Consider the following 50,330-nt stretch of genomic DNA (forward strand, 5'->3'; position numbering starts at 1 on the left):
CACTTAATCAAAGTAAGATAACAAAAAATCTGAGCCAGAATGAGGTTCATTCTGACCCAGATTTGATTTTGTACAACTCATCAGTCCTTATTGACAAAGAGCCGAAAAAACCAGCTGATTGTCGCTAACCTACAACAACCAGCTGGTTTCTTCGCAGAGGATCTGCGCTATTTCAAAACATCCTTACTAGATTGAACCACAGGAATATATATTCTAAAAATCGTTCCTTGCCCAATCACACTTTCTGCAGTAATGCGCCCTTTATAACTTTCCAATAATTGCTTAGCAATGGATAGTCCTAACCCATTTCCCCCTTTGGTTCTTGCTCTCGCCTTATCCACTCGATAAAATCGATTGAAAATTTTATCCAAGTCATCTTTGCTGATTCCTTCACCAAAATCCTGAATTGCAATCTCAAACGTTTGTCGATCAGAAGAAATAGATAAATGGACCTCTTTGCGATCTGTGGAGTACTTGACGGCATTATCTAAGATGATAATAATAATTTGTTCGAAATGATTCCGATAAATTTTTAAAGTCAATTCGTGGTAAAGATCATCATCCAATGTGAAAACAAATTCCGGGTAAAGAATTTTAAAATTATTAAATACTTGGTATACGACTTCTTTAGCTTTTGTCGTTTCATTCGCATAGTGGACATCTACTTGCTCAGCTCTGGAAAGGTCGAGCATTTCCTGCACAAGTGTCTTCATTCGACTGATTTCTTGCATGCTGGCTGCAAGCGATTCATCTAATACTTCTGGATCGTCCTTGCCCCAGCGCTGCAACAGGCTCATATGTCCTTCAATGATTGCCACTGGTGTCCGTAATTCATGAGAAACGTCCTCTACAAACCGTTCTTGCTGCTCGATATATAGCCGCATACGGTCGAGCATCTCATTAAAGATGTCTGCCAAATCAGATAATTCATCATTTGTATTCAGTTCAGGCATATGCACGGTCGATTGGGGATTCTTTCGAACGGTTTCCATTGTATCCCGCAAAACTTTCAGTGGCTGCAAGAAATAAGCAGATAAGAAAAAACCTAAAACGCTACTGAGAATCAAGGAAACGACTTCAAGTATGATTAGCGTTAACAAGAGCTTACTGCGAATTTCATAAAATGAGGTCAGTTCATAAAATGTTTGAGCATAACCAATTTTTTCTCTCGTTTCTTTTGAGTAGATTGGCTGGATCGACAAAAAGCCTGTAATATTGTCCAATGTCACGATCGTGGGCGGCTTTCGCTGCACATCGATCAGAGAAAGATTATTTTCATGGGTTTTGAAAATCAATTCCTGATTCAGATTATAAACAAATAAGCTCAAAGGAGACTGACCTAACTCGGAAATAAACGAGTCGATCTTCATTAAGTTCCCATCAATTGTTGAAGTTCGGTCGTAGATGCTCGTATCACCACTATCGTTCTTAGTTAAATTGCGATAGGTACGCACCAATGTCAATTCTTGGTCTGAATTGGCTAACCTAGAAGCTACTTCCGACATCGTACGCTCCACGTTATTTTCTTCTTTAGCCACAAGCAGGTTGATAGACGTTTTGTAAGTGATGACTGCAAAAATTGTAAAAACAACAAATATAAAGAAAGAACTTGCGAAGGCCCACTTCACAGTCAAAGAAGGCCCCTTCAGTTCTTTTAGTTTTTTCATTCTTTTTTTTAAGCTCACGAACGCATCACGTATCCTGTCCCCCGAACAGTTTGGATATAGCTTTCTTCTCCAGGTACGTCGATCTTATTCCGTAGATAACGAATATACACATCGACTACGTTTGTTTCTACTTCTGTTTCATAACCCCAAACTTTGTTCAGCAGAACATCACGGGCTAAGACGACATTGACGTTCTCCATCAAAGTAAGAAGCAACTCGTACTCACGCTTCGTCAATTCAATAACATCACTGCCTCGACGCACCACACGGTTTTCTTTCTCGATGGTTAAATCACGATAAGTGATCGTCGTTTGCTTGGCAACATTTTTGTCTCCTTCAATGTCGATTCGACGTAACAGCGCACGCAAACGAGCTAGTAGCTCTTCAATCGCAAAGGGTTTCACAATATAATCGTCTGCTCCGTGATCTAGCCCTGAGACCCGATCGATCACTGAATCTCTTGCTGTCATCATAATGATTGGCGTATTTTTGGTCTGGCGCACACGACGGCAAACTTCTAATCCGTTTAGTTCTGGTAGCATCAAATCAAGTAAGATGGCATCCCATTCATTGTTCAACGCTGCATCCAATCCAGTTCTGCCATTATAATGTACTTCGGTATTATAGCCTTCATGCTTTAATTCTAATTCCACGAATCGAGCTAAGTTCTTTTCATCTTCAATGATTAGAATATTACTCATTAGTTAGAGCTCCTTTATCGGTTATTCTGCATATAGTTAGACACTATCTGCTTTATTTTATCATGTATCTAAAAAATAAAAAAGAGATTGACCGAAAGTTCTCACTGTTCGGTCATTCTCTTAATTTGTTCTCAATTGTTCGACTTATTCTTCCTCATACCAAGAGTAGTGGTAAATTCCTTCTTTGTCCGTACGTTCATACGTATGGGCACCGAAATAATCCCGCTGTGCTTGGATCAAGTTTGCAGGCAAACGATCTGAGCGATAAGAATCAAAATAAGCAATTGCTGAAGAGAATGTTGGGACTGGTACGCCAGCTTGGACTGCCAATGCTACGACGTCACGAACGGATTGTTGATAGCGTTTTGTGATTTCCTTGAAATAGTCATCAAGCAATAAGTTTTCGATATCCGTATCTTTTTCATAAGCATCGGTGATTTTTTGCAAGAATTGCGCACGAATGATACAACCTGCACGCCAGATTTTAGCAATTTCACCAAATGGCAGTTGCCAATCATACTCTTTTGATGCGGTCCGTAATTGCGCAAAACCTTGTGCATAGCTCATGATTTTGCTGAAATACAATGCTTCCCGAATTTTCTCAACAAATTCTTGTTTGTCTCCTGTAAATTCGAATCCTTCAGGTTTTGGTAAGACTTGGCTAGCATTCACTCGTTCTTCTTTATAAGCAGAAATATAACGCGCAAAAACAGACTCTGTGATCAACGGCAGTGGAACACCAAGATCTAATGCACTTTGACTCGTCCATTTCCCCGTTCCTTTGTTGCCGGCAGCATCTAAAATCACATCAACGATTGGTTTCCCAGTACCTAAATCGTCTTTGCGTGTTAAGATGTCTGCTGTGATTTCGATCAAGTAGCTATCTAATTCCCCTTTATTCCATTCAGAGAAGATCTCCGCCATTTCAGAAACAGATAGCCCTAGAATTTTTTGCATCAAATCATAGGATTCAGCAATTAGCTGCATATCTCCATACTCGATACCATTGTGAACCATTTTTACATAGTGTCCTGCACCATTTGGTCCAATGTAGGTAACACAAGGAGTGCCATCTTCTGCTTTTGCTGAGATTTGTTCCAAAATAGGAGCCACTAACTCATACGCTTCTTTTTGTCCGCCAGGCATGATTGACGGGCCTTTCAATGCGCCTTCTTCTCCACCAGAAACTCCGGTACCGATAAAGTTGATACCAGAATTTGCTAATTCTTCATTACGACGGATCGTATCTTTGAAGAATGTGTTTCCTCCATCGATCAAGATGTCCCCTTTTTCAAGATGAGGCAATAATTCTTGGATGGTTGCGTCTGTCGCAAAACCCGCTTTGACCATCAAAAGAATGCGTCGTGGTGTTTCGATCGATTGTACGAACTCTTCAATCGTATAGGTTGCTTTAAAGTTTTTATCTGGATGTTCTTTTACTACTTCTTCTGTTTTAGATCCTGTACGGTTGAATAGGGCAACTGAATAACCGCGGCTTTCAATGTTCAACGCTAAGTTTTTTCCCATGACTGCCATACCGACAACGCCGATTTGTTGTTTTGTCATCACTCATCCTCCTAAGATTCAGTTATCTGTTTTATTATAGCGCAAAAGATAGTTGTTTTGAACTATTCTCTTTCAAAGAGTAAGAATTATTTCAGAAAAGTTCTAGTTTTCATGAAACTAATCTGAAACAAAAAGAAAAATCCTAAGGCTCCATGGTTAGCCTTAGGATTTTGAAATCCCTTTTTCTGTAAAAAAGGATTATGCTTCTTTTGTTGCTACATCTTTTCCATCGTAATGACCACAGTTTGAGCATACATGGTGGCTTTTTTTCATTTCACCACAGTTTGCACATTCGTTCAAACCGTTGATTGTCAATTTGTAATGAGTACGACGTTTTGCTTTTTTCGCTTTAGAAGTTCTTCTTGCTGGTACTGCCATTTTGCTACACCTCCTTGTAAATGAAAGCAACCTTGAGGCTGCAATTTATTCCAATCCTACGCGTTATCATCTTCTGAATCATTGAACAGTTCCGATAATTTTGCAAGACGAGGATCAATTTGTTGGGCTTGCGCTTCTTTTTGGTTTGCATAGTCTTCTTCTGATAAAACAGCCCAGTCATTTCCTGACGGCATTTCTGTGCTATTTTTCTCTTCCTCAGTAAGGACTTGCATGGGAATCGCAAGTAATAGGTTATCAGCAACTGAATCATCCAAACTGATCGTCTGACCTTCAATGATCAAGACATCTTCTTCTGGAATCATTTCATCTCGCCGCTGAAATTGCTCTGGTGTCATGAAGAGTTCATCCACTGTAAAATCCATTGGCAAAGCAACTGGAGTCAATGAGCGTGTTGAAGGTAACGTGATGGTTGTCTCCACTCGATAATGTAGGAGATATTCATGTTTTCCAACAGACATCATGCCAGTGATTTTCACAGGAGACAAATCAATGATCTGTCCATCGCGTTTTATCAATTGATTTTTTAAGTTCAACGTTTCGTCGAACATTAGCGGTGTCTCTTGGTATTTTTTTAATTCCAATAAAGACCATTTCATTTTTATCACCCCTAAGCAACAAAAGCAATTATACAGGGGTTATTTCCCTTTGTCAATGAAATTTTCTTGACACCTTTTTCATTTCTACAGCTGTAATTTTACGCACAAAAAAAGTGATTGCTTTTAGAGAAAAAAACAACAGACTCGCTACTTATGCACGAGCCTGTTGCCTCCATTAATCAATCTTTCGAAAGAAGATTAGATAGCTGTTGTTTCTCCACGGTAGACGATTCCACGACGAGAATCCACAGTAATCAATTCACCATCTTTGATCGTTGTTGTGGCATCTTTTGCCCCAACGATCACTGGAAGGTCTTTCGCAATGCCGACAACTGCTGCATGAGAAGTCAAACCGCCGTCTTCAACAACAAGTGCTGCTGCTTTCTCGATTGCAGGCATATATTCTTTATCTGTTGTTGGAACAACTAAGATCATGCCATCTTTTGCTTTAGCAATTGCTTCTTCTGCACTGTTGGCTACAACGGCATTAGAAACGATTGATTTTTCACCGATTCCTTGTGCTTCAAGCAATTTAGAACCGATCATTTGAATTTTCATCACGTTCGTTGTTCCACGTTCTCCAACTGGCACACCAGCAGTGATCAAAATCAAATCGCCTTCTTTGGCAAAATCAAGATCCACAGCTTGTTTAGCTGCTAATTCGAACATTTCGTCAGTTGTTGAAGGTTTTTCAGCAACTGTTGGATAAACACCCCAGTTTAACATCAAACCACGTTTTGTACGTTCGTCGAAAGTTACTGCCAAGATATCTGCATCTGGACGATATTTTGAAATCATTTTCGCAGTATAGCCAGATTCAGTTGCAGCAACGATTGTTTTTACGCCAAGATTTTTAGCTGCACGTGCCACAGAAAGACCAATTGTTTCTGTTACATCAGTTTTATCAAATTGGTTGATTTGGAAAGTACTCATTTCTGCTAAAGCATTTTCTGCTTCGATATCGATACGAGCCATCGTTGCAACAGCTTGTACAGGATAGTCTCCGTTTGCTGATTCTCCAGATAACATGGTTGCATCTGTTCCGTCAAAGACTGCATTGGCAACGTCAGAAGCTTCTGCGCGTGTTGGACGAGGATTTTGTTGCATTGATTCTAACATTTGAGTTGCAGTGATAACTGATTTACCTACCGCATTACATTTTTTGATGATTCGTTTTTGAACCATTGGTACTTCTTCTGCTGGAATCTCAACACCCATGTCTCCACGAGCAACCATGATACCGTCAGAAACTTTGATGATTTCATCAATGTTGTCGATACCTTCTTGAGATTCGATTTTAGAGAAGATTTGTACATGAGTCATGTTCTTTTCTTCAAGAATTTCACGAATTTCTAAAACGTCTTGAGCTTTACGTACGAATGAAGCTGCGATGAAGTCGATATCATTGTCTAATCCAAAACGAATATCGTCAGCATCTTTTTCAGTAATACCAGGCAAGCTGATTGATACGCCAGGTGCATTGACCCCTTTACGAGAACCCAACATTCCTGCATTTTTAACAACAACAACTAATTCACGTGCTGCTTCGTCTTTTTCGATGATCTCCATATCGATCAAACCATCATCAAATAAGATATGGCCGCCTACATATACATCATCAAATAATCCAGGATAGGTCACTGCAATCTTTTCTTTTGTTCCTTTGTGTTCTGGGTCCATTGAGATACGTGTTTGGTCACCAACGTTGAATTGGATATAGCCGGCACGACCATAATCTGCTTCAGTTGTATCTTGAACGGTTGTACGGATTTCTGCTCCTTTAGTATCTAAAAGAATCCCTACATCTTTACCAGTTTTCTTGACCGCTTCACGCACCATTGTCATACGTCCTAATTGTTCTTCATGATCTCCATGAGAAAAATTGAAACGGAAGACATTTGCACCGGCTTCGATCAGTTCAGAAATAATTTCTACACTATTACTTGCTGGTCCTAATGTGCTGACGATTTTTGTTTTTTTCATTACTAAACGCTCCTATTCATTTATTTAAAATAGCTTAATAAGCTTTTTTTACAAAATTACTGTTGCGTTTCATACTTCCTAAACTTAAAAGGAAATTTCCTTGTTCAAGTCGTATAAAGAAATATCTGGTTTGTGACGATTGTTTTCAAGCGTTTCGATGATATCTGCAGCAACCATCTGGTTGTTTTCGATACCGATGCACAATCCGCCTTTGCCTTGTTGAAGCAACTCAACTGCGTAAGCACCAAATTTACTTGCTAGAACGCGGTCTCTTGCGCTTGGTGATCCGCCACGAACAACGTGTCCTAAAATCGATACCCGCGTGTGGAAATCGCCATATTCAGATAATTTATCAGCAAATTCGTTTCCGCCCATCACGCCTTCTGCTAAGACGATCAAGCAGTGTTTCTTACCGCGGTCCCGTCCTTCACGAATTCGGTTCGCAACAACGGCCATATCAAAGTCATGTTCTGGGATGATGATCTCATCTGCCCCACCGGCAACTCCTGACCAAAGCGCAATGTCACCTGCACCACGACCCATTACTTCGATTACGAATGTCCGGACGTGAGAAGTTGCAGTGTCACGAATTCGGTCGATTGATTCCAATACTGTATTGATTGCTGTATCAAAACCGATAGTAAAGTCCGTCCCAGGAATATCATTGTCAATCGTTCCTGGAATACCGATCGCCGGAAAACCATGGCGTGTTAGAGCCATCGCACCATGATAAGAGCCGTCGCCACCAATAACGACCAACCCTTCAATACCGAATTTTTTCAGTTGTTCAATCCCTTTCAACTGACCTTCTTGTGTCGCAAATTCAGGATAGCGCGCAGAGTACAAGAATGTACCGCCTCGTTGGATCTTGTCACCTACATCTGCCACATCAAGACGGCGAATATCTCCAGCTACCAAACCAGCATAGCCGTAATTGATTCCATATACTTCCAGCCCATCAAAGATAGCCTTTCTTACAACTGCCCGAACCGCTGCGTTCATCCCCGGCGCATCGCCGCCACTGGTTAGAATTCCAATGCGTTTCATTATCCATTCACCTCATTAGTAGATTTGTTTAGGGAATTGGAACTCCCTTATTTGATACTTTTCAAGTAATAACCACGAGTAGTATTTTACCATTATTCCAGAGAAATGTCTTGAAATAGTGGGAAAAAGTTGAAAAAAGTGTAAGTAAAATTTAACGTTTTCGGAAAATTACTTGAAAACAACATTTTCCTCTCCCAACAAGTGCCCAAGCTTTCTTTCCATTTCTTCGTCTTTTTTTAGCCAGTTCTCTTCCGTCAGCAACACTTTTTTCCCGTTGCTTTCATAGAACAACACCACAGGAACCCGGCCTCGATGCTTTCTCAGCAACTGCGACAATTCTTGCAAATGGTTCGTCTCAACATCACGTGTGATCTTCAGATAACACGTTTGATCTGTTAGCTGTGCTTGCGCTTTTTCAGCTAGCTCTATTTTATCAGCAATCAGTTGTATTTCACCATTGTAACGACTTACTTCCACTTTTCCTTCAACATACAAGACGGCGTTTTCTGCAACGTCAGATCGTATGTGACGATACAATGTGGGAAAAACAGTGATTGAGACTTCTTTACTAGCATCTGTTCCTTCAAGAAACGCCATTTGCTCTCCTTTTTTTGTACGGATTTCTCGAATTTGACGCACATAAAATAGTATCCGGACACGTTCGTTGGGAACTAAGTCAGCGATTGCTATCGTCTGCTTCAACTGTTGCAGCTTCTGATATTGTTGGACAGGATGCCCTGATAAATAAACCCCTAGATATTCTTCTTCCAACGCTAACTTTTGCTCTAAGTCATAATCAGCGACTTCGGCTTCTTTGAGAGCCATTGTCTCTAACAAATCGAGACTGCCGCCACTATAGGTGATATTTTGGATTTTCCCTTCTAATTGGATAAGTGCTTGCTTCCGATTAGTGACCAATTCATCAAACGCACCAATACTTAACAACGGACGGATATAATCTTCTTTCAGCCATTTGTTATTCTTTTGATGCAAGCGCAACAGGAATTGATCTAAGGAGGAGAATGTTCCATTCTCCTTTCGTTCATCTAAAATATCTTGAATCAGGTCTCTACGTATTCCTTTAACACTGCTAAAGCCAAAACGAATCTGTTTTTCCGATTGAAGATAGAAACTATAGCCACTCTTGTTGATGGACGGCGGTAAGATTGCTACACCATACCGAGTCGCTTCATTCAAATATTCTTTTAATTTACCTGGATTATTCCTAACCGAGTGCAATAATGCAGCAAAAAATGGCCCTGGATAATGTACCTTTAAATACGCCATTTGGAAGCCGATAAATGAGTAGGCAAACGCATGAGAACGATTGAACCCGTAATTGGCAAAACGCTCAATATAATCGTAAACTTCTTCTGCTTTCTCCGCGGAAAAATGGTTGGCTACGGCTCCTTCAACAAAATGGCGCCGTTCTTCATCTAGGACGTCTTTTTTCTTTTTGCTGATGGCTCGCCGCAAGATATCTGCTTGACCAAGAGAAAAGCCTGCCATTTTAGAAGCAACTTGCATGATTTGTTCTTGATAAACAATGATTCCATAAGTATTTTGTAAAATCGGCACTAAAGCAGCATCCGGATAAACGACTTTTTCTTGTCCTTTTTTCCGTCGAATAAACGTATCGATATTTTGCATAGGTCCTGGCCGATACAACGCATTGACGGCTGCGATATCTTCGATACTTTCAGGTCCAAGTTTTCGCAAAACATTTCTGATCCCCGCTGACTCAAACTGAAAGATTCCGGCAGTATCGCCTTGCTGAAATAGTCGCAGCACAGCTGGGTCATTTAAAGGAATAGCTTTCTGGGTAACTGTTTCATTTGTAACTCGCTTGATCCCTCTTAAAGTATTGTCAATGATTGAAAGATTCCGTAATCCTAAAAAATCCATTTTTAACAATCCCACTGTTTCCACATCATTCATTGTGAACTGAGTCAAGAGGATCTCATCACTTCCTTGTTGAAGGGGGACTAGATCCAAGAGATTCTTGTCGCTGATCACCACACCAGCTGCATGGGTGGAAACATGTCGAGGCAATCCTTCCAGTACCTTAGCCACTGCAAACATCGTTTCATTTCGTTCATTGAAGGTAGCCAATTCTCGTAATTGATTGGATTGCTCATAAGCTAAAGCCAATGTCATTTTTAATGCGTTAGGAATGGCTTTTGACCAGCGATTGGCTTCGCTTTGTGACAAACCAAACACTCGTGAAACATCCCGCAGCACCATTTTGGCCGCCATCGTTCCAAAAGTAGCAATTTGCGCCATGTACTCCTGACCATATTTTTGACGGACATAACGCAAAATCTCATCACGTCTGTTATCAGGTATATCTAAATCGATATCGGGCATGGTATAGCGTTCGGGATTCAAGAAACGCTCAAACAGCAAGTCATATTCAATTGGATCGACATCGGTGATGGCTAATACGAAAGCTACTAATGAACCTGCTGCTGAGCCCCGCCCTGCGCCGGTAACAATTTCGTTCTTGTGAGCAAAATCCATCACATCCCAAATGATCAAAAAGTAATCGTCAAATCCCATTGTATGAATAACGGATAGTTCATAATCCAAACGCTGACGGTAAATATCTGTGACCTGCGTAATACGTTCAGACAACTTTTCAAAACACAGTTTTCTAAGAAAATCAGCCGCATTTTCCCCTTCTTCTAAAGGGAAATGCGGGAGCAAACGTTGATGGAGAGGAATCGTCAGAGTACATTCTTCTGCAATTCGCTGATTATTTACCAATGCTTCTGAATTCTCTCCAAATGCCTGAATCAGTTCCGCAGGCTGTTCTAAATAATACGTTTCGGAAGATTGTTCCTTCGCTTTACGAAAATCTTCGATCTGAGTACCGTTCTTAATATGTTCCATGACTTGAACAGCAAATAGTTCTGCTTGTTCCAGTGCTGCTACGGGTTGATAAGCGCACAGCTCAAGACCGTGCTGTTGAAACCACTCTCTTTCTGGCGTTGCCGCTGCTTTTTGAACACCCAGGAAAAGACTCTTTTGATCAAAACGAGCGACAAAGTCTGTCAATGCTCGAGAAAGCTGTGCCAAGTCTTCCGATTGATCTGGAGAGAAACCTTGCCCTTGCGGCAAAATACCAAACAGATCTGGTAACGTTAAGTATTCAGATAGATCCAAGTGACCGTTGATCATTTTCTCACTGGAAAGGCGCATCAATAATCGGTAGCCTGATAGATTCTTTGCAAAAAGATACAATGGAAAACGCATAGTGGACGTGCCAAACGTGCAATCGAATAATACACCAATCACAGGTTTGATTCCGGCATTTTGGCATTGCTGATAAAATTCTAAGGCTCCATATAACACATTGTGATCTGCCAGCCCCAAAACTTTATAACCAGCTTTTTTGGCAGCAGCAATATAACGAGGAATTTTGATCGTACTTTGAAGTAAGGAATACGCGCTTAAGGTTGTCAATTGATGATACATAGAAAATCCCTCCGAAAATGATAATTCCGTTTGTTTCTGCTTTATTTCTAATTTGAAAAGAATAAATGAAAATGTGAAAATCTTTACATTGAAATTTTTTGTGATAAACTAAAGTCGAAAAGCAAGATACGCAGAAAAGAGGTGTCGTCATGCGCTACTTAGCAACATTATTTTGGACATTTATCTTAGGCCAAGTTGTCGGCTATCTAGGCAGCTCACTAGCGGGAGCTACTTATGATTTCCAATTGACCTCAATCATCTCTTTGGTAGCAGGTGTACTAATTATCCTTCTTGGTTTGATTGCACCTTCGCCAAAAAAGACAAGTCATTAATAGAAGAAAAACCAGTTACCTTCATTGTAACTGGTTTTTTTTTCTTTTCAACTGAGATCGTGCTTATGAAAATTTTTACGGAAATTAAATGTAGAAAGACAAATATTCAAAAAGACAAACGCACTGGTTACCCAAAACACGGCTGGGTAGCCAAAACTATGGGCAACGGTTGAACCGACCATTGGACCAAGCACTTGTCCAAAGTTAGAAAACATTTGGTTGTAACTATAAATTCGACTAACACCTTCCATTGGAGTGATTTTACTGATTAACGTATTGATCGATGGCATTAACGCACCAGTAGAGAAGCCCAAAAGAAAGCGTAGAACGCCCAATTGGAATGGTGACGTAACAAAGCCCATTGGAATAAAGCAAAGGAATGAAAGCAGTAGTCCTCCTAATAACACTTTATGATTTCCGTAGCGGTCCCCTACTTTACCTAATATTGGCGAAGAAATAATAGCTGAAACACCGGCAATCGATACGATCAACCCGCTGACAAATAAAAGGTTCCCTGTATTGCCGCTTAGATCACGGATATATAAAGTCAAAATTGGACTGATACTTGTTACACCAAGTTGCAGGATCAATGAAGTAATAAATAAGCCAATCAATAGTTGTAGGTTTTTGATTTGTCCAAAAATTTCTTTGACAGATAGAAGGTCCCCTTTTTCAACAGGTGCGAAATCTTCTTGAACCAAAAAGATCGTTAGCAGCAATGTGATCAAAAGAACGATCCCTGTGATGATAAATACATTCTTCATACCAAACCACTGTGCTAAAGCACCACCCATAGAAGGCCCGATCAAGTTTCCGGCGATAGCTCCGGTTGCTAATGTTCCTAGTGCCCAGCCACTCTTTTCTTTCGGGGCTTGAGAAGCAATCAATGCTGTCGCATTTGGAATATAACCCGAAAGGATCCCCGTAAAGAAGCGCATAATCAATAGCCAGTAGACATTCGGTACAAAGGCTAATGAGCCCATGGTGACTGTCATACCAGCAGCCGCCCGAATCATCATCAATCTGCGACCTTTCTGATCTGCTAAATTTCCCCAAACCGGTGCAATGATTGCAGCTGCAAACGCAGTCACTGAGATTGCCAGACCTGAAAACAGCTCGATTTGGCTTTTTGGCGCCCCCAACTCTTCAATATATAGCGGAATAAACGGCATAACTAAACTAAAACTTGCACCAGTAAAAAAACAGCCAATCCAAGAAATTAGGAGATTTCGTTTCCAATCAATTTTCATGTCAAAACCCTCTTTCTCTTAAACTATACCGCATTTTTTAAAATAGTAAAATTAAAAAAGACAGAAGATTGTGTGATCTGTCTACAAAATAAAACTATCCCCACTACAACCGATTTCGCCTTCTTTGTTCTTTACAGCCCACATAAAGCAGCTCATCGACCAAAGAAAGAATCCGTTATAGTTTGGATAGTTCATTGTCAAAAGCACGACCAGAAATCAGTGCTCTTTATTGATTGGTACTAGCTGATCACAGCTAAAATAATGAAGTTCAAAATAAAGAGAATATTTACGACCCACAAAATTGGAGATACTTCGCGGAATTTTCCTTTTACGACTTTAACGATTGCGTAAAAGATAAAACCAGCTGCGATTCCATAAGAAATGCTGTAACAAAGTCCCATAAAGATCGAAGCAAAGAATGCTGGAACTGCTTCTTCAAGATCCGACCAATTGATATCCGCAAATGAAGCGAGCATCATCACACCGACTAAAATCAATGCCGGCGCTGTTGCTTGAGCAGGGACCACGGAAATCAATGGTGAAAAGAAACTACTAATGGCAAACAAAGCTGCTACTACCACTGAAGTCAATCCTGTTCGTCCCCCAGCACCGATCCCGGCAGCTGATTCAACATAAGTAGTGGTATTAGATGTTCCAAAGATCGCACCGATCGAAGTTGCAATTGCATCGGCAAAAAGGGCTTTGTCCATCTTTGTATTGAACCCTTTACTATCTTCCAACGCTTCTTCGTCTTTTTGAGAAAAGATTCCAGTACGGCGCCCTGTTCCAATAAATGTGCCGATAGTATCAAATGTATCTGAAAGACTAAAGGCAATAATCGTCATGATCACTTGAGGAATTTTAGCAGAATCACTAAACAATGAACCTATTCCCTCTGGGCCAAACGCAGCGCCAAAAGTTGTTCCAAGTTCATTAATTGAACTTCCCAAAGAGTTTCCTTGCCAATCAATCGTGCTTAAATCGACCACACCCATCAAAATACCAATGATCGTTGTCCCTAAGATACCGATAATAATTGCTCCTCGGACGTTTTTAACCACTAATAACGTTGTTAAAACCAAGCCAATGATTGCCAAGATAACTGGTGCATTATTAAAGTTAGCGAGTGCCGGCACGATGCCTCCATTAAATGAAGCACTAACAATCGTATCACCATCAACAGTTGATCCAGTAACTGCTGCAGTATCCGCGCTGAAACTTAATAGATTGGCATTTTTCAACCCAACGTAAGCAACGAAGATCCCAATCCCACCACCGATGGCATGTTGCATGCTCTCTGGAATGGCATGAATAATCAATTTACGAATTTTAGTGATCGTGATCAAAATATTGATCACACCACAGATAAAGACCATAGCTAATGCTTGTTGCCAAGAATAACCTAACCCAAAGACAACTGTAAAGGTAAAGAAGGCATTCAATCCCATTCCTGGTGCTTGCGCATACGGTACGTTTGCAAAGAGTCCCATGACCAGCGTTCCAATGACAGAGGCAATGATGGTTGCCAGAAAGACTGCTTGAAAAGGCATACCAGATGCGGAAAGAATCGAAGGATTAACAAAAAGAATGTAGCTCATTGCAAAGAAGGTGGTTACCCCAGCCATCACTTCTGTTGAAACAGTTGTTTTATTTTCTTTTAATTTGAAAAACTTTTCCATGTAAATCGTTCACTCCTACAAGATTAGTTAGTGTTTCTGAAAAGAAAAGAATAATTGCACTTTCCATCGAACAATTACAAATTATAGGCGAATTCCCCCTATTCTACAATAAAAAAATTAACAAAAACCAAATATTTTATCCGAACGTTCGCGTTTTATCAAGAAGCTGATTTTTTCCAGAAACTTACCATCCCCCTTTCATCTCTTGTGAAATCAGTAAAATGTGTTACACTTAAACAACTAGAAAAAGAGAATGGAGCGAGTCGAGTGAACAAAAAACTAATTGCCATCGATCTAGACGGCACTACTTTAAATACAGAGTCCCAAATTTCAAAGCGGACATTTGATGTTTTGACACGAGCAACGAAAGCTGGACATTATGTGACCATCGCAACCGGTCGTCCTTTTCGAATGAGTGATCAGTTTTATCGTCAATTAGCCCTAAAAACACCTATGATCAATTTTAATGGAGGTTTGGTACACAAACCTCGTCAAGTATGGGCAAATGAAACAGAATTCTCTGTGTCAAAAGAAATCGCTTTTGAACTAATGGCTCAAAAAGAGAACCTGAACTTAGATTTTGTTGCTGCAGAAAATCGGGAAACCTTTTTTATCGATCAACTTGAAGGCTTTGATCAGCGTTTCTTTTCTTCCGATAGTATTACTGAAGAAAACTTATTGAAGAACATGAAATCTGATCCGACTTCATTATTGGTCAAAACACAAAATGAATTCGCTGAGTCTGTTGCTCTACGAATCAACGATCAATTCAATGACACGGTTGATGTCCGTACATGGGGCGGTCCTCATGCAATTTTGGAGATTGTTCCAAAAGGGGTCCATAAAGCATTAGGTCTATCAGTGATTTCCGATTATCTGAAGATTGATCCCAAAAATATTATTGCCTTTGGCGATGAACACAATGATCTAGAAATGTTGGAATATGCCGGCTGGGGTGTGGCTATGGCAAATGGAACCGCACAATTAAAATCTATTGCCAATGATGTAACGGATAAAACCAATGCCGAGGACGGCTTAGCTGACTACTTGGAAAATTTATTAGCCCTATAAAAAGACAAAAAGAAACACGAGGATTCGATGTCTCTCCTCTCCAAAGTCTGTATGAAAATGGACTTTAGAGGGACTACATCTGTCCTCGTGTTTTTAAATTGTTTCGTAAATGATTGTTTCTGCCTTAGGAATTTTTTCATCAATGAAGAATACTTTATACCAGGTCAAGAAAGTGTAGATCGTCCAGATTTTCCGTTGAAGTCCTTGTTTACCGGCGCGATGATCAGCCAATAATTGCAAAATCTTTTCTTGGTCAAAGAATTCTGCAGCAAAATCCGCTGTAAATAGTTCTTTGACGGTTTTGTAACCAGTCCCTTCTTTCAGCCATGCTCGAATAGGGACCGGAAAACCTAATTTTTCCCGATTGGCCCATTCTGTTGGGAGGTGACGATTTGCTGCTTGACGAAAGACATCTTTCGTATTGTACTGATTGATCAAATATTTTGTCGGAATCGTCTGAGCTAATTTCATGACTTCAATATCAAGTAATGGCACCCGTAATTCCAAAGAACTAGCCATTGACATCTTATCTGCTTTTAATAAGATGTCTTTGGGCATCCATTGATGAACATCCAAATACTGCATTTTGTTGACTTCTTCATCAAGATCTTTGACTTTTTCATAGTATGGGGCGACGATTTCCGCCACTGATGGTCCACTAGTATAGTCTGGATGCAATATCTCAGTGGCTTCTTGCTCTTCAAAGACCAGCGCTTGCCCGATAAAGAAATCTTTTGCAGGTGCGGTGGCTTCATAGAGATGAATTCGTCCATGGAAGTTTCTCATATTACCAATTGTCCGGCCTAATTTGAATCGAATATTCTTAGGTAATTTTTTCAATCCTTGAGCAAATACACGAATCATCTTGGAGTTCGTATGCCAACCATAAGCAGCATAGCCGGCAAATAATTCATCTGCGCCTTCACCAGATTGTACAACACGAACATGTTGCGAGGCGAGATTAGCTAAAAAGTAGAGCGGGACACAACTCGGATTGGAGTCGGGCTCATCCAAATGATACTGGATCAGTGGAAAAGCGTTGAAGGACATCTCGCCATCAATCACCGCTGCTGTATTGTTCAATCCCAGCATCTTGGTCAATTTTCTAGCTTCAATTGCTTCATTATAGGTCTTGTCATCGAATCCAATTGAGAAAGAATGATCTGGACGCAGAACAGCGGCAACATAACTTGAGTCGACACCGCTTGATAAAAATGACCCTACTTCTACATCACTGATTTTGTGTGCAGCAATCGATTCTTGAACGGTATCATCGATTTTTTGGACCCAATCTTCTTTGCTATAGTTTTCTTTATGACTGTAGTCTGCATCCCAATATTCATGAATGTCCATGACGCCATTTTTATAAGTAAAATAGTGACCTTCTTGTAAGCGATAAACGCCTTTAAAGAATGTTTCGCCATTTAGTGGCGAATATTGAAAAGTCAAATAGGGTTTTAAGGCATCCTTATTCAATTCTTTTTCAAAATCTGGATGTGGTAAAAAACTCTTGATTTCTGAACCAAACATGAATGTACCATTCATTTCCGCGTAATAATAAGGTTTGATTCCGAAATGATCTCTTGCCCCAAAAAGTTCTTGCTTTTCGCGATCCCAAATGGCAAAAGCAAACATGCCGCGAACTCTTTGCAATAAATCAGTTCCCCACTCTTCATACCCATGAAGAAGAACCTCAGTATCTGCATGAGTCGTAAAGACATGTCCAGCTTGGATCAATTCTTCTCTTAACGATTGAAAGTTATAGATTTCACCATTAAAAATGATTACTTTCGTTCCATCTTCATTATAAATAGGCTGCGTACCGCCTTCTAAGTCAATAATCGATAAACGCCGAAAGCCAAGAGCAACTTGGTCATCAATGAATTTTCCAGAACTATTAGGACCGCGATGAATGATTCGATCCATCATCTGTTCAATGATTTCGGCTTTTTGGTCTTTAGTATTAACGAAACCTACAATTCCGCACATATTTTCACATCCATTTTCATTTTCCTTTTTCATTTTCCCTGAAACAAATCTTATCTTACCATAAATTGAATAAAATTAAATTTAAAAAAATATAATAAATTAATTATTTAACCCAACAAAAAGAGTTTTTCAAGCAAAACCGCTTCATACCGCTTTTTACTCAGATACTAAAGGAGCTTCCTTACAAATTTGTTATTTGATTTTTTTAGATAACTTCTGTTCTCCTTAATAAATTTTTAGTAAACTTCCTCTACCATTCAGTTATTATTGGACAGACGCCAAGCAACGTGTTATTCTGATCATGGAATTTCGTTATCAACTTAACCGTTGCCTTTCGTTACGAATAACACTGAAAGGAGAATGACTATGACATTCTATAACACAGAACTACAATATCGAGTTACTCTAGATACAAAACTGAACCTTTTTATCGTTTTTGATAAAAAAGATGCTAACCGTTTTGCAACTGGTGTGACGATCGAACAAGCTGTACAAGAATTGACTAAAACTGCATAAGGAGTTCATCCAAATGAAGGATACCGATTCGTACTGAAAGCACCTCGCTAAGACTAATAGCAGGTGCTTTCTTGTTTTGTTATGAAATTAAACAGCTACTCCAACTGCTTTTCCTCTTCTGGCTCTTTCTTTTGTCCACTCTGCTGTTCATCCAACTGCATGATCTCATCTACTGATTCATCCTTCAAAAAAACGGATAGTCCCTTAACAGCTAATTTCGTTTGGCGCATGACATAATCTTTTTCAAACTCAGCCATTTTATCACCTTCTGCTTTCTTGTTCTCTTTCTTCTAGTTTAATCGATTTCGTTCAAAAAAAGAAGCAATGGCATGACATTATCAAAACTCGTTTCCTAAGCTCTCACTGCTGCCTGAATCAACTCATTAATTAAATTTTATGAGTCGTGTACGATGCTTTTCTCATACCTCGGGCCCCTCCTCCCCATGTCTTTACTTACAAAACAAAAAAAGCCTATCACCAAGGATAGGCCAAACGCTTCAAAGCGTTAATGTAAGGAGAGTACAGGATTTGAACCTGCGCGCCGGGATGAACCGGGTCGGCGGATTTCGAGTCCGCTGCATTACCACTCTGCCAACTCTCCATAACGTTTATTTTCTACTTTTTTCAGAAAAAGTCAAGAAAAAATCTGCAATCCATCCGAAAAAATGGTTGCAGATTCGTTATTATTGAAAAATAAAAATGTCTGTTCTATCTAAAATCCCAGTGATCGTTTCCTCGATCACCTTAATGATTTGTTCCTCCGTTGGCGTAATGATTCCAGCTGACATCAATGAAGCAATGCCGGTAACAACGATCCAAGCACCATTGTGCAAGGCTGTAATCGCTTCTTCCGATAGATCCGCATACTTTGGTTCGGAATTGATCAATTTTTTGAAATAATCAGACGAAAATCGTGCATCAATTTCCCTCCGCCATAGTCATCTACGAAAAGAGCAATATACAAGTTGTGTTTTTCTTGTGCGAAGTGAATGTAGTTTAATCCTAAATCAATGACTTTATCACCAGTCCGTTCAACAGGAAACACGTTTTCTGAAAGATCTTTGAAGACCGCTTCAACTAAAGTGTTTTTCAAATCCTGCATGTTTTCAAATTCCAAATAAATCGGTTGTGTTGAAATCCCCATTTGCTTTGCTATATTTCGGGCGGTAAAGTTGCCAAATCCTTCTTTATTGATCAACTCATACGCGGCCTTCAAAATATGTTCTCTTGTATAGACCTTTCTTCGCATCAATAAATCCCCCTTTTCCTTTATCTAATTGTAACCGAGATTTTCCAAATTGAAAAACAATATACTCATTTCGTTATCTTATAACTGTCTGAATTGTTCTACAATTATATCCACACCGCTATTTGTGAAGTTTTTTACCAATTTAAATAAAATGGTTGCTTTCAAAAAATAAGATATTTTCTTTATTATTAGTTATTTAACTCACCGGATACTTCTCTTGTTGAATTGGAATGAAAAAGGTAAACTAATAGGAGGATTACTTTTCAAGATAGAGAGGCGTTAAAATGCAAGAAACAGATGAGTTATTGTTAGAAACTTGCCTCTTGGCAGGAAAAATCATGATGGAGAATGGTTCCGAAGTTTATCGAGTCGAAGATACCATGAATCGTATCGCTGCTAACGCTGGCGAAGCCAATAGTATCAGTTATGTGACCGCTACAGGCATCTTTATGGGATTACGAAGCAGTCACTACGCTCAAGTTGAAAATGTTCATGATCGTGTGATCAATTTGGAGAAAATAGTGGCCGTCAATCGGCTTTCCCGGTCGTTCGCAGAAAAACAGATCACATTACCGCAGTTGTATGCATCTCTTAAAGAGATCAATCAAGTCACACCAAGCTTTCCTCTCTGGTTACAAGTATTGAGTGCTGGAGTGGTCAGCAGTACATTAATGATTATTTTTGGCGGCAATTGGTCTGATTTCATTGTTACTTTTTTCATTGGCAGCATCGGGTTCATTACAGGTCTCTGGGTGAAAAAAGCGATCGATATCCGCTTTTTGGATATGTTCGTCGCCTCTTTAGTGATTGGCTGCTTAGCGATCCTATCTGTTCGCGGGGGCTTGGCGGGAAATGTTGACAACCTGATCATTGGTGCCGTGATGCCGTTAGTTCCTGGAGTGGCCATCACAAATTCATTTCGTGATATTCTAGCTGGCCATCTGATCAGTGGAACTGCGCGAGGAACTGAAGCTATCTTTACTGCAGCCGCAATCGGCGTAGGAATCGCTACAGTCTTCACCTTGTTTGGGGGGTTATCATGACCATTTTGATTCATGTCTGTTTTAGTTTTTTAAGTACCGTCACCTTTGGCATATTAACAAATATACCGAAACGTGCATTGATTGCAACCGGGATCGCTGGAACTGTTGGATGGATGATTTATTGGCAGCTGCATGAAATGGGTCATGGCATTGGTAGTGCCAATTTTTATGCTGCCTTTGCGGTTGGCTGTGTCAGCATCTTTTTTTCACGACGCAAGAAAATGCCCATGATCATCTTCAATATTCCTAGTTTAGTTCCCTTGGTCCCCGGTGGTCCGGCTTATAAAGCTGTTCGTGAATTTGCCTTGGGAGATAACCTTTTGGGATTAGAAAACCTCATGATTGTTTTGATCACTGCAGGAGCAATCGCGGGCGGGTTTATGATGACGAGTGTCGTTGAAAAGACCATCGCAAGTTGGCAAAACAAACGAAGAGCACGACTTGATAAAGAGGAGACAACTAGGAAATAAATATAAAAAATGAAAGCAATAACTAGAGATGAAAACAACTTGCCTATCGATCACTCGTGATAATTTGTACATGAATTGCTAAATTTTTCTTATTTCAGACTTTAGTACAATGCCTTCTTGCTATTCTTCTTTTATAATAAGGGTATCAAATCTTACAAATTTGTTTGACGAATGTCATTTATTTTGCTGGATTTTTCTAATTACACCACGTATAGTGGAATTAGAAACGAATAAAGGAGATGAAAGTCTGTGAGTATCGCCACTTCTCGTCGTATCATTAATACGATATCAATTATAGGATTAGGGCTATCTATTGCCTTAACGATTTACTTCATTAATCTAGGTGTCTTTAAAGATATTAATGCACTGCGTGGTTTGGTAGGCAACTCTGTTATTTTGGGACCAATCATCTTCATGCTGCTACAAATTTTACAAGTTGTAATTCCGATCATTCCTGGTGGGATATCCAGTGCGGCTGGCGTCTTGATTTTTGGACCATATCTTGGATTTGTCTACAATTATGTTGGCATTAGTATTGGTTCAGTGATCATCTTCTTGCTTGGCAGAAGATATGGTAAACCATTTATCCTCAGTATGATCAGTGATAAAACATATGATAAATATATTGGCTGGTTGGATAACCAAAGTCGATTTGAAAAACTCTTTGCACTTGCTATCTTTTTACCGGTAGCCCCGGATGATGCCTTGTGTTTAATGGCTGGACTAACGAATATTTCAGTCAAGAAATTCACTTTGATCATTTTATTGGCAAAACCATTATCGATTTTCTTATATAGTATGGCATTGATTTATGGCGGTACGTTTTTAACAGGGCTATTAGGCGGCTAAGTGCCGGGCTTAATAGCAAAAATAAATACAGGAAATTCCCGAACTATAGATGGTGGTCATTCCTTTCATTACAGGAATCAAACACGATAGTTCGGTTTTTTATAGTCTAGAGTTAGGATGAACAACATGAAATATCTAAAAAATAGTTTGATCAACACTTGGGATTTTCTAAAGGCAAGCGATGCTTATTTTCGAGATGTTCTGCTAATGCATGGTTTCTTGCTTTTTTTGGTTATCCCACTGCTTTCTTCTTCAACAAAATTTATCCTGCGTCGTGGGGGATTAGCCTATTTATCTTTCGACAATATAGGTAGTATTTTTACAGAGCATCCAATGGTTCTATTCTCGCTCTCTCTAATCTTGTTGTTGATTTTATTAGCAGTTTTTTTTGAGTTTACATTCCTGCTTCTGAGTGTCTATTTCATCAAGAAAAAGCAGCCGGTCCGATTGCGACAGCTGTTGCGAATGACATTTTTACAAATTCGCAAATTACGCCCCATGACCTTTTTGTTTTTCTTGTTTTATTTCTTTTTGATTTTGCCAATTGGCGGGCTAAGTTTTAACTCAGATTTGCTCTCTAAAGTGAAAATCCCTGCTTTTATCATGGATTTCATCTTTACGAATCGTGTATTGATTATCGGAGCCGTGGTTCTTGGCTACTTACTTTTGATTTATCTAGGGATTCGTGTGATTTTTGCTTTACCAGAAATGATCTTACGTGACCTTCCTTTTCGACAGGCCATTCGAGAAAGTTTGCAGACAACGAAACGCCGTTTCTTTGCGATTGTTGGCCAATTTGTCTTTATTGGCGGCGCGATCTTATTCATTTCAACAGTAGGATTTACTTTTTTGATTATCCTGCAAGCGATCATTGAAGAACTTTTCGCTGACTATGCGCTGTATTCAGCAGTCTTCATTATGACGCTCCTTCAACTCGTTTTGTTGTTGAATATCATTTTGTCTACCGTTGCCATCTTCTATATCATTGTTGATTTTATGGACGATGAAGGTTTCTTACCTGAGATACCACAATGGTTCAGTGAAGAACCATTGCCAGCAAGAAATTTTCAACGACTAAAAGCCTCTTTGATTACTGTAGTAGCCGTCTTCTTCGGGGTAGGAGTAAGTTTATACAACATGAATTATCTGACCTCTGCCGCTAATACTCGACCATTGACGATCTCGCATCGCGGCGTCAGCAATGGTCAAGGCGTTCAAAATTCATTAGAAGCACTGCGCTTCACTAGTGAGAACTACCATCCTGATTACGTTGAAATGGATGTTCAACAAACTAGCGATGGTCATTTCATTGTTTATCACGATTTTTCATTTAAAGCGTTGACTGGCTTCAATCAGAAACCGGAGCAATCAACTTTGGCACAAGCACAAAAATTAACCGTCTCTGAAAATGGACAAACGGCTCCGATTGCTACATTTGATGACTATTTATCCTTAGCGAATTCGTTGAATCAGAAATTGCTAGTAGAAATCAAGACACAACGAAAAGATACGACAACATTAGTCCATTCATTCCTTGAACGCTACCGTGAAAATCTAGCCGAACATGAACATATTCTACAAAGCTTGACCTATAATGTAGTGGAAGAATTGAAACAAGAGGCTCCGGAACTAACTGCTGGGTATATCATGCCCTTCAACATCGTTGGCCCTCCATTAACAAGTGCTGATTTTTTAACGATGGAATATAGTACGATCAACCGCAACTTTGTTTCATCTGCCAAAACGGATCATAAAGATGTCTTTGTCTGGACTCCAAATGATGATGCCGAGATCAGTCGGATGCAGTTCTACGGTGTGGACGGCATCATTACCGATCGGATGGATATTTTGAACCAAACCCTCAGTGAGTCCACCGATGAAATGACTTACTCAGATAAGCTACTGAACTTTGTGATCGGCGTCGGCTAATTCACGCCAGCTAAAAAGAAAGACTGGACTCTAGTCAATAAAGATGAATCAGTGCCTACAAGCTGACTTTTCGGCATGCTGACATAATACATTTTTATTAGCGAGTTCCAGTCTTGTTTTTATTAAGCCACAGCCACTGCGGTAATCTTATCAAATTTTACCAACATCCGCTGATTGCACTCCAATACAATGGATTGATCCTCCATCTCATAATCGGTCACTTTCACAAGAGCCGTATGCTCATACAGCTTCTCAATTACACCGACTAGCGTTTTTTTTGCCCCAATAGGTTGACACACATAGGCATTTCCAATTTCAATATCTAGCATCTTACCACCTCAGAACTTCTTTTCTAAAAATATAATAACAAAAATACCGATTTATGCAAGCGCTTTTATGATAAATTTGGCACCTACTTATTTCCGCAGACAAGATGACAAAATCGTTCGCTTCTTATGACTGGTGTGTTCGTGCATCTTCCAGAAAGTCCTAGTAACATAAAGGAAAGGAGATGAGCAGAATGCCAGTAATCCAAACATGTATTTTTGGTCTCTTGACAGTCGCATTATTGATTGGTTTAAAGGAAAATCGTTGATGACTCCTTGATTGGTTAACTGTTCCTAAAGACCACAAATTAATGCCCTATTGTGACGGTCATTTTATGGTTAAATGAATAAGCGTCCTTATTCTGAACCATCCGCTTATATAAATGAAAAACCAGCCCTCAGAAGAATGATCGGAGGACTGGTTCTTTTTAGTTAGAACGATAAATTATAGACGTTCGTTCAATTCTTTTGCAAGCTCTTCAAAGCCTGGTTTGCCAAGCAATGCGAACATGTTTTTCTTATACATTCTACCCTTTTTCTAGTATTTCTCTATTTTAAAAATACCATTATATCAACGTTTCCCCTCTAATTTTTCTTTTCTATCATTTCGATATTTTCTTTTCGCTATCACCGAAACTATCACCAGAAATTCTCATCTTTTCTACTCGTTCTCACGTTACAATTTAAAGATCTGTTCGCTTTACAAAACGAACAAACGTTCGTATACTTTTCGTGAGGAGTGATAATTATGGGAATGATTAAACCTTACGAGGACCGGAAAAAATTAAAATGGATTGGATTCTTTTTATCGGAACATACAACAAGTGTAAATAAAGTTGAAGAAGAACGAGCTTACACTTACCCACCTAAACCGGAAATGGAAATTGAAGAAATTGGAGAATTTTTACAAGAGGCTCTTTTGAAGAATAAAAAGATTGCTGTCCAGCTTAACTATACACAGAATGACAAATTCATGCCGGACATTGTAGGCCGCCTTTCTGGGCATAATGAAATAGGAATTTACGTTGATTCTACTCTCGTTGAATATGAGGAAATTCGAAATGTAGAATTTTATCAAGGAGAATTGAAATGGTTTGATCTCTCATGAATGTAATCAGTCAGTATGAACAAGGATACATCTCCCACTCTGAGTTTTTAGAAGAATTTCCGGATTCGATCTCTGAGTCTCAAGAGTGGGTTTTTGGAACTCGTTGCGTTGAGCATTATGTCAAACTTACTTTAGGTAAAACTGATTTTAATTACTATATACAACCATATGGAGGCGATCATCATGAAGTCATTGAAAGGTGTAGTTTCGAAGATACGAGTGTTGAAAATGTCGAGGACCCCTTTGGTTCGGTTCTCGCTGGATAATGTAAACTGTTTGATTGCAGCTCATAGCTTGAACTTCTTGGCAGATGTGGATGAGGGAATGCAGATAGTAGTTGCTGGTAAGTTTAATGATCGGAATCAGTTTGTTGTGCGGAAGTATTCGGTAATTGGCAAGACGAAGATCATGATTGAATTTGAAGCAATAAAAAAAGATCTTAGCACATAAAGCGACCCCCAAATGTTAGACAAAAAATCTAACGTTTGGGGGTCGCTACAATATACTTGGGCCTTTTTACAATTTTTAATCAAATTTTTCTACGTACCTTATTGATCATTTTGCGCATTTTAAGCGTGCTAATACCGAAGAAAGTTAAACCTAGTAGACTAGTTGCTTGATGTAAATATAGTAGAATGCTTAGCTGCCATTTAATATTAAAAAAAACAACAAGTAACTCAATAAATATAGAAACAAGAAAGAAAAATAAACTAAAATACATAGGGCTAAAATATGAGTCTATATATCCAGCATCATCTAATTCTTTAATATCTTTTCTTGCGGAGAATTCTACCATGTTACCTAACATGTTGTATACGAACCCCGCAAAAATTGTATTTACTGTAAGTAAATTATACAATAGCTCCTTATTTGGAACGATTTCTTCCACCATATGATCTTTAACATAGTATAAATAATACAAAAACGCGACAAAAACAAATATACAACTCAAAATCAAAGACAATTTATTTCTTCGATATGTTTTTTGAATTGTAATCATTTATTCTCACTCCTCTTCGCATTCAAAACCAACATACTCTAAAATTTCAGGTCTATTTTGTTGATACTTTAACCAAATTTGGTCCTCTATTGTCTTCTCAAATTCTTCAGACGTCTTACTTGAATCATAAATAAACGATGCTTTTTTTGACATTATATCATCAAACAAACGATATTCTTGCATGATACTCTCATTTTCATCTTTAGCCTTTACAGTAACGTTATTGGTTTTTCCGGCTATCGAAGAAAAAAACTTTTTTGCCATATCCGGAGTCTTAAACATTGATTTTTTTCTCTTATCTGCTACTAACTTAACTTGAACTTTAGTGTGTTTTTCGTTTTGTAGCAACTCGTAATCTTCTTCATTCATACCAGTAACATCTTTATGCGAACCTCTGGGAATTGTCACATCATAATAGATTAACCCAATAATATCTTTTCCAGCCAATTTATTTAAAGAATCTTTTGAAACAATTGTCAGAGTAATTCCCCATAATTTATCTGTTTCTTTAAAAACTTGTGTAAACATGTCTCCTAAAAAAACAATACTGGGTGCACTTCTTTCCATGATATACGAGACAGCAAAAGTTCTTCTATCTATCATAAAATAAGAAAATGCTTCAAAAAACTGATCAGGACCTTTGGTAATAGGTGAAGAGGCCAAGGTTTCATTTTTTCTCAACTGATAATTATTTATGTCTTGTTCTTTACCCATTTTGCCAAAAACATAATTTTCATTTTCAGACACAATTTCCACTGTGGCCGTATTATTTCCACTAGTTGAGTTATACTTTTCAACCTGAATAGCTTTTCTGTCTGAAAGCTTGTTCTGAATTAAGTCTTTTAGATACATTTCTTTTTCAAGGCTTGTAAGAAATCTTTGTACAGAATTTCCCTTTTCATCTAAATCCAGTTTATACATATCAAGCCTGAAAAAGTGAATAGTCTTTGTTTTTGTGCTCATCTTATCTTCTCCTCTATAATTTAATATCTGCTTATTTAATTAAACCAAAAGGAAGCCTGAAAAACAAGCGTTTTCCTAGACTTCCTATAGCAGATATAATCGTATGAGGATTATGCTCTAATTATACCAAACATCAGTTCTTATTTCAATGACAAACAACCACTCCCGGGGAGGAGTGGCACAATTAGATGAAAAAGTTTTTTATAAGGTGATTTGATTATATTAACTATTTCCAAAACTTTCAAACCATTTGCTCAAAAATAACCCACCCTCAAGGAGAGTGGGCCTGAAAAAAGATATAAAAAGAAATAGCCCCGGTCAAGGCTATGATTCCATTCTACAAGAACATAGTTTTTATTTCAACAAAAAATCCACCCTAGTTATGATAGAGTGGATCTCGAAAGAGTAAACGAAAAATAAACTTTTTGGGTATGAGTATAAGATACATCTTTTATTAATCAAACTCAACCAATTTATGACGGTTTTCTAATCAACAATATCTATTACATTGAAATAATGCTAAAATAAAAAAATCGAAGAGTACTAGGCACACTTCCCCAAGCATTACCGCCTAATACTCCTCGTAGAGTATTGCACGCACCTACTAATCTATAGGATAAAGTTGGTTACTGCAAGTAAAACGAATATGATCTATGCACAAGACCGCCGAAGCGGGCTATTTTTATTACTTTTGAGAAACATTAGGAGCCATCAATTCAACCGCACGTACTTCTGGACTGCCTTCCTTCCATTTGTTTGTGCGTGTCGTATCGCCGCCATTAGCTTTCACGATCTTTAAATAGTGTTCATATTCGGCTGTTGTAGCAAAATGGAACCGTGTATTTCCATTGACACCCCATAATTGACCTTTTCCATCTTTTGTAATTAGTGTGTATACAAACATAGCTAATCCTCTCCTTTTTTCTTCTTTTGGTTTTGTTGCAGAATTTGCAGTATTACTGTTTTCATTAGGCTTGCTGAAAACTTCATTCTTAAATCTTTCCAGTTCACTTGGTTTATCTACCCATGGAGCCGGGCAATTCTTTCCGGTCACATCGAAATGCCGCCAAATTTTATCCCTAGTTATATTAGGATAAATAGCAATTAATTCCTTGACTGCTTTCACAGTGTTCTGGAAAGTTTTTTCTGTGATATTGCCATTTTTATCCAAGCACATTTCCACGCCGATCGTTGAGTAATTGGCATTTCCAATCTTTGAAAACAACGGACGGTATCGAGAACCATCTGAATTATATTTGCTGATTTCGTTGGCGTGATACGCAACTTCATTCAAAGGTATGATGCATATTGCCTCAATATCATCTACAAACAACTGAGCAGAAGCATAGTTTCCTTTAAGATTATTAAAATAGTCTTTATGGTTTTTCGCAGTCCCACCATTGTTGGCGGTGTAATGCATGACGATACCATCGATACCGTTATTCCTGATACCTGGTCTTGAGTACTCATTAATATTGATATACTCGTATTTGATGAAACTCACATTGATCATCCTTTCTGAAATAAAAGAGCAGCCGATTGGCTACTCCTTCTTTTCTGTGAACTCTTGTCCGTCCCCATAATCCTTCTCTGAACCTTTGCTATTAACATTTGGATTAGTATTTGTATCCTGTAACTTTGACAGTCTTTCTTTGACCCAATTTGGAATCGGTACACCTAATTGACCTAAGTTCTCAGTAATTGAAATCCCATAGACTGCGATATAAAAAAAGACGAATGCAGTCGCAAACGTCTCAAGATTCATAATCTTTAAATATGGGTAAGCAATAATTACTAAGCAGACAACTAACATGTGTTTAACGATTCCTAACAACCCTTTTGTGCTATTTGCCTCTTTCACAAAAATCCCTTTACACAGACCTGTAACAATATCACCTACTACAACCCACAAAAAAAGTTGAATATATCCATTTGTTAACAATCCACGAAATTCGTTCAGTAACATTCCATTATTAATAATCACCATATTAACCACCTTTTCTTTTATTAAAAAAGCCCTATTCTGGCTGATCTTCTAAAACTTCTAACCATTTGATCGCAATCTTTTTGTAAGATCGATTACCTATAAAAACATCATTTAGAGCATTACCGTGTTCATCCGTTATCTTCCCCATCATGATATTTTTATATTCTTCAAAATCGAAACTAGGTTCTTCAACCTCTCTTGGATCGGACTCGCCTTCAACTAGATAGCGTATCTTCATTAAAATTCACCTCCGTCTGTGGCTCCTATAAATCCATATATTGTACATTGACCGACAAATCTTGCTCTTGCCCTTATAGGTTTGATTTCAATCGTGTGCCAGCCTCGTGTGACTAATCCATCATCGTTATAGAGAAACTCAACAATATCAAATCGATCTGCACTGGTACCTGTTAATGTAGTGACCACTTTATTATCAATCTTCACTTCCACTTTTGAAGGAGTTTTTGAATCTTCCCAAATACCGTAATCAATTTCGTGTGTGTGCTCAGGAATATCTATCTTAAAATCATGAGTATGATTTGGGATATTGATATTAAATTGATGTGAATGAGCTGGTACAGTGACACTAAAATCGTGAGTATGAGCTGGTATATTTACAGTATGAGAATGATTGTCTGCTGCTTCTGCTGTATATAAATCGCCGGGTGGATCTCCGTCTTTTGACGATAGAACTACACCTCGAGAGCCTCCAATTGAGCTTTGTGCCGCCGTGTAAACCAAACCAGAACTAATTGCTTGTGCATTGCTACCCATTCTAAACATTAGATGCCTGTGACTCCCATTAGCACTACTTGTTTGTGTGCTGCCTCCACCGCTTTGCGAGGTATTTCCAACAGTGGTTCCGCCACCGCTTTGAGTAGATGATCCGCTCACATAAGCACCACCACCCGCAGTTGTACCACCTGAAACTATTGCCCCTCCACCTTTAGTAGCTTTACTATAGGCCCTGTATTTTTCCGTTTGATAAGTAAGTAATATTTTATTGATTCTTTTGAGTTCCTCCTCACAATAAAATTTGATTTTCAGAGGAAAATTCTCATCACAGTTCTCAGCGAAAGTAACAGTATCTTTATTTGTCGCCCCAACACTAGAAAGTTTGGATATTTCCATTTTACGTTCAAGATCCGCAAGAGTTGTAGCCACTGTTTCCCCGATATACCCTATCTCTAAATCAATACTTCCAGGATCTCCAAACATATCAGATTTCTTTTCGTTGACGATTCTTAGATTTACGACTCCGAACATTTCTGTCCAAAGCTGAACCACTTGCCCAGACCTTAATTTATCCACTGACGGAATTTTGATAGTTGATTTGCTTGGGATTGACTTCGTTAGATCAACTGCTGTCGTTTTCCAAGTAACTATCGGTCGCTTGAATTTTTCAAGCATTGCTGTAGCCGAGGCTAGTAAGGAATCCTCGTTTGTAAATCGTTCATCTTTCCAGATATATTCGATCAATCCATAATCACTTTGGCTTTGGGGATCTTCAACATAGTTTTTTCCGCCATTGATCTTTTTAAAGTTAAGATTATTAATGCCATCCCCTTTGCCTAAAGCGTAAATTTTATTTACAACCTTTAACGGGTTTTCTTCTACAGAAAGATCTTTTAGATTCCATCCTTCCCGAATCCGGCAGACTGGTTTAGTATCTGGCTTGATTAGATTAATCGTCCACGGATAGGAAGTAGTATCGTAGGTCCACATAAACTCCTCTGAAAATGGTTCAGTCACAGAAAATAATGCATCCGCAAGACCATTTTGGTTCTCAAAAGAGTATTCAAAAAGGCGGTCAAAGTCGCACCGCCCTAATTGCCAGTTCTTTACTTTTTGAAAGGACAAAATCCAATTGATAACTTTTGTTGTAGTCCATGCTTTCCCTGTCTGTTTGTATCCCTCTATAGCCGAATCAATCAAAGTAGATAGCACATGAGATAACTCATATTTGATATACTTCCCAGTTGAATCGAATGTCGTAGTACGATTCATGATGCGGAATAAACCAATATACTCTCCATCTTTATCTTTTATTTCAGCATAATGCAACTGTTCAATTTTCTTTCTTGCTGGATCATTTGCAGGTAAATAAAAACCAGCCGACCATATTTGGTTGACTGGTTTTTCATATGAGACTTTATAAAAATTTCTTAGAATAGCAGTCTTCTTTCGGCTTAAATTGTAAATTGAAATCATTTATTTACTCCAGTCCATTTATATATTCTGCAAGACGCTCCCAATCTTTTCTCCTAATACTTTTCTTCCAATAGCATTGTGATGCGTTCCGTCTTGTACCGTAAAGAAGTTTAATGCATTAAATCTGTTGATCCCTAGTTCGTAATAATTATCCGAATGAGGTATTTTATATTCTTTTGCAATATCTTTAGTTTTATCTACATATCCAGTTAAAGTTCCTGTTCCAGCAAAATCTCTACTATCCGAATCAGAATCTACAGATCCGTCTGAGTTAAACCAAAGGCGATAGGTTGGTGTACAGATCAATATTTTAAGCTGTTTATATTTAGCCATAATTTTTTCAAGCGAATATCTTAAGGCACCTGAAAATGTGTCAGTGTTTAATGGATTTGATTCATCGTCTATTAAGTTTCCACCTGTGTAGTCATTCGTGCCATAAGCGATGGTGATAAAGTCTACTAAATTAAAATCAATTCCCTTCAAAACACTAAGCGTGTTGTCAAAATAAGTAGGCTTGTTGTTCCATTTTTCATTATTAACCGCTGCATCTTGCAGATTCCATTTTGTGGGATCATCATTTTCTTTGACGATTTCATCCGAAAGTCTAAACATGCTAAATGCTTGCCAGGCCTCAATTTCCTTTCCTCCAGCCATTCGACATCCGCCGAATCCGCAGTTGTAAACTACTGCACCAGTCACATTAGAGATGACATTTGAAACACTCGAAGCTCCTTGAGTATTGCCGAAAAGGGAATCTCCGAAATTGACTACCACTTTGCCTGACAGCGGTTTATTACTTGCAATTTCCCACTCGCCCCAAAGATTTCCCGTGTCGAAATGATAGCGATAAGCTTTTTGGCTAGGGTTTTGCAGCAACGACAGAGCCTGATGGATCCATTGTCCATTTTTTTGCACCGTCAACAATAAGCTGCCATTAAACCCCACCGGAATATTTGTTGTTGTGCCAGTTAATAGATATGTGCCGCTATCGATCAAACTATTCAGATCAGCGTCCTGAAAATGCCCTTTTGCATCAAAATCAGGACTTAATTTGACGCGTGTGACTGATCCATCATCTAGTTTAGTATCAATTTTTTTCCACTCTGCAACTAAATTGATACTCGGTCTAATAGTCCGCGTGAAGGCGACATCTGGAGTATTAAAAGGAATGTATTGTTGTATTAGATAATCATCTGTTTTCTTATTATCCAATACTCCCGCCTCACTAATTGGGGCATCAGATATTCCAGATGGACTAATAATATAAAGACCACTTGAAACTAACGAGCTAAGTAAACCAGTTGAAACAAATCCTCTGTTGTTAAACTGTTCCGCTAGTTTTGTCGCAGTTACAGATTTATCAGCTATTCCGGCCGCCTGATAAAGCGGACCTTTGACCCACGCTGTACCATTCCAAGTATAGAGATAGCCGTTTGCTCCGTTTGCATCCGTGACAAGCATCGCCGAATTTGATCCACTCGGATATTTGGATTTGAGGGCAGACTCGCTTGTAAATGTCTCTCGTGGTCCTCCATTCACTTGATCCACTTTTGAATCTAAATAACTAAAATTATCATTAAGCGGCTGAGCTTTTATCTCACCGCTTACTGGTTGAATTGGCATTTTATCAACCGCCTCCTTACATAAATTTGTGTAACCATTCAAAAGTAACCGTTGCGTTCGCTTGTTCAGCGCTAAATTGAAATCCGTTGCTACCGTCTGACATTTCGAAAAATTCTCCGTCAAATTCTAAAATATCGGACCCATTTACGCTAATGTTATAAGTTTCTGTATCTATGATGACTGTTCCATTACTTACATCGGGAAAAGAAATTGATTTAGCAGACTCTAAATGTTTTATCGATCCACCCTTTACAGTACCTTTAATAGTAATTTTGATTGGTGTATCAAGATAAGAATAATTTTCGATACCAACATAATGATTTGGAACAATATTCCAAGCAAATGATTTCGTGTTGGGATAAGCTTTTGATCCATACTCATTCCCAGCATCGTATTTCAAAGGTTGATCCAGATCGTATGCATCTGCCTCAGCATATTCATTAGAATCATAATTTATAAACTGAATAGGAATTTTTTCAAGAATAGTTGATACATCAGGAGTAATAGCTTCCGCAAGGCGTACGAAAGCAAACTTTCCGGTATTATCCCACTTGCATTTCAAAAGCTTAGGATTTCCCTTGGAATCAAATAAAAAAGCAGTTAGTTGATCTAACCGCTCTTCTAAATTGTCCCACTTTTGAATCAATGTGTTGGCCTGTAGCCCATAAGTTTTCGGTCCTATCTCAGCACCAAAGTACCAATCACCCATTCGACCGTCAATGTGTTGAGAACGATGCGTGATCTTACCAGATCTAGGGCGTGTATGATTACGTAAAGGACGCATATCAAACTCTTCAAGTCTAATTGATTTTGTGCCGTCTATTAATGTAATCATACTATCTCATCCTCCTAAATCCTTTATTTCCAGCTTCTTTTGTGGTTAAATCATTGATCTCTTTTGCTAATTTCTGAACATCTGCTTCTTCTCTCACTTGGAAGATAGCACCTTCTAATAGCCCTTGATTGTTGATTACAGTCGAAGTGCTTGTTGAATTGTTCGCGATGGATGATCCTAGACTTGCTGAGCCGATATTCCCAACGCCTAAAGCCATTTCTGGAGTCAAATTAAAACTTGAATTCAATCGGTCTGCCATACCACTTACTGTACGCTGTACATTTTTAAAATTTGACTGCAAACTCTCATTAAATCCGCCCATGATAGCTTTACCGGCTGGAATTAACAAACGCCTATCATAACTAATAGGTCCTTTGTGTTCTGCAATCCAATCTGCAATTCCACCAACAAAGTCTTTTACGTTTTCATAAGCTGACTTTAAGCCACCTAAAAAGCCATCAATAATAGCTTTGCCAGCACCAAACAAATCAATTCCCGAAATAGTATCAACAACTGCGCTTGCAATATCTCCTGCTGCAGAAAATACATCTCCAATCGCTCCAGCTATTCCAGATACAAGGCTTGCGATTAATTTTCCGCCTGCTGACAATAAGTCTCCTAAGAATCCTAAAATTGTAGAAAGTAACCCACTAATTAACTTACCTCCAGCAGATAATAACTGTCCTAGTAAGCTTAAAACCCCACTTATTAGAGCTCCAATTAGCTTAACACCTGCAGATAGCAGCTGAGGAACCGCACCAATCAATGCACCTAAAAGAGCTACAATCAGTTGCAAAGCAGCTGCAACTAACTGTGGAAGTACCGATATGACACCAGCAACTAATCCTAGCAACAGTTGAACACCAGCATCAATCAGTTGCGGTAAGGCTTCGATAAGAGCCCCTAATAAGGCCGTAATGATTTGAATAGCCGCATCAATCAGTTGCGGTAAGATTGACAAAACACCTTGGATCAGCGCCATTAATAATTGAATTCCGGCTTCAATGATTTGTGGCAATGCCGCAATCAACGCTGTCACAAGTGCCATAATAATTTGTAAGACTGCCATTAGTAATGTTGGAAGTATTGATAACAGCCCTTGGATCAGTGCCATTAATATTTGTACCCCAACAGCGATAAGCATTGGTAAAGCTGTTATAAAGGCCGTCAGTAATCCAGTGACAATCGTTGTTGCTGCTTCCGTCAACGCAGGGAGTGCCGAAATAATTGCGTCTAACAAAGTAGTGATAATTTGCAGACCAACATCGAGCAACATTGGCAAAACTGATAAAAGAGTATCAATTAGTGCATTCAAGATGCTTATTGCCGCTTTGATAATAACTGGTAGTGCACTCGTTATCCCTTCAATTAGGGCTTTAAGGACAGAGACACCAACCTCTACCAATTGTGGTAAGACATCAGCTATAGCCGCAATAAGCTGGACAATTATTTGAGAAGCTACAATCATCAAAGCTGGCAATGCCATTGCTAACCCTTGAACTAAAGTAGTGATCACTTGCGTCGCTAATGAAATAATTTGAGGCAAAACTGTAGTTATAGCATTAACCAGAGTTTGAATGATTTCTGTAGCAACAGAAACAATTCCTGGTAAAGCTGCAGTCAATCCGTTCAAAAATCCGGTGATAAGGTCTGTTGCAAGCTGCACGAACTTGGGTAAGTTAGAACTTATAAAACTAGCAACATTTGTGATTGTTGACTGCAAGTTATCAAAAACTTGAGTGATCCCATCTGCCGAGAGGTCTCCTGTTTTGACCCACGCCGCAACAAATGATAGGACCAAAGAAATCAAAGTCCCCCATGGACCTGTTAATCCTAAAGCAACAAGTGCCAGTTTCGTCAGTACGCTAATCACAATACTTACTACACCGCCGATTTTCCCAAAAGAACCACCTAAACGATCTAACAAATCGCCTGCTAATTGCATGCCAGAGGAAAAAGCGCCCGAAAGAACATTTCCGATTGTAGATAAAATTGAACCCATTTTTTCCAATCCGGCAGACAAGACTTCCTTTGCAGCACTTGCAAATCGTTGTAAAGCTGGAACAACAACGGATAGAATTGCAGAACCAACAGCTAACATTTTATTGAATCCACTGACTATTGCCGTGCCGACTACAGAAGCTACTTTTTGAAGCGTTGGTAAAACTCCAGCTAAAACTGTTTTTAGCCAATTGAAAGCAGCGACAAGACCTTCTTTTAGGACTGATACAGTTTTGTTAACTCCTTCTCGGAAGGTTTCATTTGTTTTGTAAAAGTATGTGAATACACCTATCAAAGCTCCAACTGCAGCAACTACCCAACCGACAGGCCCCATAAATCCAGCGAGCATCTTTATCGTTCCGACTAATCCAAGGTTATTTAATGTTATCATTGCTATTTTTAATGCAGATATAGCAAAAGTTAAGCCATTAATAACTGAAGATACCGCTGAGGCGATTTGCAATGCAATCAATGCACCTACCACAGCTGAAATAACCGGTGCAAGAGTTACTGCTACATCATACAATTTTGAAAAAACTGTTTCTACTTCCCCTGTATGCTGAATAAAAAAATCCATTCCACTAACTATAGAATCGAAAGCGGAATTGATTACGCTTTTTAAGCTATCTATATTCTGAGCAATAGTTTTACCAGTTAAAACCTGTGATAATTCATCTACTTTCGTTATTACATTAGCAATACCCTTCGATACAGCATTCTTCAAATTTCCAAAAGAAGTAGCAATCCCTAAACTATTCTCTTTAGCAAGATCAGCAAGCATTCCTGTCCCAGTTCCAAGCTCTATCAACTTGTCATTGAATTGGTCAAACGTTACGGTTCCATCTTTCAAAGCAGCATACAAATCTCGTTGAGCAGATTTACCTACATATCCCATTGCTTCTGCAGTTTTTTGCAAAGCTAAAGGCATCGTTTCTTGAAGAGTTTTCCAACTTTCTAAGTCAACGGTGCCTGTTGATAACATTTGATTAAATTGTTGCATTCCCCGACTAGCGTCCTCTGTAGAGGCTCCAGATGCGAGAAAAGCATTATTCAAGGCTAGAACAGTATCGGTAGATTTATCCAAATCCCCTGTGATAGCAGTCATTTGCTGGGTGCTTGCAACAACGTCATCAAGCTTAGTAGGAAGACCATCGATCCCATTGGATAGTTTATCAATAGATTTTTGTGATTCTTTTGTGCTAAAACCTAATGCATTCATTACTTTGGGAAACTTTTGCATCGTGTCAAACCGACTTATCGCACTATCTAATGAGTTTGCTAGGACTTTAAATGCAGCGCTTGCCACTTTCACAAGCCCTAAAGCTGTAGCCATTTGAGTTACTTTACCAATTGAAGATCCAACTTTGTTAGTAAATGTATCCGTTTTGGATGCTGTATCACCAAGAGATTTCCCAAGCATGTCAGCTTTTTCTTTCATGGTTAGGAAGCGCCCATTTGCAGCTCTCCACCGACCATTTTTGTCCTGAAAAGCGCCGTCGTATTTTGACGATAAGCTATCAATCGATTTTTCTGCACTCTTAACTTCTTTGTCGTTGACAGTGACATCAATAACAATTTTCCCATCAGCCATCAGCATCCACCTCGCTTGACTCCTTCGCTAAGGAATATTTGGCTTGAAGTTCTCTCATGCGCTCTTTTTCCTTTTCGCTTTCGCCTTTACTAGGAGACCAGTTGCGGATTTGAACAATTTTTGGAAGAATTGTGTCATCTGGAAGGCTTTCTAGGATAGCTTGAAATTCTTCCCAGTGCATTTTCCCTTGCTCCTCAAAAAGATTAATGCCGATTTGACGGAAGGAGGCATATATGTACTTAGCATCTTGGACCAAGTCCATACTTTTCTTATCGCTAGATGATTTAGGTGTTGGCATAGGATTGCCATCTAAGTCATAAATCACTTTCTCTTGACTTCCGATCTGAATATGCCGATTCAAAATTAACTCCCAAAGCTCCATTTGTTTCTCGAAGGTAAGATTAGATTCACCTACAAGGAGATTGAGCGCCAAATCAACCTTTTCCCAAGCCATCAAAGACTTGTCAGAGATGGTATCTAAAACATCCAAGACATTATCAAAAGCCAGATCAAGTGGATACACACTACCTTCAAATTCAATTTCAGTGGTCAATGGGTCATTCAACCGCATTTAGATCACCTACTTTTTCTTCTTTTTGTTTTTAAGAGCTTTCTTCTTCAGCATATTTGCTTTGCGTTGTGCTAACTTGTCTTCACGCTCTTTCGCATCGTTTTCAATTGCTTCAGCAACGTTCTCAGCGATTGGATCAAATAAATCGAACAATTGAATTGCATCTTGGTACTTCGAATAGATTTTTTCATAGGATCCATTACCAAGAAGTGCATCATATTGAATAGCATTAAGTTCATTAGAGATCTCAATAAGACTTTCAGCATCACTTTTAGTAATATTTTCTTGATCGATCACTAATTTTTCTCGCTTTTTCACCAATGGCGCAATCTTTTCTTCGACCTCGTCTTGAACATCGAAAAAGCGTGTTAATTCCTCGACCGTTGTTCCAAAGAAAAACTCAATTTCTCCGATATTGATAGGAAATCCAGAACGTTTAATTTCAAATTGCATGTTAGTTTCCTCCTAATAAAAAAAGAGGGCATTAAGCCCTCCCTTTTAGTTTTTAGTTAAAATTGTTGGTGTTGACCAAGCTGAACCAGTATATGGACCGTCATGCAAGAAACGTGCTTTCTCAACATCCGTTGCGCCTACACCTTTTTCTCTGTAAGTCTGAACATAGAGATAAATCTTATCTCCAGTTGTAAGCTCTGGTACATCACCTGTTGCTAAAGTCCAGCTAGTTGTTTCTGTGTAGCCCATATTAACAGCTTGGGTTGGTTCCGATTGATTCGCATTACCGTAATGCACAAGATAAGCTTGAGCATCATCTACAGCATCCCAACCAAGAGAAATAGATCCATCTTCTTTGATTTCCCCGGTTACGTTCCGGGGAGCATTAGGGTGTAGGTTCCGTTACTTCTGGTGTTTTGTCATAAGTGATAGCACAACTGAATTCTTCCCAATCAGAAGCTTCCCCAGAACCGGCTACGATCTTCTCGCTAAGAGTTCCAACTCCTTCGATTGTCGTTCCGTCTGTTTCAATGATTTTATGCCAAACTTTTCGATCATCGCCTTTAGCACGTTTTTTCTTTTTGACAAGTTGTTGAGCTTCTTGCTTTGGATCCCAATAACCAGAAAAATTCCATTTTTCGGTTACGCCAGTAACATCGGTTGATAAAGTACCATCGCCTGCGTAATCGGCATAATCCTCCGATTGCACATCGCCATCATCTTCAACAGTCGTTACGTAGCGCCCAAATTTCTTATAGGCATCTTCCAATGGTTTAGTATCAGGTTTCGTTGCATCATAGTCAGCAACAAAATGTTGCCGTAAGGCGTTCTTTTTTCTTGCCATTAGTTTGTTTCCCCCTTAGGATAAGTTGTGATTTTTGCTTTAATATCAACCAAAAAGATGTAAGTACCTGTTTCATCCAGTTGATTGATAAATGGTTTGTTTGTAATGCTAATAGAGTCAAAATCAAAAGAGCCATCAGAACTATTTAGCTCCGACAGCTCTTCTAGATAATTTTGCACAAGCCAAAGTGCATTACTTATTTTCTGCTGATCTTGTGACTTCATTGCAAATTCAAAGTTCAACTCTTGATCTTTTGTACCGTCAAAGAATTCTTGGGTCACTTGGCCACCTGCTAACGGGTACAAAACAAAAGCTTCAGCCTTTGGTGGCAAATATCCCAGAACACATTTAAGCGGTAAGTTTGGAATAGTATTCACTGATTGATTTAAGCGTTCTATAAAGTCCACTACAACCCGGCTCCTTTCTTAAATGCTTTTATCCAGTCGCTCATAAAGATTGCTTCTGCTTTTAGATCCCATCTTGGTCCGGTTCCTGGAGTCGTGTACTTCCAACCGCCCGGTGCATAGAATTGGCGTCTAGCGTATACGGAAATCCATTCAATCTGACTACCATCTGGAGCGACATTACTCATTTTACGAAGATCGCCGTCTTTTTCAGGAACAAAGTTTTCGTTCATCGTTGAATGCATCCTTGATGCCATATTGAACTGACCACGCTCAAAATTTTCAGTTGACAACTTTTTCCTAACTCCACTTAAATCAACTTTGATACCAGACATCAGACTACCTCCAATCGCCAACCAATGGATTGTCCGTTCAAAATCAATGGCTTAGAAGTAATGATAGTAAACTCATCGCCATTGAACTCTATTTTGGTTGATACTTTGAAATAAGGTAGCGGTCCACAGTAGCGATCTGTCATGGTGATAGAAGCGTTTGGAGCATCATCAGTAGAGTTTATTCCTGAACGAGTAAACTTTGAAGCAAAGTTAAACCAACAGTTTTCAACCGTCCAGTTTTTAGTAATAGGCTTTTGCCAATCATCTTCTCCGATTACTTCCTTATAGGTAATCGTGTGACAGAACGCTTTTTTGGGTGGTAAACGATAATAACCCATTACCCTAGCCCCCTAAACAACAACCCTGTACCTGATAAAAGCAGGATAGCATCGTCGGACATAATAGAGGGCGACTCGTTTGCTCCTGTATTATTGTATCTGCTAGCTTCAGTTACGCTCATACCATCCACTGACCAGCTTTGAGGACTGTTGATCTCAAGTGTCGAAGTAGCATTCGCTTGATACATATATTCTATTTGAGCTGCGACTGCCTTTTTGAATTTCGATTTGCGAAAGTCAATGTCAGATTCTAGATCGTTGAACTGATAAAAATTTCTTGTTTGTACATCAACAAGATCACAAGCTTTGTTGACTAACTCATCGAACTCGTCTTCAGTCATTGATGTATATCCGATTTCATTGTATTCCGTATAAGTCAAGTAAGCCATAAGTCCCTCCTTCCAAAAAAGAGAGCTTATTAAGCTCCCTCCGTCACGGTGACTTGGCAAGTTGCAGTTTTGCCATTTACTGTTGTTGCTGTGATCGTTGTAGATCCAGCCGCTACCGCTGTTACTTTCCCTTGTACAGGAGTGACAGTCGCAATTCCCGTATCGCTTGAACTAAATTGAACTGATTTGTCACTTGCTTCTGCAGGCGAAACGGTAGCTTTCAACGTCGCTGTGCCCCCAACTTCAAGAGATAACGTCGTTTGATCTAACGTCACTCCTGATGGGGCTACGCTTTTGGGACGTAAGATACATAAATTGCTTTTTTAGCATTATCAAATACAATCGCATCGTAATAGTCCAAACCTTTAATTGTATCACGGTAGCCATTGCGATCTTGACTAGCCGGAACAGTGTCAACCGTACCAAATTTAACGATTGGAGCAATTGCTGTTAGTGGTGTAATGATAAAGTTTACAGTGTCTTCAATTGTCAAACCAGACATACGGCCTTTTGCAACTTTGATGATTGGCACACCACCGTCAATTTGAGCAACCGTACGATTGATTCCGTTAATCTGCATTTGATTTGTGGAGAAAGTTTTGCTGACTCCAGCAGCATTTTTCAATAATCGATAAGTAGCTGCCGAAACAAACATCACATATCCGCCAGGAACTTCATTGTCTGTCATGTATTCTTCTGCAGCGTCATATGCTGTGAGAATATTTGCCGCAGTCAAAGTTTCATTGATTTTTTTACCTGCATTGTCGAACATAACTTGAATAGCCACTTTGTCACGATGAGGAACGGTAATCAATCGTTTATGTTCAGTTACAACATTGTTAATTGTCAAAGCTGCACTCTCAGATTGATCTAACTGATCTACATCATATGCAAACCAGTCTTCATGAGTAAGTTTGATCGTTTCCTTCTCAATGCTAACTGCACTTCTAGCATTGTCTTGGTTACGTTTGTATTGTGTTGCTTCCACAAATCCACTCATTTTATTAATTCGGACTTCATTTGCACCGACAAAGTCAGCTGCAGTGATGCTCTTTGCTCCTTGAGTCAGAACATCCCAAACTTGAGAATCGGCACGGAATTCCTTATCAATAGTTGCTAAGTCTTTACTGTCTAATACTAAAGCCATATTTATTCACCTAATCTTTCTTGAATTTTTTGTACCATCGTTTTTTCATTGCTGCCAGCTCCTTTAGGAATGCCCCCAGCAAAGATCGTAGGAGTTGGTTTGTCCTCATTTTGTTCTACTTGCTGAAATAAGAATGCTTTGCTTTCTTGTAGGGATTTTAGTTGTTCATCAAATCCTTGTAATTTGCCATCAACGACTTTAATCGTGTCCTTGTCTAATTGAGTAAGGACAATGTCCTCATCAAGCGCCTGTGCTTCTTTAAGCGCCAATTTGATAGCAAAATCTTTCTGTTGTTCAGCAAGTTGCTTTTCGGAATTGGTTTTTGATTCGTCAAACTTTGTTTGTAAGTCAGCAAGTTGCTTTTCGAGATCTTCATTACCTTTTGCTGATTCTTTCAACGTGTCTAATTCAGCTTGGTTGGCTTGCAGTTCCTGTTTCGCACTGTCACGCTCACTTTCTGCTGTAGCTACTTGCGCATTAAGTTGCGTTACTGTCTTACCGTGCAAAGCCATCACATTTTTAGCCGTATCTTCGTCAATTCCTAAAGCGATTAAGTCTTCTTTTTTCATCAATATTCCTCCTAAGTGTTTTTAGAGCGGCAACTCCCGCTTCGAGTCCGTCTTTTAGAGACATCCGAGCAGGTCTAAAGCAAAACAAAAAAGCCCAGCAATACTAGACTTTTGGATATGGATTATGAATAAACTTGTTCCCGGTCATATGATCGATGTAAAAGAGTTTTGTTATCTTCAATAAATTGACGCAGGACAGCTTGTCTTGCTCGTACAATCGATTTAAAGTGTTCGATATCTTCTTGATAACCTATCCATTCCGAAGCCTTGAGCGACTTCTTAGCCATTCTAATTGATCGCTCTAATCTTCGTTGTTTAGCAATAATTTTAGCGTTTTGTTGAGCAACTTCAGGAGAAACTGGATCTTTCATGCCAGTATTTTCCATAGGTAGTTGAGAATACCAACGGTGATTACAATTAATACCGTTACATCCGGCAGGTGTCTTCCAACCATAGTCATATACGCTAGGTAAATGTTTGAATTCTTCTGGAGCTTGATTCTTGGGAATCATCAGAACATATCTGCCCTGGATTTTGCTACAAGTGTCACGAGCCGCCGGATGATGGCTCATAAGAGCTGTAACTATTCCATATTCGCTTATACCTCTTTCGATCCTCAAATCATTAAATACAGTGGCTGTTGTTGATTTGATCACGGTACGGACATACGTCTCAAGCGTCCACGACTTCCCTGACTTGTCTTTTAGACTGACATCAATCCCTTTTTGAACCATTTCATAGATTGCCCTTCTAAAAGCTTTCTGAGGCGTTACCAGACCCCCGATGATTCTTGCAACTGTATCATTCAAAACTTGTTGATACATCTTAGCGATTGAGTTCACTTGATAATTTGTAGACAAAAGTGTCTGATTGATATGATTCTCAAAATCTAACCATTGACTCTCGAAATATTGGTTGAGTATTTGATCGAGATTCGTCCATTCCTTAACAGGCGTTTTAACCAAATTAGCAAGTTTCTTATTTTCTTTGAGATTTTTCTCATAGCCATCCTTAGTGATGATCTCAGCTAGCTGTTCTTTCGTGACACCATTACACTCTTCAACCAATTCGTTAATAGTATCCCAATTCAAAAGGCCTAATTGGTCTAGCTTTTCAAGATACCACTGAAAAACAGTATCTTTGGAGAGTTCTGCATTAGTTTTAATCTTTAATCGATCAACAACTAGCTGCATAATTTCTTCTTCAAGAGTTAAGTAAGAATCTTGTATTGCAGCAGATTTAATGTCTAGTTGTCGTTGAGTGATTGCCATTTAATCACTCCATTTCCTCTGGTAGACCTGCATTAGACATCATTCCGGATAACTTATCCGCACTTTGTCGCAATCCTAACTGATAAAGTTCCAATGCTTCGTCTTCTGGAAGATTCAAAATCTTCTCAAAAGCTTTATTAACTGGATAGCCTAGTGTTATCAGTTGCTGATAAAATGTAAGTTTTTCACTCGTCGATGTAAATGCTCCATCATCAAAATTGACACCTACATCATCAAATGACGGAATTGAACCATCGTAGACATTTAATGATTTACCCAGCTCGCAAACAGTGACAACCAGTTCCTTAACAAACTTTTCAATATTAGTGATTTGCATTGAACGTGTCTGATAAGTTTGAGAGTTCTCGCTGACCACTTCTGTAGCTGTTTTTGTCGATAACTTTCCAGAACTATCGAAACTAAATGTTCCGCTAGAAAGATTTGTTTCCATCTCCAAGGTTCTCAGATGATGGTTGATTGCAGCAACGTACTCAGTCGTTCGAATGTCACTTGTTAGATCTTTGATTGTGTAATCATCCATATTGACCCCAGGGATAATTTGGAATGTGTCTTCATCATCATCAAAGTACATTTTGACTTGACCATTCTCTACACGACTTTTCAGAAGCATCTCACTCGCAGCGATTCGTCTCTTTCCTCGTCTGATTTCCTCATTGAATTCGTCAAACGTCCGGTTAATGCGGTCTAATGTCTTCTTACAGTTATCACAAACACCTAATCCCAAGGGAGAATATGGAGAAATATTATTAAACCCACTTGTTTTTAGATATGCGAATAGCGGTCTGGACAATACGCCTGTATTGAAAGTTGACTGAGGTTCTAGATCATCATAAAGTAAAGATAAATTGACCTGCGATCCTACTATTTCTGGAATCTCCGATCGATATAGCTCATTTGTGACTGTATACATCCCATTTTCTTGCCATTCATGAAATTCTAGCAGTGTGTAATAGACCTGTTTTCCGCCTTCTGTTCGAATAGTCCTGAAAGGAATAGCACATTCACTGATATTGTTCGAATTACTGTCTAATGGATAAAAGGCATCTGCTAATGCCCAAGAAAATTCAATTTGATTGGTTTTCTTATCCAAATACGGTCTACATGCTAGGCCACCAAGTGCAAACATTGGCTCTAGATACTTAGCAAAGTTCTTCTTGAAATCGTTGTGTTCGAATACATTTTCGATAAACTCTTTAGCATCGCCATCTACTTCAATCTCACATTGCTCATTGAAAACTACTGTTGCATACTGCCCAGCAACTTTTTTCATCATGTTAATGCTAGAAAAAGGGCGTTTTTTTGTCTTTCCGTTGCTATTCTTAAATTGAATATCATCATGCTTGCCCTCATAGTATCTGAGGCTTTCAATGATTCTGTTGTATTCTTCTGACTCTAAGTTGATCTTCGGATGGTCCAAGATCGAGTTAAGACTTTGAATTGGCAAGATAGTATCTGCCCCCTTTCTAAATAAGCTTTTAATTGACTGAATTAGTCCCAATTTTCCACCTCCTAGACTGCTATTCCTAAAATGGATGCATTATCTACGCAGAAATATTCAAATGCATCACAGGTATGGTCATCTTCTTTGATTACGACCGGGTTATCCGTATCAGCAGTACCTTCTTTGTACCGGTAGTGCTTATGTTCTTCATAGAAAACCTTGTTGCTTTCCGTATCGAGATAATAAAAACGACCTTGCGCAAATAAATTAGTCGCAAAGTCAATCATGGTTTGTTTATCTTTCTTAGCTACTGGATTCCAGCGTATTTGATAATCGAGATAATACTGATTTCTAAGAGCCGCCTCAGCGCTATCAATCGTTCTATTAATAACTTGAGCATTCTTCCACCGATCATCTTCAAGGGTCTTAGAAATGAACTTATGCACCTCTGTGGATAATTGGGAGGGTGCAAGTTTCACGCTTTTTCCCGCAGGTGAATAATAGTAAGTATCTAGCAGCACGACCTTTTGTTTTGCCGTCAATCCTAAACAAAGAACTGTTGTCGCTGATTGAGCGTGACCACCGTCAAGAGAATAAAAAATAGCGGTGATATAGTCATCGCTAGGCAAATCTACTATTTTTCTGAACGTTTCAACGTTGTACACATTATCTTGGAATCCAACTGGTAAACCTTCGTAAAGATACAAGTAATAGTCATAATCGTTCTCTTTGATCCGGTTGATCTCATCTATCATTTGCTGCGTAACAAAGCCTAAAGCATCATCTTTATAGCTGGATGAATGAATCAAGTAATCTTTATGTCCTTCTAATTCATTGGTCCATTCGTTAATCCAATGATATGGATTTCTAGGAGGATTGTAGGAATAGAAGAATTGTACCTGCACGGCATCTACTGGTTTTTGCCGCATAAATGTGGCTTTCATCTGGTCAAATTCTTCTGCGCTGTTAAACTCTGCAGCTTCTTCGACCCATACAGCGATGATGTTCCCAATGTCGTTAGATTTCAGCTTTTGAAAATCATCTTGGCCATAAAAATAAAACGTAGAACCTGTTTTCCTATGTGTGATTTTAAATGGAGAAACAGTACAGCTGAACTGATCTAAGAGAAAGAATTTTCCAAGCGCCCACTGGATTTTTAAGAAAACTGAATCACGTATTGTATTTGCCACCTTACGAATGATTACAACGTTTGCTTTTCTTCTGGTCATAATGTATCCAACCATCATAAAAACAAGCTTGAGCGCAATGACAGACGATTTGAAACTATTCCGTCCACCTCGTAGGATGTTGTATGGTTTCTTACTGATCCAAACTGATTTAAAATGAGGATTTACTTCTTTTTGGATGTCAATTCTATTCATCCGAATCACCCCAAGCATCGACAATAACAATATCACCGCCGCCGGTGTTCGAATCATCATTAGTAGTTGATTTGAGTTTTGCGATTTGAGCATCCATCAACTCAAGCTTCTTCCTGCGTTCATCTTGCTCATCAGCAATGGCCAAGAATTGTTTGATGAGATTTGACAAGGTTCCCATCGCTCTTGATTGAGCATTTAAGAAAGTAGCTTGTTTATCCCAAGCGTATTGAAATTGTCGGGTTAACTTTGTTTGGACTGCTTTATTTGTTTCCGGATCTACTAACATCGGATTGATTTCTGCGCTTACAACATCCTCTGTAGAATCAAACTCGTCCTTAACATACATAATCTTTTGTGATCTGATGATAGCAGTGTATTGAATCATGATGTTATTCCAAATAATATCTGCAGGATCTGAGCTGTAAAGTTCCTGAATAATTTGCTTCGTATCGTCTGGTAGCCAATTTGCAAACAACCCGTGGCTTACAGCATTTTTGTTATTAGGCGGTGGTTTCCCCCCAGGATTCCCTCTTGCATTCTGATTACCTCGCATTGATTCGTAACGCTCTTTTTCATTCGGAGCGCTCCGTTTCGTTTCACCATCCCACTTATCCTCAGATTTCCACTTTCGGACAGTAGATGCAGATACACCTAACTCATCGGCAATATCTTTGAGCGGCTTCTTTTTATTCGATCCTATCCAAATACGATATGCTTCATCTCGCATCGGATTTCTCTGTCTAGCCATCCATTCTCCACCACCTCGCAATCTGTGTTTGTTTTGTAATTCTATGTAAAAAAACAGCCCCGAAAGGCTGTTAAGTAGGAAGTATCAAAGATCATGTGAGTAATCCAATCGACAACTCCCAATCAGGAATGTAGGATTTGAACCTACGGCCTCTACTGCCCAAAAGTAGCGCTCTACCAAACTGAGCCAATTCCTGAAAAAAGACGGCTAGCGAATGAAGAAAAGGAGTGAATTCAACTCCATTCTATTATAAATTTTTTTGTCGCCGTCTTAGTTTAAATACAGGGCGCTGAAAATGAAATTCAGAAAGGAGAAATCTACCAACAATCATAAAGGAGTGCGCCCTGTTATTTACAATAGTTGATACTACAATAATACTACGTAAAATCATGTAAAAACCGCAGTATTTCCACATAAAAACCACATCGATTCAGCAATATTCTATTAATTTTCCTTTTCGATAGGCTTCAGCGAATTCAATCAAGGCGGTTGCTTTGTAATCTTCGATTGTCCTGACTGAGTAACCCATTTGCTGAGCAATTCCAACATTGGAGTATCGATCAACAGTGCAATACGAGTAATACAAAACTTGGCGGCTATCTATTCCCAACGCCAAAAGAGCTACTACAATAGCATCCCTTTCTGCCTCCGCATCCATCATCTGGATGATCGCATCTTCTGACTTGTTGCCGTTGCTTGGTGTTTTAGGCATATCAGTGATGATCGGTGAGCGGACATCAATCTTAGATCGACCAGCAATCCGCTCCAACCGACGATAATTTCTCAAAATGCTTTTTGCATTCTGCCTAGTCCTACGAAAATCTATCTCTCTTAATAGCATCATTGCTCAATCGCCCCTTTATTTGGTATAATGAAATTACCTTGGCGGGTACAAAATCATTATTTTGTAGGGCATTGGGCGACTGCTTAATGCTTTTTTATTTTTCTTCGAAAACAGTTTTAATTAATTCAGCATACTTCGTATCTTTCAGTAAAGCTTTTAATCTATTATTTTCGCTTTTTAATCGATTCAAGTCGTTGTTCATTCCTATACAGCCTAAGAGAAGAAATAATATCACTACTCCCACAAAAATTCTCACTATCATTTTCGATCATCTCCATTGCAATTATTTCCACTATCAAAGCCATCTTGTTCCATAAAATAGCTTCCTCCATAATCTTGCTCCTTTTTATCTATAGACTTACCGAAAACTACACAGATAGCTACTAAAAAGACAAATCCTGTGAACCCTAACACTGCAACTGTCATTTTCACCCTCCACTTTCGATCGCATTTTTTACCATTGGATCACGATATAACATTTTGTATTTGAATTGCTCGTGCTGCAGCTGTTCTTGAAGTTGTTCAATCTGCTTCTGTTTATCCACAATTGTATAGAATAGTAAACTCAGCGTTATTACTACAAGGACCGTTATGATAATTGTTTGACTACGATTCATTGGCTTGTACCAATTCATTTTCTGTTCCAGCTTGCTTTATAACAATATAGTCTCCAATAAGATTTAAATTGTGCGCAACGATAATTTCGTAGCATTTATTCATCGAAAAATACTGGGCTAATCTCGATTCAGGATGATCTTTTAATTCAGACATATGCGCGATATCGTATTCTTCGCTATACCAAACTACTTGCCAAAAAATCCCTTTGGTTAATTTTCTTCCAACAACTATGCAATACTTTTCTTCAGTATCTACGCGAAATACTTCTGTTTCGATCGGCTTATCTGGTGTATATCCCTCAAAATAAATATTGTTGCCTGATAAAGTCATCTTCAGTGCTGTACCGTCATGTTCTCCGTTTATAAAAACATCGTATCCGATTTTCATCTTATCCCTCCTGACTGCGATTTTTAGCGATATTTTTCAGATGCTTTTCCAACTGTCCGATATTCATCTTCATTTCAATCGGTGTATTTCCCCAGCTCATTTTGGATACCACGCTCATTCTGAACGAGGAAAACGTTGCTGTCATAAGCCCGAGCCTCTTTGCACGAACCCATATTTGATAAATCTTTTTTTGTGTCTTACGGTCAAAATAGCAATGTGCTTTTCTTGCCTCTTTATATTGAGCTTCGATTATTGCGCGCCACCTGTATCTATTCATTAAAATCCTCCTTCGGCTCGCTATCGCTGACGATAGCGGAATTACTGCACACTTTTTACTAAAGACTTAAACTGATATACACTTTTGTTTGTTTGACGATAGATCAACATTATTCGGTCATTGTTAATAGCCACTAAATCTAAATATTCAAAAACGTCATCTGGATTTTTTTCTGCCTGATCTTTAAAAAAATCAGTTATCTGAGCATCAATAGATGGTGCTAAAAATTCCTTGAATTTTGTCATCACTCTTCCTCCTGTTCCAATGCCCAGCCCATAATTGCGTCTCTTCTAAAAACAGCATCCCGTCTCACGCCAGTTGAGACACCTAGATAGTTAAATCTCACCGCAAGGCCATCGTATCCAATAGGCTCCTCATCAAAATCACGCACATCTTCAAATTTCATCGTTTGCCCTGTAGGCAACCAGATAATTAAACTTTTCATTGTTGATCCTCCTTGTTTGGACAATCAGTAAACAATACTCGTCCTACTTCCACCCACATCAATCGGCCCCAAACTTCTACTACCGCTATTGGTTCTGCGTATTGACCTGACACACTACCTGCTAGAACACCTACAGTTGTATGCGCTCTTTGATATATTCCATGAAACGTGGCTTCTTCCTTGGTTTTCTTCTTGCCAAAACCTAATGTGACAATACATGGTCTTTTACTCTCACTCACATTCATTCCTCGCTTTCTGCTATTTCGTCGGATAGCTGACTAAATTACACTAATTTCATCAATTTCATAAACGTTGTACCAGCTAGGTAAATATTTGTGCTTTATGAACCAGTTTTGAATTAAGTCATCTAGTTCTTCCCTGTGTTCTT

General features: G+C 38.9%; 53 protein-coding genes, 2 tRNA genes and 1 pseudogene. 9 read left to right on the forward strand and 47 right to left on the reverse strand.

The window, feature by feature from the left end:
- Window positions 1–167: 167 nt before the first annotated feature.
- The 8 genes from AB5Z52_RS03990 to dnaE all read right to left on the reverse strand — a co-directional run bounded on the left by AB5Z52_RS03990 (window position 168) and on the right by dnaE (window position 11,436).
- Window positions 168–1,667, reverse strand: a complete 1,500-nt coding sequence (locus AB5Z52_RS03990) for a HAMP domain-containing histidine kinase (RefSeq protein ID WP_081132372.1) — start codon at window positions 1,665–1,667, stop codon at window positions 168–170.
- Between the two features lie 14 nt (window positions 1,668–1,681).
- On the reverse strand, window positions 1,682–2,368 hold the full coding sequence (locus AB5Z52_RS03995; RefSeq protein ID WP_003127863.1) for a response regulator transcription factor: 687 nt from the start codon (window positions 2,366–2,368) through the stop codon (window positions 1,682–1,684).
- Window positions 2,369–2,512: 144 nt separating this feature from the next.
- The gene (gene gndA / locus AB5Z52_RS04000; protein ID WP_003127861.1) at window positions 2,513–3,934 is read right to left on the reverse strand and encodes an NADP-dependent phosphogluconate dehydrogenase; all 1,422 of its coding nucleotides are present in this window, start codon (window positions 3,932–3,934) and stop codon (window positions 2,513–2,515) included.
- Window positions 3,935–4,132: 198 nt separating this feature from the next.
- Window positions 4,133–4,312, reverse strand: coding sequence for a 50S ribosomal protein L32 (rpmF, locus tag AB5Z52_RS04005; protein ID WP_003127860.1), 180 nt, complete (start codon window positions 4,310–4,312; stop codon window positions 4,133–4,135).
- Between the two features lie 56 nt (window positions 4,313–4,368).
- Window positions 4,369–4,929, reverse strand: a complete 561-nt coding sequence (locus AB5Z52_RS04010) for a DUF177 domain-containing protein (RefSeq protein WP_005472104.1) — start codon at window positions 4,927–4,929, stop codon at window positions 4,369–4,371.
- A gap of 198 nt (window positions 4,930–5,127) precedes the next feature.
- Window positions 5,128–6,912: a pyruvate kinase gene (gene pyk, locus AB5Z52_RS04015; protein ID WP_288551627.1), complete on the reverse strand. Its 1,785-nt coding sequence runs from the start codon at window positions 6,910–6,912 to the stop codon at window positions 5,128–5,130.
- An 84-nt stretch (window positions 6,913–6,996) separates the two neighbouring features.
- The gene (gene pfkA / locus AB5Z52_RS04020; RefSeq protein WP_003127857.1) at window positions 6,997–7,959 is read right to left on the reverse strand and encodes a 6-phosphofructokinase; all 963 of its coding nucleotides are present in this window, start codon (window positions 7,957–7,959) and stop codon (window positions 6,997–6,999) included.
- A 168-nt stretch (window positions 7,960–8,127) separates the two neighbouring features.
- A complete protein-coding gene (gene dnaE, locus AB5Z52_RS04025; protein WP_086269371.1) occupies window positions 8,128–11,436 on the reverse strand; it encodes a DNA polymerase III subunit alpha in 3,309 nt (1,102 codons plus the stop codon).
- Window positions 11,437–11,585: 149 nt separating this feature from the next.
- Here dnaE and AB5Z52_RS04030 point away from each other — a divergent pair, with 149 nt between their 5' ends.
- Window positions 11,586–11,768 (forward strand): YjzD family protein, encoded by a 183-nt coding sequence (locus tag AB5Z52_RS04030; protein WP_003127855.1) that lies wholly within the window; start codon window positions 11,586–11,588, stop codon window positions 11,766–11,768.
- 47 nt (window positions 11,769–11,815) lie between these two features.
- Here the strand turns inward: AB5Z52_RS04030 and AB5Z52_RS04035 are convergent, their stop codons facing one another.
- Together AB5Z52_RS04035 and AB5Z52_RS04040 are read right to left on the reverse strand one after the other, a co-directional pair.
- The gene (locus AB5Z52_RS04035) at window positions 11,816–13,018 is read right to left on the reverse strand and encodes a multidrug efflux MFS transporter (RefSeq protein ID WP_086269372.1); all 1,203 of its coding nucleotides are present in this window, start codon (window positions 13,016–13,018) and stop codon (window positions 11,816–11,818) included.
- Window positions 13,019–13,257: 239 nt separating this feature from the next.
- On the reverse strand, window positions 13,258–14,697 hold the full coding sequence (locus AB5Z52_RS04040) for an NCS2 family permease (protein WP_029487041.1): 1,440 nt from the start codon (window positions 14,695–14,697) through the stop codon (window positions 13,258–13,260).
- A gap of 267 nt (window positions 14,698–14,964) precedes the next feature.
- On the opposite strand from AB5Z52_RS04040, the gene AB5Z52_RS04045 reads away from it, so the two are divergent.
- Window positions 14,965–15,768 (forward strand): Cof-type HAD-IIB family hydrolase, encoded by an 804-nt coding sequence (locus AB5Z52_RS04045; protein ID WP_003127852.1) that lies wholly within the window; start codon window positions 14,965–14,967, stop codon window positions 15,766–15,768.
- Between the two features lie 93 nt (window positions 15,769–15,861).
- On the opposite strand, the gene asnB is transcribed toward AB5Z52_RS04045, so the two are convergent.
- On the reverse strand, window positions 15,862–17,757 hold the full coding sequence (gene asnB, locus AB5Z52_RS04050; protein ID WP_288551629.1) for an asparagine synthase (glutamine-hydrolyzing): 1,896 nt from the start codon (window positions 17,755–17,757) through the stop codon (window positions 15,862–15,864).
- A gap of 366 nt (window positions 17,758–18,123) precedes the next feature.
- Between asnB and AB5Z52_RS04055 the strand changes: the two genes are divergently transcribed.
- Entirely contained in the window at window positions 18,124–18,273 is a 150-nt protein-coding gene (locus AB5Z52_RS04055; protein ID WP_003127849.1) for a hypothetical protein, read from the forward strand.
- Window positions 18,274–18,368: 95 nt separating this feature from the next.
- Here the strand turns inward: AB5Z52_RS04055 and AB5Z52_RS04060 are convergent, their stop codons facing one another.
- The 3 genes and pseudogenes from AB5Z52_RS04060 to AB5Z52_RS04070 all read right to left on the reverse strand — a co-directional run bounded on the left by AB5Z52_RS04060 (window position 18,369) and on the right by AB5Z52_RS04070 (window position 19,522).
- The gene (locus tag AB5Z52_RS04060) at window positions 18,369–18,530 is read right to left on the reverse strand and encodes a hypothetical protein (protein ID WP_003127848.1); all 162 of its coding nucleotides are present in this window, start codon (window positions 18,528–18,530) and stop codon (window positions 18,369–18,371) included.
- Window positions 18,531–18,786: 256 nt separating this feature from the next.
- Window positions 18,787–18,874: transfer RNA gene (locus AB5Z52_RS04065), tRNA-Ser, on the reverse strand.
- A gap of 82 nt (window positions 18,875–18,956) precedes the next feature.
- Window positions 18,957–19,522 (reverse strand): annotated as a pseudogene (locus AB5Z52_RS04070) (TetR/AcrR family transcriptional regulator).
- Window positions 19,523–19,806: 284 nt separating this feature from the next.
- Here AB5Z52_RS04070 and AB5Z52_RS04075 point away from each other — a divergent pair.
- The 4 genes from AB5Z52_RS04075 (at window position 19,807) to AB5Z52_RS04090 (ending at window position 23,813) form a co-directional block, all read left to right on the forward strand.
- Window positions 19,807–20,565: a threonine/serine exporter family protein gene (locus AB5Z52_RS04075; protein ID WP_003127846.1), complete on the forward strand. Its 759-nt coding sequence runs from the start codon at window positions 19,807–19,809 to the stop codon at window positions 20,563–20,565.
- On the forward strand, window positions 20,562–21,035 hold the full coding sequence (locus AB5Z52_RS04080; protein WP_003127845.1) for a threonine/serine exporter family protein: 474 nt from the start codon (window positions 20,562–20,564) through the stop codon (window positions 21,033–21,035). Before AB5Z52_RS04075 ends, AB5Z52_RS04080 begins: the two co-directional genes overlap by 4 nt.
- Before the next feature lie 249 nt (window positions 21,036–21,284).
- Window positions 21,285–21,884, forward strand: coding sequence for a TVP38/TMEM64 family protein (locus AB5Z52_RS04085; RefSeq protein WP_003127844.1), 600 nt, complete (start codon window positions 21,285–21,287; stop codon window positions 21,882–21,884).
- Window positions 21,885–22,010: 126 nt separating this feature from the next.
- Window positions 22,011–23,813, forward strand: coding sequence for a glycerophosphoryl diester phosphodiesterase membrane domain-containing protein (locus AB5Z52_RS04090; protein WP_096710918.1), 1,803 nt, complete (start codon window positions 22,011–22,013; stop codon window positions 23,811–23,813).
- Between the two features lie 122 nt (window positions 23,814–23,935).
- Here the strand turns inward: AB5Z52_RS04090 and AB5Z52_RS04095 are convergent, their stop codons facing one another.
- Window positions 23,936–24,142: a hypothetical protein gene (locus AB5Z52_RS04095; RefSeq protein WP_005472093.1), complete on the reverse strand. Its 207-nt coding sequence runs from the start codon at window positions 24,140–24,142 to the stop codon at window positions 23,936–23,938.
- 745 nt (window positions 24,143–24,887) lie between these two features.
- Here AB5Z52_RS04095 and AB5Z52_RS04100 point away from each other — a divergent pair.
- Window positions 24,888–25,247, forward strand: a complete 360-nt coding sequence (locus tag AB5Z52_RS04100) for a hypothetical protein (protein ID WP_041120570.1) — start codon at window positions 24,888–24,890, stop codon at window positions 25,245–25,247.
- Window positions 25,248–25,430: 183 nt separating this feature from the next.
- Window positions 25,431–25,697 (forward strand): hypothetical protein, encoded by a 267-nt coding sequence (locus AB5Z52_RS04105; RefSeq protein ID WP_368243623.1) that lies wholly within the window; start codon window positions 25,431–25,433, stop codon window positions 25,695–25,697.
- Between the two features lie 79 nt (window positions 25,698–25,776).
- Here AB5Z52_RS04105 and AB5Z52_RS04110 read toward each other — a convergent pair whose 3' ends face one another.
- The 32 genes from AB5Z52_RS04110 to AB5Z52_RS04265 form a co-directional block, all read right to left on the reverse strand.
- Window positions 25,777–26,247 (reverse strand): hypothetical protein, encoded by a 471-nt coding sequence (locus AB5Z52_RS04110; RefSeq protein ID WP_368243625.1) that lies wholly within the window; start codon window positions 26,245–26,247, stop codon window positions 25,777–25,779.
- Window positions 26,248–26,253: 6 nt separating this feature from the next.
- Window positions 26,254–27,210 (reverse strand): hypothetical protein, encoded by a 957-nt coding sequence (locus AB5Z52_RS04115; RefSeq protein WP_368243626.1) that lies wholly within the window; start codon window positions 27,208–27,210, stop codon window positions 26,254–26,256.
- 685 nt (window positions 27,211–27,895) lie between these two features.
- Window positions 27,896–28,723 carry an N-acetylmuramoyl-L-alanine amidase family protein gene (locus AB5Z52_RS04120; RefSeq protein WP_368243628.1) on the reverse strand — a complete coding sequence of 276 codons (828 nt, stop codon included), beginning with the start codon at window positions 28,721–28,723 and terminating at the stop codon, window positions 27,896–27,898.
- A 30-nt stretch (window positions 28,724–28,753) separates the two neighbouring features.
- Window positions 28,754–29,197: a holin family protein gene (locus AB5Z52_RS04125; protein WP_368243629.1), complete on the reverse strand. Its 444-nt coding sequence runs from the start codon at window positions 29,195–29,197 to the stop codon at window positions 28,754–28,756.
- Between the two features lie 31 nt (window positions 29,198–29,228).
- Window positions 29,229–29,435 carry a hypothetical protein gene (locus AB5Z52_RS04130; protein ID WP_142976839.1) on the reverse strand — a complete coding sequence of 69 codons (207 nt, stop codon included), beginning with the start codon at window positions 29,433–29,435 and terminating at the stop codon, window positions 29,229–29,231.
- Entirely contained in the window at window positions 29,435–31,408 is a 1,974-nt protein-coding gene (locus tag AB5Z52_RS04135; RefSeq protein WP_368243631.1) for a phage tail spike protein, read from the reverse strand. The genes AB5Z52_RS04130 and AB5Z52_RS04135 overlap by 1 nt, the downstream gene beginning before the upstream one ends.
- An 18-nt stretch (window positions 31,409–31,426) precedes the next feature.
- A complete protein-coding gene (locus AB5Z52_RS04140; protein ID WP_368243633.1) occupies window positions 31,427–33,031 on the reverse strand; it encodes an SGNH/GDSL hydrolase family protein in 1,605 nt (534 codons plus the stop codon).
- 16 nt (window positions 33,032–33,047) lie between these two features.
- Window positions 33,048–33,866: a phage tail domain-containing protein gene (locus AB5Z52_RS04145; RefSeq protein ID WP_170081375.1), complete on the reverse strand. Its 819-nt coding sequence runs from the start codon at window positions 33,864–33,866 to the stop codon at window positions 33,048–33,050.
- A 1-nt stretch (window position 33,867) separates the two neighbouring features.
- The gene (locus tag AB5Z52_RS04150) at window positions 33,868–37,458 is read right to left on the reverse strand and encodes a tape measure protein (protein WP_368243635.1); all 3,591 of its coding nucleotides are present in this window, start codon (window positions 37,456–37,458) and stop codon (window positions 33,868–33,870) included.
- A complete protein-coding gene (locus AB5Z52_RS04155; RefSeq protein ID WP_368243636.1) occupies window positions 37,451–38,029 on the reverse strand; it encodes a Gp15 family bacteriophage protein in 579 nt (192 codons plus the stop codon). Before AB5Z52_RS04155 ends, AB5Z52_RS04150 begins: the two co-directional genes overlap by 8 nt.
- 9 nt (window positions 38,030–38,038) lie before the next feature.
- Window positions 38,039–38,482 carry a hypothetical protein gene (locus AB5Z52_RS04160; RefSeq protein ID WP_368243638.1) on the reverse strand — a complete coding sequence of 148 codons (444 nt, stop codon included), beginning with the start codon at window positions 38,480–38,482 and terminating at the stop codon, window positions 38,039–38,041.
- Between the two features lie 45 nt (window positions 38,483–38,527).
- Window positions 38,528–38,842: a fibronectin type III domain-containing protein gene (locus tag AB5Z52_RS04165; RefSeq protein WP_368243670.1), complete on the reverse strand. Its 315-nt coding sequence runs from the start codon at window positions 38,840–38,842 to the stop codon at window positions 38,528–38,530.
- 25 nt (window positions 38,843–38,867) lie between these two features.
- On the reverse strand, window positions 38,868–39,326 hold the full coding sequence (locus AB5Z52_RS04170) for a phage tail protein (RefSeq protein WP_368243640.1): 459 nt from the start codon (window positions 39,324–39,326) through the stop codon (window positions 38,868–38,870).
- On the reverse strand, window positions 39,326–39,733 hold the full coding sequence (locus AB5Z52_RS04175; RefSeq protein ID WP_308052866.1) for a minor capsid protein: 408 nt from the start codon (window positions 39,731–39,733) through the stop codon (window positions 39,326–39,328). The genes AB5Z52_RS04170 and AB5Z52_RS04175 overlap by 1 nt, the downstream gene beginning before the upstream one ends.
- Complete coding sequence (locus AB5Z52_RS04180) at window positions 39,733–40,065, reverse strand: minor capsid protein (protein WP_156248104.1); 333 nt, start codon at window positions 40,063–40,065, stop codon at window positions 39,733–39,735. The genes AB5Z52_RS04175 and AB5Z52_RS04180 overlap by 1 nt, the downstream gene beginning before the upstream one ends.
- Window positions 40,065–40,403 carry a putative minor capsid protein gene (locus AB5Z52_RS04185; protein WP_081132321.1) on the reverse strand — a complete coding sequence of 113 codons (339 nt, stop codon included), beginning with the start codon at window positions 40,401–40,403 and terminating at the stop codon, window positions 40,065–40,067. Before AB5Z52_RS04185 ends, AB5Z52_RS04180 begins: the two co-directional genes overlap by 1 nt.
- Window positions 40,403–40,792 (reverse strand): hypothetical protein, encoded by a 390-nt coding sequence (locus AB5Z52_RS04190; protein ID WP_138371949.1) that lies wholly within the window; start codon window positions 40,790–40,792, stop codon window positions 40,403–40,405. Before AB5Z52_RS04190 ends, AB5Z52_RS04185 begins: the two co-directional genes overlap by 1 nt.
- A gap of 29 nt (window positions 40,793–40,821) precedes the next feature.
- A complete protein-coding gene (locus AB5Z52_RS04195; RefSeq protein ID WP_147735906.1) occupies window positions 40,822–41,067 on the reverse strand; it encodes an Ig-like domain-containing protein in 246 nt (81 codons plus the stop codon).
- Between the two features lie 11 nt (window positions 41,068–41,078).
- On the reverse strand, window positions 41,079–41,939 hold the full coding sequence (locus AB5Z52_RS04200; RefSeq protein WP_368243644.1) for a capsid protein: 861 nt from the start codon (window positions 41,937–41,939) through the stop codon (window positions 41,079–41,081).
- Window positions 41,940–41,941: 2 nt separating this feature from the next.
- Complete coding sequence (locus AB5Z52_RS04205) at window positions 41,942–42,508, reverse strand: phage scaffolding protein (RefSeq protein ID WP_368243645.1); 567 nt, start codon at window positions 42,506–42,508, stop codon at window positions 41,942–41,944.
- A gap of 122 nt (window positions 42,509–42,630) precedes the next feature.
- A complete protein-coding gene (locus tag AB5Z52_RS04210; protein WP_368243646.1) occupies window positions 42,631–43,779 on the reverse strand; it encodes a phage minor capsid protein in 1,149 nt (382 codons plus the stop codon).
- A gap of 4 nt (window positions 43,780–43,783) precedes the next feature.
- Window positions 43,784–45,298: a phage portal protein gene (locus AB5Z52_RS04215; RefSeq protein WP_368243647.1), complete on the reverse strand. Its 1,515-nt coding sequence runs from the start codon at window positions 45,296–45,298 to the stop codon at window positions 43,784–43,786.
- An 11-nt stretch (window positions 45,299–45,309) separates the two neighbouring features.
- A complete protein-coding gene (locus tag AB5Z52_RS04220; protein ID WP_368243648.1) occupies window positions 45,310–46,623 on the reverse strand; it encodes a PBSX family phage terminase large subunit in 1,314 nt (437 codons plus the stop codon).
- Window positions 46,616–47,371 carry a phage terminase small subunit gene (gene terS / locus AB5Z52_RS04225; protein ID WP_368243649.1) on the reverse strand — a complete coding sequence of 252 codons (756 nt, stop codon included), beginning with the start codon at window positions 47,369–47,371 and terminating at the stop codon, window positions 46,616–46,618. Before terS ends, AB5Z52_RS04220 begins: the two co-directional genes overlap by 8 nt.
- A 122-nt stretch (window positions 47,372–47,493) precedes the next feature.
- Window positions 47,494–47,567 (reverse strand) — tRNA-Pro (locus tag AB5Z52_RS04230).
- 234 nt (window positions 47,568–47,801) lie between these two features.
- Window positions 47,802–48,215, reverse strand: coding sequence for an ArpU family phage packaging/lysis transcriptional regulator (locus AB5Z52_RS04235; protein ID WP_040013712.1), 414 nt, complete (start codon window positions 48,213–48,215; stop codon window positions 47,802–47,804).
- 258 nt (window positions 48,216–48,473) lie between these two features.
- Window positions 48,474–48,641: a hypothetical protein gene (locus tag AB5Z52_RS04240; RefSeq protein ID WP_174784179.1), complete on the reverse strand. Its 168-nt coding sequence runs from the start codon at window positions 48,639–48,641 to the stop codon at window positions 48,474–48,476.
- 180 nt (window positions 48,642–48,821) lie between these two features.
- A complete protein-coding gene (locus AB5Z52_RS04245) occupies window positions 48,822–49,220 on the reverse strand; it encodes a hypothetical protein (RefSeq protein ID WP_368243650.1) in 399 nt (132 codons plus the stop codon).
- Window position 49,221: 1 nt separating this feature from the next.
- Window positions 49,222–49,497, reverse strand: coding sequence for a hypothetical protein (locus AB5Z52_RS04250; protein WP_368243651.1), 276 nt, complete (start codon window positions 49,495–49,497; stop codon window positions 49,222–49,224).
- A 41-nt stretch (window positions 49,498–49,538) separates the two neighbouring features.
- The gene (locus AB5Z52_RS04255; protein WP_192189550.1) at window positions 49,539–49,742 is read right to left on the reverse strand and encodes a hypothetical protein; all 204 of its coding nucleotides are present in this window, start codon (window positions 49,740–49,742) and stop codon (window positions 49,539–49,541) included.
- Window positions 49,742–49,942 (reverse strand): hypothetical protein, encoded by a 201-nt coding sequence (locus tag AB5Z52_RS04260; protein WP_368243653.1) that lies wholly within the window; start codon window positions 49,940–49,942, stop codon window positions 49,742–49,744. Before AB5Z52_RS04260 ends, AB5Z52_RS04255 begins: the two co-directional genes overlap by 1 nt.
- Window positions 49,939–50,181 carry a hypothetical protein gene (locus AB5Z52_RS04265; RefSeq protein ID WP_368243654.1) on the reverse strand — a complete coding sequence of 81 codons (243 nt, stop codon included), beginning with the start codon at window positions 50,179–50,181 and terminating at the stop codon, window positions 49,939–49,941. The genes AB5Z52_RS04260 and AB5Z52_RS04265 overlap by 4 nt, the downstream gene beginning before the upstream one ends.
- Between the last annotated feature and the right edge of the window lie 149 nt (window positions 50,182–50,330).

This window comes from Enterococcus sp. RTP21361st1_A6_RTP21361_211029, assembly GCF_040910045.1.
Taxonomy (GTDB): domain Bacteria; phylum Bacillota; class Bacilli; order Lactobacillales; family Enterococcaceae; genus Enterococcus_D; species Enterococcus_D gallinarum.

Excerpts from the sequence above, each read along its gene's own strand:
- AB5Z52_RS03990 (WP_081132372.1), bottom strand. The coding sequence starts at position 1,667 with ATGAAAAAACTAAAAGAACTGAAGGGGCCTTCTTTGACTGTGAAGTGG.
- AB5Z52_RS03995 (WP_003127863.1), bottom strand. The coding sequence starts at position 2,368 with ATGAGTAATATTCTAATCATTGAAGATGAAAAGAACTTAGCTCGATTC.
- gndA (WP_003127861.1), bottom strand. The coding sequence starts at position 3,934 with ATGACAAAACAACAAATCGGCGTTGTCGGTATGGCAGTCATGGGAAAA.
- rpmF (WP_003127860.1), bottom strand. The coding sequence starts at position 4,312 with ATGGCAGTACCAGCAAGAAGAACTTCTAAAGCGAAAAAAGCAAAACGT.
- AB5Z52_RS04010 (WP_005472104.1), bottom strand. The coding sequence starts at position 4,929 with ATGAAATGGTCTTTATTGGAATTAAAAAAATACCAAGAGACACCGCTA.
- pyk (WP_288551627.1), bottom strand. The coding sequence starts at position 6,912 with ATGAAAAAAACAAAAATCGTCAGCACATTAGGACCAGCAAGTAATAGT.
- pfkA (WP_003127857.1), bottom strand. The coding sequence starts at position 7,959 with ATGAAACGCATTGGAATTCTAACCAGTGGCGGCGATGCGCCGGGGATG.
- dnaE (WP_086269371.1), bottom strand. The coding sequence starts at position 11,436 with ATGTATCATCAATTGACAACCTTAAGCGCGTATTCCTTACTTCAAAGT.
- AB5Z52_RS04030 (WP_003127855.1), top strand. The coding sequence starts at position 11,586 with ATGCGCTACTTAGCAACATTATTTTGGACATTTATCTTAGGCCAAGTT.
- AB5Z52_RS04035 (WP_086269372.1), bottom strand. The coding sequence starts at position 13,018 with ATGAAAATTGATTGGAAACGAAATCTCCTAATTTCTTGGATTGGCTGT.
- AB5Z52_RS04040 (WP_029487041.1), bottom strand. The coding sequence starts at position 14,697 with ATGGAAAAGTTTTTCAAATTAAAAGAAAATAAAACAACTGTTTCAACA.
- asnB (WP_288551629.1), bottom strand. The coding sequence starts at position 17,757 with ATGTGCGGAATTGTAGGTTTCGTTAATACTAAAGACCAAAAAGCCGAA.
- AB5Z52_RS04055 (WP_003127849.1), top strand. The coding sequence starts at position 18,124 with ATGACATTCTATAACACAGAACTACAATATCGAGTTACTCTAGATACA.
- AB5Z52_RS04060 (WP_003127848.1), bottom strand. The coding sequence starts at position 18,530 with ATGGCTGAGTTTGAAAAAGATTATGTCATGCGCCAAACGAAATTAGCT.
- AB5Z52_RS04075 (WP_003127846.1), top strand. The coding sequence starts at position 19,807 with ATGCAAGAAACAGATGAGTTATTGTTAGAAACTTGCCTCTTGGCAGGA.
- AB5Z52_RS04080 (WP_003127845.1), top strand. The coding sequence starts at position 20,562 with ATGACCATTTTGATTCATGTCTGTTTTAGTTTTTTAAGTACCGTCACC.
- AB5Z52_RS04090 (WP_096710918.1), top strand. The coding sequence starts at position 22,011 with ATGAAATATCTAAAAAATAGTTTGATCAACACTTGGGATTTTCTAAAG.
- AB5Z52_RS04095 (WP_005472093.1), bottom strand. The coding sequence starts at position 24,142 with ATGCTAGATATTGAAATTGGAAATGCCTATGTGTGTCAACCTATTGGG.
- AB5Z52_RS04100 (WP_041120570.1), top strand. The coding sequence starts at position 24,888 with ATGGGAATGATTAAACCTTACGAGGACCGGAAAAAATTAAAATGGATT.
- AB5Z52_RS04105 (WP_368243623.1), top strand. The coding sequence starts at position 25,431 with ATGAAGTCATTGAAAGGTGTAGTTTCGAAGATACGAGTGTTGAAAATG.
- AB5Z52_RS04110 (WP_368243625.1), bottom strand. The coding sequence starts at position 26,247 with ATGATTACAATTCAAAAAACATATCGAAGAAATAAATTGTCTTTGATT.
- AB5Z52_RS04115 (WP_368243626.1), bottom strand. The coding sequence starts at position 27,210 with ATGAGCACAAAAACAAAGACTATTCACTTTTTCAGGCTTGATATGTAT.
- AB5Z52_RS04120 (WP_368243628.1), bottom strand. The coding sequence starts at position 28,723 with ATGATCAATGTGAGTTTCATCAAATACGAGTATATCAATATTAATGAG.
- AB5Z52_RS04125 (WP_368243629.1), bottom strand. The coding sequence starts at position 29,197 with ATGGTGATTATTAATAATGGAATGTTACTGAACGAATTTCGTGGATTG.
- AB5Z52_RS04130 (WP_142976839.1), bottom strand. The coding sequence starts at position 29,435 with ATGAAGATACGCTATCTAGTTGAAGGCGAGTCCGATCCAAGAGAGGTT.
- AB5Z52_RS04135 (WP_368243631.1), bottom strand. The coding sequence starts at position 31,408 with ATGATTTCAATTTACAATTTAAGCCGAAAGAAGACTGCTATTCTAAGA.
- AB5Z52_RS04140 (WP_368243633.1), bottom strand. The coding sequence starts at position 33,031 with ATGCCAATTCAACCAGTAAGCGGTGAGATAAAAGCTCAGCCGCTTAAT.
- AB5Z52_RS04145 (WP_170081375.1), bottom strand. The coding sequence starts at position 33,866 with ATGATTACATTAATAGACGGCACAAAATCAATTAGACTTGAAGAGTTT.
- AB5Z52_RS04150 (WP_368243635.1), bottom strand. The coding sequence starts at position 37,458 with ATGGCTGATGGGAAAATTGTTATTGATGTCACTGTCAACGACAAAGAA.
- AB5Z52_RS04155 (WP_368243636.1), bottom strand. The coding sequence starts at position 38,029 with ATGCGGTTGAATGACCCATTGACCACTGAAATTGAATTTGAAGGTAGT.
- AB5Z52_RS04160 (WP_368243638.1), bottom strand. The coding sequence starts at position 38,482 with ATGCAATTTGAAATTAAACGTTCTGGATTTCCTATCAATATCGGAGAA.
- AB5Z52_RS04170 (WP_368243640.1), bottom strand. The coding sequence starts at position 39,326 with ATGGCAAGAAAAAAGAACGCCTTACGGCAACATTTTGTTGCTGACTAT.
- AB5Z52_RS04180 (WP_156248104.1), bottom strand. The coding sequence starts at position 40,065 with ATGTCTGGTATCAAAGTTGATTTAAGTGGAGTTAGGAAAAAGTTGTCA.
- AB5Z52_RS04185 (WP_081132321.1), bottom strand. The coding sequence starts at position 40,403 with ATGGGTTATTATCGTTTACCACCCAAAAAAGCGTTCTGTCACACGATT.
- AB5Z52_RS04190 (WP_138371949.1), bottom strand. The coding sequence starts at position 40,792 with ATGGCTTACTTGACTTATACGGAATACAATGAAATCGGATATACATCA.
- AB5Z52_RS04200 (WP_368243644.1), bottom strand. The coding sequence starts at position 41,939 with ATGGCTTTAGTATTAGACAGTAAAGACTTAGCAACTATTGATAAGGAA.
- AB5Z52_RS04205 (WP_368243645.1), bottom strand. The coding sequence starts at position 42,508 with ATGAAAAAAGAAGACTTAATCGCTTTAGGAATTGACGAAGATACGGCT.
- AB5Z52_RS04210 (WP_368243646.1), bottom strand. The coding sequence starts at position 43,779 with ATGGCAATCACTCAACGACAACTAGACATTAAATCTGCTGCAATACAA.
- AB5Z52_RS04220 (WP_368243648.1), bottom strand. The coding sequence starts at position 46,623 with ATGAATAGAATTGACATCCAAAAAGAAGTAAATCCTCATTTTAAATCA.
- terS (WP_368243649.1), bottom strand. The coding sequence starts at position 47,371 with ATGGCTAGACAGAGAAATCCGATGCGAGATGAAGCATATCGTATTTGG.
- AB5Z52_RS04235 (WP_040013712.1), bottom strand. The coding sequence starts at position 48,215 with ATGATGCTATTAAGAGAGATAGATTTTCGTAGGACTAGGCAGAATGCA.
- AB5Z52_RS04240 (WP_174784179.1), bottom strand. The coding sequence starts at position 48,641 with ATGACAGTTGCAGTGTTAGGGTTCACAGGATTTGTCTTTTTAGTAGCT.
- AB5Z52_RS04245 (WP_368243650.1), bottom strand. The coding sequence starts at position 49,220 with ATGAAAATCGGATACGATGTTTTTATAAACGGAGAACATGACGGTACA.
- AB5Z52_RS04250 (WP_368243651.1), bottom strand. The coding sequence starts at position 49,497 with ATGAATAGATACAGGTGGCGCGCAATAATCGAAGCTCAATATAAAGAG.
- AB5Z52_RS04255 (WP_192189550.1), bottom strand. The coding sequence starts at position 49,742 with ATGACAAAATTCAAGGAATTTTTAGCACCATCTATTGATGCTCAGATA.
- AB5Z52_RS04260 (WP_368243653.1), bottom strand. The coding sequence starts at position 49,942 with ATGAAAAGTTTAATTATCTGGTTGCCTACAGGGCAAACGATGAAATTT.